This is a genomic window from Amphritea atlantica (genome assembly GCA_024397875.1).
GTDB lineage: Bacteria > Pseudomonadota > Gammaproteobacteria > Pseudomonadales > Balneatricaceae > Amphritea > Amphritea atlantica_B.
Genome location: CP073344.1, coordinates 2847205 through 2904875, shown reverse-complemented (window position 1 = coordinate 2904875; position 57671 = coordinate 2847205). Strand labels below are relative to the sequence as shown.

Sequence of the window (57671 nt, the reverse complement as noted above, 5' to 3'; positions counted from 1 at the left end):
CCTCTCAATGATATTAACGATCCTGAAGGTGAGATTGCGCTGTGTACTCTGTCCGCCTTTAACCTGGGGGCTCTGGAGAATCTGGATGAGCTGGAGAACCTGTCAGATCTGATCGTGCGGGCACTGGATAGTCTGCTGGATTATCAGGATTACCCGATTGAAGCGGCCCGTACCGCGTCCATGAACCGCCGTACACTGGGTGTTGGCGTCACCAACTTTGCCTACTATCTGGCGAAAAACGGCGTCCGTTATTCTGACGGTTCCGCTAATGGTCTGGTACACAAAACCTTTGAAGCGATTCAGTACTACCTGCTTAAAGCATCCAATCAGCTGGCGAAAGAGCAGGGTCCCTGTAAGTTGTTCAAGGAGACCAATTACGCCAAAGGGATTTTGCCAACCGATACCTACAAGCGTGAAGTGGATGAGTTCTGTGATGAGCCTCTGCACTATTTCTGGGAAACACTGCGTGAGGACATCCGCGAATTTGGCCTGCGAAACAGCACCCTGACAGCGCTGATGCCTTGCGAAACCTCATCTCAGATTACTAACTCGACTAACGGTATTGAGCCTCCGCGGGGTTATGTCAGCGTTAAGGCGAGTAAAGATGGTGTCATGAAACAGGTGGTACCGGAATACGCTGAGCTGAAAGATGATTACGAGCTGCTGTGGCAGATTCCAACCAATGAGGGCTATCTCCAGCTGGTGGGTATTATGCAGAAGTTTGTCGATCAGTCTATTTCGGCCAATACTAATTATGATCCCTCTAAGTTCCCGGGTGATAAGGTGCCGATGAAGCAGCTCCTGAAGGACCTGTTGACCGCTTACAAGTATGGCGTAAAAACCCTCTACTACCATAACACCCGTGATGGTGCGACCGACCAGCATGAAGATATGAGTGGTTGCGAGAGCGGTGCCTGCAAGCTCTGATCGTTTACAGCGCAGACTGTGTAATGGATTTCAGGCCGGTGGCACGCAGCCGCCGGCAATCAGTTTTGACCTCCCTGCAATCAGGGTAAGAGTATTGATGCAACATGCTATATTCAACGTTTGATCCGACTTTTAATGATGCTACCAAAGAGCCGATGTTTTTCGGTCACAGCGTCAACGTAGCCCGTTACGACAAGCAGAAATACCCGATTCTTGAGAAGCTGATTGAAAAGCAGCTGTCATTTTTCTGGCGCCCGGAAGAGGTTGATCTGTCAACCGACCGTAAAGACTTTATGGCGATGCCGGAACATGAAAAGCACATCTTCCTCAGCAATCTGAAGTATCAGACGCTGCTGGATTCGGTGCAGGGGCGTTCTCCTAATATCGCGTTTCTGCCAATAGTCTCTCTGCCAGAGCTGGAAACCTGGCTGGAAACCTGGTCTTTCAGTGAGACGATTCATAGCCGTTCCTACACCCATATTATCCGTAATATCCTGACTGAACCGTCAGAGGTGTTTGACACGATCGTCACCAACGAAGAGATCGTTAAGCGGGCCCGCAGTGTCACCCGGCTTTATGATGAACTGATCGAGTTAACAAATATCTATATGATTCAGGGGCCGGGTGTCCACACGATTGACGGCGAAACATACGATGTCAGTATGCATAACCTGAAGACTAAGCTCTATCTGACGCTGGTATCGGTTAATGTACTGGAAGCGATCCGTTTCTATGTGAGTTTTGCCTGTTCATTTGCATTTGCTGAACGTGCAATCATGGAGGGCAACGCCAAAATTATTAAGCTGATCGCCCGGGATGAGGCGCTGCACCTCACTGGTACTCAGTTTATGCTCAACATGCTGGCTTCCGGTGCGGACGATCCTGAGTTCAAGCAGATTGCAAAGGAGTGTGAACCTCAGGTTTATGAGATTTTCCGCGAAGCGGCTGAGCAGGAAAAGGAGTGGGCAGGGTATCTGTTTAAGGATGGCTCAATGATCGGTCTTAATGCCCGTATCCTGTCTGATTATGTGGAATATATTACGAATGTGCGGATGAAGGCGTTGAATCTGGAAGAGATTTTCCCGGCGAAACAGAATCCGCTGCCATGGATGAATGCGTGGCTGGTCAGTGACAACGTACAGGTTGCACCACAGGAAGCAGAGATCAGCTCGTATCTGGTAGGAGCAATTGATAATGAAATGGGTGAAGACGACTTCGACGGTTTCGACCTCTAAGGAACGGGTCATGTCAGGTATACCAAGAATTAAGGTCAATAATTTCAGCACCTTCTACTATCAGTATGAGTATTCTTTGCTGGACGCCATGGAGGCACAGGAGATCCCTGCGCCCTATAACTGTCGTGGCGGTTATTGTGGTTGTTGTCGGGTTCGCCTGATTGATGGTGAAGTGGAAGAGGTTCAGGATGCTCTGTATGACACTGTTGGTGATGAGATACTGGCTTGCTGTACAAAGCCGGTATCGCATGTCGAAATAGAGATCCCTGACGAGTGATGCTCTGCCGCACAGCGCCTTAACCTGCCTATCTGCGGCCCGCTTTGCAGCGGCAAGGATAGATGCTCTGGTTAGCACCGGAGCAGAATTTCCAGAAAAGTTCTTCACAGCTTAAAATTGTTTTTCTCCTATGTGGATTGTGCGTTGCACCGGTTTCAATACTAAGCAACTCTTTCACTGTAACTTATTGATAGTAAAAAGAGTTGTTAGGATACGGTGCTTTTATAAACAATTTGCTGCAGCGCCCATGTTATGGCTTTCACAGGCAGTTACTAAAAAGTAATGCACTGAGTTATCCACAGAATTTGTGTATTACACTTGGCGGTATAAACAGCACTCCAATGGGCCACTTTAACGCCCGGTAAACTATCTTCTGAACTCAAAGCCAAACTCAGATAGAATGTGCACTCCTAACGACCAGACCGGTGCCTCAGGCTCAGTATTGATGAATAGAAAGAAGAAGATAAACAGCATCTTGAAAAAGCGTGCTAAGAAGGCAAACGCGAAACTTCATGTATCGGCAAAGCCGCGATATATATCTAAGGATGAGCGTGCCAGAATGGAGCAGCAGGAAGCAGAACAATGACCGGGGGGCAGAAAAACAACCCTTTGCATGGTATTACCCTGCAGCAGATCGTTACTGATCTGGAAGCGGAGTATGGCTGGCAGGAGCTGGGTCGGCGGATCAATATTCGCTGTTTCCAGAGCGACCCCAGTATTAAGTCCAGTCTGAAGTTTTTACGCAAAACGCCCTGGGCAAGGGAGAAGGTCGAGCAGCTCTGGATATTGTTGCAGGAACGTAAAACGGTCTGGAAGACGCCGGAATAAGCGAGGACTGTATTCATTCATAGCCGGTTGATACGCTACAGGTTGTATCCCTCTTATACCTCGTCATTGTGCCCAGCGGGCTCCACCGGGTAGTCCATTTCCAGCCACCCGTTATACCCCCCATCCAGCGCGACTGCGCGATCAAATCCCAGTTCTTTTAGTGTGGCTGCGGCCAGGGTTGATATCTTGCCAAACTGGCAGTAGGTTACGATTCGTTGCGTTGGGTTGGTCAGCTGACTATTAACCTGAAGCTCAAGTTGCCCGCGGGGAATATTGATAGCGCCTGGAATATGTCCCCGACGGAACTGATCCGTTTCTCTCACATCCAGTAGCAGTATCGCCTGCGGCTCCGTCTTCAGTTTGAGTGCTACCTCTCTAAGTGACATAAAGGGAACCTTTTCTGCAGCTTCAGCGAGCAAACTGGCAACGGTTTTACCCCCGCTAAGATTCGTACGCAGCGCTTCGGTCAGATGATCGGGCATATCCAGGTTGAGCGTATTCATCTGCTTAATAAAGGCGCTACGCCCGGTTATCTGAAGCCTGCGGTTATTGAGTAGTTCACTGGCAATCGTGGTATATTTTTTGTCGCTGTAAATGTGGGCCGGATAGACCTGTGTTTCCGGCGGCAGCAATAACAGCTTATTGAACAGGCTGTTATACAGTTTAGCCGGATCTCCCCCTGGCAGATCGCTGCGTCCGGTTCCTCCCAGCAGTAAAGTATCCCCAGTCAGAACCCGGTCAGCAATCAGAATACAGATCGAATCTTCGGTATGTCCCGGTGTATGTATAATTTCTAGCTTAAGCTCGCCGAGGCGTATCATCTCGCCATCATCAACATGAAAAGTAACAAAGGGAGCCGGACTGTTGCGATGCATAATAACCGGCACCTGCAACTGACGTGCGAGTGTCTGGCTGGCGCTGAAGTGATCCGCATGGGTGTGGGTATCCAGCAGATAGTGTAAACGCAGCCCCTCCTTATTGAGCAGGGCCCGGTAATTGTCCTGCATACTCAGTTCAGGATCTATAATGATTGCGCTGCGTTGATGGCTGCATCCGATCAGGTAGGACTGGCAACCCCGTTGTGTTGCGAGCTGATGAAAGATCATGGCCATGGTTTTCTGCCGTTTGGTGTTTATTACCTTGTCACTCAGTATAGCAACAGCCTGAAATGACCCGAGACGTTAGCAGTATTAACAGTCATCTCCGCGAGATTCCTGAGAAACGTTTTCAGCTGTTAGTGTCAGTAAAGTGATACAACGCGATGTGTTAGTAATTACTTTCAATAGAGTGGCTGAAATAAGGCCTTTAATCAGATTGCAATATTTAATTCACAGCAAACAAGAAATATTTAAAGGGCTGATAAGAAATTATATAAAGGTATTTATAAATACCTGTTGAATTACGTAACTTATTGAAATATATAGTTTAAAAAATGTGTGTCGTTTATGTGACCGATTTGTTTCGGGGCCAATAACCACGGGTGTTTTAGCCAACTACCCCAATAATACACACAGTTTTATCCACAGAAAATGTGCACAACTAAGCCGGTTGATAACTGTGTTTCGGTCTGTCAGAAACTGGCTGAATGACGCAGAAAAAAGACAGTTATATGAAAGCAAACCGGTTAGTTTACGGTTGATGACTTTAGTCAATTCCTACACAACTAAAACCTACTACAGTTACTCTGTTGCTGGCGAACCAGGCTTGTTTACGACGGGTGTAGGAGGGGCTATGAAACTAAGCAATGAAGATACAGTGGAAGCTATTCGTTGGATCAATGAGCAGTTTGAGTGCAATGGCTGTTTTCCCGCCTGCTGTACACAAAATGAAAGTACTAACTATGGAAAAATCCTTCAGCATGTGAAGGCCTATAAGGACTGGAGTAAAACACCCTCTACCCAGGATGCTGTCAATCGCTGGATGAGTAGCTGGCTCTGTTCAGATGAGATTGATCAGTTGCGTGGCAGTTGTAAAAGACTGAATTAACCGTTTTCCCGAAGGTCACGGATAAGGCTGATAAATTGTTAGGCTAAATGTGCTTATTCAGCTTTCTCTTTAAATTCACACAGATCTTCTATCAGACAGGAACCACAGCGGGGTTTACGCGCAACACAGGTGTATCGACCGTGGAGAATAAGCCAGTGATGGGCGTCGATAAGAAACTCCTTGGGGACAAAACGCATCAGTTTCTTTTCCACTTCAAGGACATTCTTTCCCGGCGCTATTCTGGTTCGGTTTGATACCCTGAATATGTGTGTATCTACAGCCATGGCTGGTTGACCAAAGGCCGTGTTCAGTACAACGTTAGCAGTCTTTCGACCGACGCCTGGAAGCCCTTCGAGGTCTTCCCGGTTGTCAGGAACGACTGATCCATGCTTATCAATCAGTATCTTACAGGCTTTGATAATGTTTTCTGCTTTAGCGTTATACAGGCCGATGGTCTTTATATACTCCTTTAAACCCTCCACGCCCAGGGCATAGATCGCTTCTGGTGTATTGGCAACCGGAAACAGTTTGCGGGTTGCTTTATTTACGCCGACATCGGTTGCCTGTGCTGACAGTGTCACTGCGACCAGAAGTTCAAACGGATTGCTATATTCCAACTCTGTTACCGGGTTGGGATTGGCTTCCCGCAGGCGGGAGAAAATTTCGTGGCGTTTTGCGGCGTTCATAGGTTCCGGCAGATAGCGTTGTGTTAAGAGAGGTATGTTAACGGGGAGAGGTGTCTGGGGCAACTGCTCCGGGGGACTGTAAACCGTATTATCCCAGTGACCATCACAGCATAACCGGATCTTATAATCGCTGATAGCGCGGTGTTTTTTATAGCAATTAACAGGTAAACAGGGCTATAGTTTAAGCAATGTTACAGTGTTGTTTAACAGCCCGGGGGTATTATAAATGGTTTGCTTAGATGGTTAATGGTTTGCCTTTGCCTGAAGAGAAGAAACTGTTGGTTATCTACAGGGTGGAGTCGGGGTGTCTGGGGCCGGATGGCGCACAGCTTATCGATGCCTTCTGTGGTTTTGCCCAGGAAAAATTTGAATCAGTGGATTCAGATATTATTCGGTGGACTATCGTACCCAGAAACAGTAAAACACTTCCTGAAATAGAATATAATGTCGTAGGCAAGCAGATAAGCCACTTACAAGCTATACGGTACCTGGCGTTTTTTGGTAGAAACCTCGATGGATTTGAGGGGAATCTGAGCGAAAAAATTGCAAGATATATTGAGGCGTTCATGAGTCGGTAATCATTGCGTAACCGTTTAGCCTTTTTATCTTATCTGATACGTTTAGCCGCACGATCAAATGGTATTGGTTAGTCCATGCCTGACACCCTTTTGGAATCACAATGAAAAAGACGTTTAACTTAACGCATCCCAAGCTTACTGTTCCAAGACGAGTAGATGCTATTAAGCACGAGATTAAAAAATATTTAAAACGAGAGCGTAATAAAGCGCTACCTGAGAATGCTGATTTTTGGGACTTTGATTGTCGTTTTGGCGCTGATGAAGCCAGTAGCGAAGCGGTTCATCTCACCGAGATCAATAAAAAGATCTCTGAAGTTGAGTTAAACCAGCAGGAGTCCTTCTATCTGGAAATTCTGGCTAAGCCTGGATACCGCACTAAAAAGCATGATCAGGCTGAATAAACAGGCTAAAGCATTAAAAAAAGCGACCCAGGGTCGCTTTTTTGTTGTGCTGTTGGTGCTATTTTAATAACCGTTGATACTCACGGCTTGAGGGTGCAAAAGGGCCGCCAGAATGAGTTCAGGCGGCAGTGAGGCACTCTTATAAAATGACACATTAGCGCATATCGGGGAAGCCCGATGCTTATTAAGTGCTGCTCTAGTGGCGGTGTTCACCCAGTAAGCCCACAGACTCAGCTTTGTCTCTTTTGGCGGCTTTCTTCTCTTTCTGTGTCATGAGTGGTTTTTTCTTAGACTCTTTCTTACTGTTCTTATCTTTGCTCATTTTAGTGCTCCAGGAAATATTGAATATTTAACAGAACAACCATAACCACCCGATTGTCAGCAGAGAATCTAACAGCAGATTTTGTCTGTAGAGCTGATAATAGGTGCTAATGGCGCTTTGGAACTTAGCCGAGGCTACACAGGAGAGATTAGAAATTAGTGCAGGAAAGACGTTCCATAATAGCACGGGAAGTACTGGGGGAGCTATGCTTCTCTTCAGGAGCCAGAGGGCGCTTGCCACTAGAAAAGAGCGAAGCGCAGTGTCTGGCTGGATCGTTGAGATCTAAGATATATTCCCGGTTACTCTGACACGACGGGATTCGCCGGTCGGCTCAATTGGAGTTGCGGGGGCTTTTCTTCGCTCTTCCAAGCGTTTATCAATAATGTTTTTCAACGCAATCAGCAGGCCCATGCCAACAAATGCGCCTGGCGGCAGGATGGCAAACAGGAAGCCGACATAGTCATCCAGAATAACGAGTTTCCAGCTTTCGGCAGCCGGGCCGAACAGCAGTTGCATATCACTGAACAGGGTTCCCAGACCCAGAATCTCGCGCATGCCTCCGAGTATGATCAGTACCGCGGTGAACCCGAGACCCATCATTGCGCCATCCAGCAGAGATGCGCCTACCGGATTTTTTATCGCGAAGGCATCGGCCCGGCCCATGATGGCGCAGTTGGTTACGATCAGTGGGATAAAGATACCGAGGATGGTATACAGCTCATAGGTGAATGCCTGCATCAACAGTTCTATACAGGTTACAAATGAGGCGATAATCATCACAAATACCGGCAGTCGTACCGACTCAGGAATGAACTTGCGGAACATGGAGATAGTGAGGTTAGAGCCGATCAGCACGATGGTGCTGGCAAGCCCCAGTCCTATTGCATTGACGACGGTGCCGGTGACCGCCAATAGCGGGCAGAGGCCGAGCAGTTGGACCAGCGCAGGGTTGTTGTCCCAGAGACCATCGAGGGTGATTTTGCGGTAATCATTCGCCATCTTATTCAGTTCCAGCCGTTTCAGAGTGTATATCTGACCGGGTTTCAAGCAGTGCAGTTTTATGTTCGCGGAAATAGTGAATTGCCCGGGCGGTTGCGTTAACGACTGCACGGGGGGTTATGGTCGCTCCGGTAAACTGATCGAAACGGCCGCCATCTTTTTTCACCGCCCAGGAAGGGTCATCATCCCCCTCATAGCGCTGGCCGTCAAAGCCGTGCAGCCAGCTGGACTTCTTCAGTTCGACTTTGTCTCCCAGTCCGGGGGTCTCCTTATGGGCCAGAACCCTGACGCCGGCAACCGATTCATCGGCATTGATGCCCACAATCATATTGATATTGCCGGTATAGCCATCGGGAGCCGTCACTGGGATTATCACCGTGACGACCTGACCATCACGGCGGGCGCGGAACACTTCAATGGGCTGAGTGCTGGCCGTCAGTGTCGGTGCATCAATTGCAATGGTATCTTCCAGCAGATTATTATCGATACTCTCTTTAGGAACAATCTCATACAGCGCTTTGGCCCGTGCTTCCCGCTCATTGATATCGATCTGAGCTTTAGTCGACACCTGAGTCAAGGCGATGGCGCCGGATGTGATCACGGCAAAGATACTCAGTCCCAGCGCGCTGTTACGAATGGCTGTCAACATCTCCATTACTTCATACCCCGGTTTGGTTTTGCATGGCCGTAACTGCGGGGTTGAGTGTACTGATCGATGAAGGGTGCACAGAGATTCATCAGCAAGACCGCAAACGCGACCGCATCCGGATAGTTACCCCAGCTGCGGATAACAAAAATCAGCATGCCGATCCCTGCACCAAACCAGAGTTTGCCTTTGTTACTGGTGGCCGACGTGACTGGATCGGTGGCGATAAAGAATGCCCCCAGCATCGTTGCCCCGGCAGTCAGATGGAAAAATGGATCAGGATACTGGTCCGGCATCAGCAGGAAAAACAGGGTGGAGATAACGGCCAGACTGCCCAGCATTGCGACCGGGGTGTGCCAGGTGAATATTTTTTTGTACAGCAGGAATACGCCACCCATAAAATAGGCCGCACTCACCGCATGCCAGGCGCCAATACCGTTGGCCAGCAGCGCATTTTCGACCCACATCTCTTCGGTGGTGAAACCGCCCCGGTGACGCATAACATCCAGCGGTGTTGCCATTGTGTGAGCGTCAATTCCCGCTCCGGCGGTGCCAAAAATCGCCGCCAGCGTGTCACCAAGGGAGAGCACCGACCAGCCCTCTCCGGTCATGACAAAAGGCGCTGCCCAACTGGTCATCTGCACTGGGAACGATACCAGTAGCAGGGCGTAGGCCACCATGGCCGGATTAAACGGGTTGTTGCCCATACCGCCATACAGTTGCTTGGCAATCACGATGGCAACGAGTATACCGATCGTCATTATCCACCAGGGGGCAAACGGTGGCAGTGCCAACCCCAGCAAAACCGCTGTAACCACCGCACTGTAGTCGGACAGATAAAAGCTGACCGGCCGTTTACGCAGCTTAATAATCGTGGCTTCCATGGCCACAGCCAGCAGGGTGCCCCAGAGAACCTGAATCAGGGTACCCCAGCCAAAAAAGAAGGTCATTGCAGCCAGTCCGGGGAGGGTTGCGAGCAGCACCGTTAGCATCACGTTGCCGGTGCTGCCGGCTCGGTGGGCGTGGGGTGATGTGATTCGGATCAGTGCCATTCTGTCTACTCAGTTCTGCCGCCTCATTTAACAGAGGCGGTTTATTAGAGACGCTTTAGTCAAACGCCTGCCTAAAAAGATTAACTATTATTCAGAGAAACGTTCCAGAGTCGAGTTCAGCTTTTCAGCCTCAGTCCGGGCAGCCAGAAGTTCCTCTTCAAGCGTCTGTTTATGATCGTCTTCCGCTTTGCTCAATGCCCGCTCGGCTTTCGTTACCGCAGCTCTTGCCATCGCCGCGTCGATCTTCAGTTGTTTAAGATCAATGCCCTGTTGCGCAGCGGCGGCGGCTTTTTCCGCCTCTGCTGCATTGAATATGGCCTGTGCGGCATCATGACGGGCTTTCAGTTCAGCTATATCGGCTTCCAATACAGGGTTTGTCTCTCCTTCAGGAAGCTCTGCCAGCTGCTTCTCAGCCTTTTTCAGCTTAGTGCGCATAATCGACACCTGCTGCTTCAGCTCTTTGAGGCTGGTTACCGGCTCGGCCTCAGTGATCGTTGCGGGGGTATCCACAGCACTGGTTTTAACCTGTGCCAGCTCATCCTGAAGTGTTGTGAGCTTATCTTTGAGTTTGTCGACGCCTGCGGCCATCTTATCGGCTGCGGGACTGCCGGATTCAACGGCTGCTTTCCAGGCACTCTCTGCTTTATTGACTTTACCCTGCAGTGTGGCAATGTCAGATTCAAGTTCTGAGGTGTCCGCTATTGCAGCCGGGGCTGCTGATGCAGAGGCGCGGATATGGGTCAGTTCATCCTGCAGGGCTTTCAGCTTATCTTTCAGTTTGTCTACGCCTGCGGCCATCTTATCGGCTGCCGGACTGCCGGATTCAACGGCTGCTTTCCAGGCGCTCACTGCTTTATCGACTTTACCCTGCAGTGTGGCAATGTCTGATTCAAGCTCTGAGGTATCCGCTGTTGCAGTCGGGGCTGCTGATGCGGAGTTGCGGATATGGGTCAGCTCATCCTGCAGGGCTTTCAGCTTATCCTTCAGTTTATCGACGCCAGCGGCCATTTTATCGGCTGCCGGGCTGCCGGAGTCAACGGCTGCTTTCCAGGCCTTCTCTGCTTTATCGATTTTGCCCTGCATCGCGGCGATATCCGTTTCCAGTTCTGCCGTATTGACGCTTGCTGTCGCAGCCGGAGCGTTGCCGCTTTCAGCGTCTTTATAAGCTTTTTCGGCGGCCAGGCTTTTTGCCTGCAGTTCGGCTATCTGAGCGTTCAGTGTGTCGATATCGCCGGTGCCACTCTCTTGCGCGATTCTTAGTTGCTTTTCCGCTTTTTTTAGTTTGGTGCGAGCGATCGCTGCGTTATTCTTCAGCTGTTTCAGATCGGTCTCTGGTGCCGCCTGAGTTGGTTTCTGGGGCGGAGTGTTCTGGGCGTCAGTATAGGCCTTTTCCGCCTGGTCTGATTTAAGCTGCAGTTGTTGTAGGGTTGCCTGTAGCGTTTCGATACCCTCCAGGCCTTTCTCCTGAGCGTTGGCCAGCGCCTTTTCCGCTTTTCTGAGTTTGGTACGGGCAATGGCAGCGTTGCTTTTCAGCTGTTTGAGATCAGGACCTGTGGAAGCCGCAGCGCTGGACGCAGTCGGTGTGGAGGCGTTGCTCAGCGCGGCATCTTTTTTCGCGGCCTGGGCTGCGGCGGCTTCGATCGCGCGTTGCTTACGCCGCTCCTCTTTTTCAATCTTTTCCCGCTCCAGGCGTTCTAAACGGGCCTCGAAACGGATCCGTGCATGGTCCGCTTTGCGCTGCTCCTCATCCTCTTTACGGATCTCCGCCTTGGCGAAGCGATAATACTGAACCAGAGGAATATTACTCGGACAGACGTAAGAGCAGGCACCGCATTCGATACAGTCGAACAGGTTGTGATGACGGGCTTTATCAAACTCTTTGCCTTTGGCGAACCAGTAAAGCTGCTGCGGCAGAAGTTCTGCCGGACATACCTGTTCGCACATGCCGCAACGGATACAGGCCTGTGCCGGGGGTTGCGGAGGCATCTCCTCGATGGAGCCTGCGATCAGACAGTTGGTGGTTTTGATCACGGGGATCTGTTCATTGGTGACCGTAATACCCATCATCGGACCGCCGACAACCAGACGATGCATCTGTTCACGTCGGACTTCGGAGTGATCCAGCAGATCAGTAAAGCGGGTGCCGATACGCACTTCATAATTCTGTTTGTGGCCGGCAGCCTGACCGGTAACGGTAACAATTCTCGAGATCAGCGGTTCGCCACGGACGACCGCACGGTAGATCGCCGTCGTGGTACCGATATTCTGACAGACAATCCCGACGTCTGCCGGAATCCTGCCGCTGGGGACTTCGACCCCGGTTAGCAGTTTGATCAGCTGCTTTTCACCACCGGAGGGGTACTTCGTTGGTGTGATGACAATATCCAGATTGAGCGGACTATTATCCAGTGCCGCATGCAGGGCGCGAATCGCCTGAGGTTTGTTATCCTCGATACCCACCATAATATGCAGTGGTTTCAGCAGATGAGCGATGATTTCTATGCCACCCAGAACCTCATCGGCCCGTTCCCGCATCAGCATATCATCTGCGGTGATATAGGGTTCGCACTCGGCAGCGTTGATGATCAGGGTGTTGACGATATGATCATCACCCAGATGCAGTTTCACATCGGTCGGAAAGCCCGCTCCGCCCATGCCGGCGATACCGGACTGACGGATATACTCAATCAGATCCTGTTTGGGCAGTTTGGTATAGTCTTCAATCCCCTGGTGCTCAACCCATTCATCCCGGCCATCTGATTCAATGATCAGGCAACCCGCTTCCATACCGGACATATGCGGTACCGGGTGGGGGGCGATCGCGACAACCGTGCCGGAAATGGATGCATGGATGTTGGCGCTGATCCGGCCAACTGCTTCAGCAACCAGCTGACCCTTCAAAACCCGGTCACCAACGCTGACGACCGGCTCAGCAGGCAGGCCTATATGTTGCTGTAGTGGCAATATTACCCGCGCAGGTACCGGCGCCAGTGAGATTGGCGCCCCAGTGGATTGTTTTTTGTTTTCCGGAGGATGGATACCGCCATGGAAACCATGCACTTTAACGGTGTTTTTCATCTGTCAGCCTCCAGTGCAATACCGGGATGGCGGTCGGTCGCGATCAGTTCGACACCGGATTTAGGCACTGGCCACTGCCAGTTATTAAGTGTGGTTTCGGTGGGCAGCATATCAATACAGTCAACAGGGCAGGGTTCGACACAGAGATCACAGCCGGTACATTCGGAAGCGATTACGGTGTGCATCTGTTTTGCGGCACCGAGAATTGCGTCAACCGGACACGCCTGAATACATTTGGTACAGCCGATACACTCGTCTTCGCGAATGTAAGCTACTTTTTTGACCTGCTCTTCGCCGTGCTCGGCGTCCAGTGGCGTCGCTTCCACATCCAGCAGATCCGCCAGAGCCTCGATAGTGCTCTGGCCTCCGGGAGGACATTTGTTAATCGCCTCATCATTATTGACGATCGCTTCCGCATAGGGGCGACAGCCCGGGTGTCCGCACTGACCGCACTGGGTCTGAGGCAATAAAGAGTCGACCTGGTCAACCAGAGGGTTGCCTTCGACTTTAAAGCGGATTGAGGAATAACCCAGCAGAATACCGAATACCAGGCCCAGTCCTAACAATACCAGCACGGCAATTAATACAGCGCTCACGGTAACTCCTTAAAACTGAACCAGGCCGGTAAAACCGAGGAAGGCGAGTGACATCAGGCCCGCAGTCACCATACCGATTGCGGTTCCCTGGAACGGAGCCGGTACATCAGCGATAGTGATACGTTCCCGCATGGCGGAAAACAGGATCAGCGCCAGCGAAAAACCAACGGCGGCGCCAAACCCATAAGCGATCGACTCGATAAAGCCGTTCATCTTTTTGATATTTAACAGTGCAACACCCAGAACTGCACAGTTGGTGGTGATGAGGGGCAGAAAGATCCCCAGTAACTTGTAGAGCAGGGGGCTGGTTTTACGTACCACCATTTCGGTGAATTGCACGACGACGGCAATAACCAGAATAAATGAGATGGTTTTGAGGTAGGTCAGATCCAGCGGTGCCAGCAGATAGGTGTATACGAGATAACTGCAAATCGATGACAGCGTCAGAACAAAAGTCGTTGCCAGTGACATGCCCATCGCGGTTTCGAGTTTATTGGACACGCCCATAAAGGGGCACAGTCCGAGAAACTGAACCAGTACGAAGTTGTTCACCAGTACAGTGCTGATAATAATTAGCAGATAATCAGTCATAAGATTCGTTACATCATCACCGGTATCGGGGTACCGGAACTGCCTTGAAATTAGAAAGTTCTAAAGTCTACCGATTTTGGAGGCTTTCCGGTATAGCTTTATGCCTGATGTGCCTCAATTTTTCTGCACCTGCGTCATAAAAACCGGATGATCTGCTGACGCTCCTGGCAAGATCTCCCCAAACGACAATCCGGGCCTGAACTGATTCAGACCCGGGTGTTTACTATCTGATCCGCGAGGGTCAGATGGCGCCGTTCTCGCGCAGCAGTTCCAGAATTGCATTGGCCTGTGCGGCGACCGGTTGTGCAGATGCACTCAGGCTCAGATCGCCGGCACCGGCGTCAAGATCCACAACCAGAGTACCCTCAGGCAGGGCAGTACTGGCATCGGTTAATACCAGAAGACCGTTGTCGTTGAACAGGCTGGCTACCAGGCCGGCTTCTGCCGCAACCGCGTTGTTCAGTACAGCAACAGCACGCCCCTGATTGAACAATTGCCGTTCAGTGGTGTACAGCAGTGTGTTGCGCTGCTCCTGCGAGCCACCCTGAATTGCCAGGGTAATCGCTTTCTGACCGAAGCGGCGCTCTCTGTCCTGCTTGCTGATGGCTGCACTGGTGGTAACCAGGTGATCGCTGACCGTGCTGTTCTCACTGTTATCCGCTGCAATCATACCGGCAGCGACCGTGATATTGGTCAGCCGGTCAATGATGATAAATGAGCCGGTCGTGTGGTGAGAGCGGTAATCGTCAGTCACTACAGGGCGCTCAAGGGTGATCTCACAGCGGCCAATCTCATTCAGCTTGAGCGTTGCTGCCGGGTGCTGTTGTTGCGTATTTACATCAACACAGTGACGAATGCTGCTGATGCCGCCAGCGACGGTCTGCGTAGCCATTTTAATATCGTACTGACGGCCGGGCATCAGTTCCTGCTCCGCCATCCATACCACCATGGCATCAAAGCGATTGCTGACCCGGGCGTTATCGCTGCTGTGAACGATCATATCGCCACGGCTGATATCGATCTCATCTTCCAGTGTCAGGGTAACTGCCATCGGTGGGAAGGCTTCCTGCAGCTCTCCTTCAAAAGAGACAATCGATTTCACCCGGCTGCTCTTGCCTGAAGGCAGCACGGTGATGGCATCACCTGGACGTACTACGCCGGACCCCAGGGTGCCGCAATAACCGCGGAAATCCAGGTTGGGGCGGTTAACGTACTGAACCGGAAAGCGCAGCTGATCGAAGTTCTGGTCATTAGCGATCTCGATAGTTTCCAGATACTGCATCAACGGAGCTTCTTTATACCAGGGCATATTTTCGCTCAGATTGACGACGTTATCGCCTTTCAGTGCTGATAATGGTACGAAATGGATATCTTTCAGGTCCAGATCTTTAGCGAATTCGAGATAATCCTGTTTGATCTCTTCATAACGGGCTTCGCTGAAGTCCGCCAGGTCCATCTTATTGATCGCAACGATGGTGTGTTTGATGCCCAGAAGGGAAACAATGAAGCTGTGACGTTTGGTCTGAACCTGTACACCATGACGGGCATCGATCAGGATGATCGCAAGATCACAGGTCGACGCACCAGTAGCCATGTTACGGGTATACTGCTCATGTCCGGGAGTGTCAGCGATGATAAATTTACGCTTATCGGTTGAGAAGTAGCGGTAGGCGACATCGATAGTGATGCCCTGTTCACGCTCTGCCTGCAAGCCATCGACCAGCAATGCCAGATCCAGTTCTTCACCGGCATTACCCACTTTGGCGTTATCTGAGTGCAGTGCAGCAAGCTGATCTTCATAGATCATCTTGGAATCGTGCAGCAGACGACCGATCAGGGTCGATTTACCATCGTCTACGCTGCCGCAAGTAAGAAAGCGCAGTAGTTCTTTGTTTTCATGTTGTGCCAGGTAAGCTTCGATATCGCTGGCGATCAGATCGGACTGATGACTCATGATTGTGTTCCGTATTCTTAAATTCTGTACAGTGCAGTAACTGAAATCTTGGTAAAGGCAGTGTTAGAAGTAACCTTCCATCTTCTTCTGCTCCATGGATCCAGCGCTGTCGTTATCAATGACCCGGCCCTGACGCTCAGATGTTGTGGTTAACAGCATCTCCTGAATAATCTCGGGAAGGGTTTGTGCTGAGGACGCAACGGCACCGGTAAGTGGGTAGCAGCCGAGGGTACGGAAACGCACCATCTTCATCTCAGGGACTTCACCCTCTTCCAGTGGCAGACGGTCATCATCAACCATGATCTCGACGCCATCGCGAACAACAATCGGGCGCTCGGCAGCAAAGTAAAGTGGCACAATCGGGATGCTTTCCAGGTAGATGTACTGCCAGATATCCAGCTCAGTCCAGTTAGACAGCGGGAAAACACGGATGCTTTCACCTTTATCGATTCGGGTATTAAAGGTGTTCCACAGCTCCGGACGCTGATTTTTAGGGTCCCAGCGGTGATTTTTGTCACGGAAGGAGAATACCCGCTCTTTGGCACGGGATTTTTCCTCATCGCGGCGAGCGCCACCAAATGCAGCATCAAATTTATATTTGTTCAGTGCCTGTTTCAGGCCCTGTGTTTTCATGATGTCGGTGTGTTTCTTCGAGCCATGGGTGAAGGGGCTGATGTCCATATCAACGCCTTCCTGATTAACATGTACAATCAGATCCATACCTGCTTCTTCCGCCATTTTGTCACGGAAGCTGATCATCTCTTTGAATTTCCAGGTGGTGTCAACATGCATCAGTGGAAAAGGGGGTTTGCCCGGATAGAAAGCCTTGCGGGCCAGATGCAGCATCACTGCGGAATCTTTACCGACGGAGTAAAGCATGACCGGGTTTTCAAATTCCGATGCAACTTCGCGAATAATGTGAATGCTTTCAGCTTCCAACTGACGCAGGTGGGTCAGTCTGTGTTCCGGCAATTGACTCATATTGATTAACTCTTTCTACATACCTGATAAATGTCATGGCTGCGTACACTGCTGCAGATCCTTTCGGTCCGGTCAGCATAAAACGCACGCTACCTTATTATTGGTGGCCATTATGGCAGATCTTTTTTTAAAATCAAAAAGAATATGTTGGAATTTTTTAATAGCTTTTTGGTATAAGTGGCTCGTGCTTGGCAATATACGGGTTTTTATCCAGAGCGGGGTATTGCTTATATCAAAAAGGAATTAATAAATTTATAATTATTATTTTGCGTTATAAGTGGCGCTGGCTATTATAGCTCATTCTGATTTTGCGGTGGTCCGTCTGAAATACGATGGATAACCTTATTTTAAGGCAGCTGAGAACGTTGATGGAAATAGCATACAGCTTTGCCGGCCTGGTGGTTGGTTTTATTGTCGGTCTGACCGGAATTGGCGGTGGTGCTTTGATGACGCCCATTCTGATTGTTGGTTTTGGCATTCCCCCGGTTACTGCGGTCAGTACCGATCTGCTGTATGCGGCGATCACTAAGTTTGGGGGCAGCATCTCCTATGCCCGGAAAAAACTGGTTGAGTGGCGGGTGGTGTTTTTACTGCTGGGTGGTAGTATCCCCGGTGCATTGATGACACTCAACTATCTCGATGGACTGGGTGGTCTTGAAAAAATAGAACACCTGATGAACATCACGCTGGGTGTATCACTGGTGCTGACCTCTGTGGCGGTATTTTTTCGTGCCTGGATAAGAGCGTCAGTGGTAAAACTGGAAGGTACCGGGTTCGAAAAGCATGGTCGTCGTTATCGCCCCTATGTCACGCTGCTGATGGGCGTCGTTCTGGGGGGGCTGGTCACGCTTTCATCCGTGGGCGCCGGAGCACTGGGCACCGCGTTGCTTATTGTGCTCTACCCGCGGATGAGTATGCAGACGCTGGTTGGAACGGATCTGGTTCATGCTGTGGTGCTGACCGGTATCGCTGGAGCCGGGCACTATAGTATGGGTAATGTTGACCTCTGGTTGCTGCTTTGTCTGGTGATCGGTTCACTACCGGGAGTATTCCTGGGCAGTCATTTTGGCAGCAAATTGTCGCCCAGAGTGATACAGCCGATTATGGGAACACTGCTGCTGGCTATCGGCATGCGCTTTGTGCTCGCAGGCTGAGTGAAGGGTTACCTTCATAACGACTGAATTTTTGAATTTTAATTTTTAAAGGGTGAGGGCCGGTTAGCCGGCGTTAATATACGATGTATCAATATAATGAACAGGATCAGAATCTGATCAATGCGCGGGTTGAGCAATACCGCGATCAGACCCGCCGTTTTCTGGCAGGTGAAATTCCCGATGAGGAGTTCCGTGGCCTGCGTCTGATGAATGGTCTCTACATTCAGCGTCAGGCTCCGATGCTGCGTATTGCCGTGCCGTACGGTCTGATGAACTCTGTTCAGGTTCGTAAGCTGGCCGATATCACCCGTAAATACGATAAAAATTACGCTCACTTTACGACCCGGACCAATGTGCAGCTGAACTGGCCGAAACTGGAAGAGGTGCCTGATATTCTCGCCGAGCTGGCTGAGGTACAGATGCACGCGATTCAGACCAGTGGCAACTGTCTGCGAAATACCACCACGGATCACTTTGCCGGCATTATCCCTGATGAAATTGAAGATCCGCGTCCATGGTGTGAGATTATCCGTCAGTGGACGACGCTGCATCCTGAGTTTGCTTACCTGCCACGCAAATTTAAAATTGCCGTGACCGGTGGTCCGGAAGATCGTGCTGCCTCCAAGGTGCATGATATCGGTCTGCATATGGTGAAAAACGCTGCCGGAGAGATCGGTTTTGAAGTGCTGGTTGGCGGTGGTCTGGGCCGTACACCGGTGATCGGAAAAGTGATCCGTGAGTTCCTGCCGAAACAGGATCTGCTGACCTATCTGGAGGCGATCCTGCGGGTATATAACCTGAATGGCCGTCGTGATAACAAATACAAGGCGCGTATCAAGATACTGGTGAATGCGCTGGGTATTGATGAGTTCAGAAAGCTGGTTGAGGCGGAGTGGGAGATCATTCGCAGCACTGAACTGGCACTGACCGACGACTATGTTGCCAAGATTAAAGGCTACTTCGAGCCGCACCCATACGCAGCTGATGCGGTGGATGGCCTCTCTGTGCTGGAAAACCAGCTGGAAGACAATGCTGATTTCCGTGCCTGGTATGAGCGTAACACCCGGGCACACAAAGTTGCCGGATACCGCGCTGTGGTGATCTCTCTGAAGCCGCACCTGAAACCGCCGGGCGATATTACCGATGTGCAGCTGGATGCGGTTGCCGATCTGGCGGATACCTTCAACTTTGGTGAGATTCGCAGCACCCATGATCAGAATCTGGTGTTCGCTCACGTTGCTGCCGGCGATCTTTACACACTGTGGCAGTCATTGCGCGACCTGAACCTGGCTCGCGCCAATATCGGCACCCTGACCGACATGATTGTCTGCCCGGGATTTGATTTCTGTTCTCTGGCCAATGCGCACACTCTGGGGGTGGCTGAGCAGATTAACGAGAAGTTTGATGATCTTGACTATCTCTACGATATTGGTGATATCAAACTGAATATGTCTGGCTGTATTAATGCCTGCGCCCATCACCATGTCGCCCACATCGGTATCCTGGGGGTTGATAAAGGGGGCGAAGATTTCTACCAGATTACACTGGGCGGTTCATCCCGTGAAGATGCCACTCTGGGGAAAATTATTGGTAAATCGGTAGCACAGGCAGAAGTTGCCGATACGATTGAGAAGATCCTGCAGGTTTACGTTGAAAACCGCTTTGAAGATGAACGTTTTATCGAGACCGTACGCCGTATCGGCCTTGTTCCGTTTAAGGAGAGAGTTTATGCCACTGTTAATTAATCACGCTGTAGCTGAAGACAGTTGGTTGCTGGTTGATGTAGACAATTTCAGCACACACCTTAATGAAGATATTGTCGTGCCTTACGAGCTGTTTTCTGAACATACCGATGCTCTGCTCAACGCCGGGGGTAAGCTGGGTGTGCGTATTAACGGTGATCAGGACCTGAATCTGCTGCTACAAAATATTGATAAGCTGTCGCTGATTGCTATTGAGTTTCCGGCATTTACCGATGGTCGTGGTTTTAGTTTTGCCCGCATCCTGCGCCGTTCCGGTTTTACCGGACAGATTCGTGCTGAAGGCGACGTCACCCGTGATCGTCTGGAATATATGGAGCGTTGTGGTTTTGATGCTTTTGCGATTCCTGCTGACCGCTACAGCGATGATATTGTCACCGCTTTTGGTGAAGTGCCGGTTCGCTACCAGGGCAGCGCTGATGATGAACGACCTATTTTCCGCCAGTAACTGATCGGGGCCAAAGTGATGAGCGAACAAATAACCGCTGAACTAGAAGCGAAGATTGCCAATACCGTCTCTGTATTGAAGCAGGCTGCTGCAGAGTACGCAGAGGGTCGGGTTGTATTTGCTAACAGCCTGGGGGCTGAAGATGTGGTGATTACTGATCTGATCAGCAAGCATACACCACAGATCGGTATGTTTGTGCTTGATACCGGTCGCCTGCCAGAAGAAACGCTGAAGCTGCTGGCTGATGTTCAGGCGCTGTACCGCAATCTGACGGTTGCGGTTTACTATCCGGATGCCTCAGATGTAGAGCAGTATGTCCGTGATCACGGCGTTAATGCCTTCTATGAGAGTCAGGAGATGCGCAAGGGATGCTGTTTTGTCCGCAAGATAAAACCCCTGAAGCGTGCCCTTGCTGACCGGGATGCCTGGATTACCGGCCTGCGCCGTGAGCAATCTGTGACCCGTGACGAGATCGGCTTCAAAGAGTTTGATGAAGGGAATGGCATCGACAAGTTTAATCCCCTGGCGGACTGGACTGAAAAAGAGGTGTGGGCTTATATCCGCGCCAACAACGTCCCCTACAACGAACTGCATGATAAACATTATCCCAGCATCGGTTGTGCACCCTGCACCCGTGCCGTTGCTGTGGGTGAAGATGTCCGAGCTGGACGCTGGTGGTGGGAGAATCCGGAAACCCGGGAATGTGGCTTACACCCTGGAACGCCGACGGCTGAGCAGGAGGAAGCAAAGCCTGTTAATGTGATGGATTTTCTGCCGAAGTAAATTTGTCACTGACCATTCTAAAAAGCCCGCTCCCCGCGGGCTCTTTTCTGCTATCTTTTGATACAGTAAACTTAAATTCAGGTGTATTAAACACCTGTTTTTTCATATGCTTATCTGCTTCTCACTTTCTGAGGATACCGCTTTGGATTATCTGCCGTTATTTTTTAAGCTCAATGAGCGGACTGCGTTGTTGGTGGGTGGTGGACAGGTTGCCCTGCGAAAAGCAACCCTGCTAACCCGAGCGGGCGCGCGGGTTATTGTTGTCGCTCACCGGGTCGAGCCGGAACTGGTTGAACTGATCGAACAGCATAACGGTCAGGTTATCATTGGCGAATACCATTGTGGCCTTCTGAGCGAGGCTTATCTGGTTATCGCTGCGACTGATGATGATCAGCTCAATGAAAGAGTCCATTTTGATGCGGTTGAACGGCATATCCCCGTTAATGTTGTCGATAACCAGCCCCTCTGTACGTTTATATTCCCCGCGATTGTTGATCGCTCGCCAATTGTCATTGGTATTTCCTCGGGTGGTGAGTCACCGGTACTGGCCCGTCTGCTCAGAGCGAAACTTGAAACCTGGATTCCGCAGGGTTACAGCCGTCTGGGCAGGCTTGTCGGACAGTTTCGTCAGCAGGTGAAAGCGACTTTCAGCAGTGTTGAGCGACGCAGGATTTTCTGGGAAAAAATACTCCAGGGACAGGTGGCCGAAAAGGTTTTTGCCGGGCGGGACAAAGAGGCGCGTGCATTATTAGAGTCTGCGCTGGAGCAGGCGGATCCCGATCATCAGGTGGGTGAAGTGTATCTGGTTGGCGGGGGACCCGGGGATCCGGAACTGCTGACGTTCAAAGCGCTCAGGCTGATGCAGCAGGCCGATGTGATCCTTTATGATCAGTTGGTATCGCCCGAGATTGTTGATCTTTGCCGCCGTGATGCGGATCGCATCTTCGTTGGCAAGCGCCGTGATAATCATGCCGTTCCGCAGGAGGGTATCAACGAGTTGTTGGTAAAACATGCTCTGCAGGGGCGCAGGGTGTTACGGCTTAAGGGGGGGGATCCGTTTATCTTTGGTCGGGGTGGAGAGGAGCTGGAAACCCTGAAAAAGCATAATATCCCATTTCAGGTGGTTCCCGGTATCACCGCTGCCAGTGCCTGTTCAACCTATGCCGGTATTCCTCTGACCCACCGTGATTATGCTCAGTCGGTCAAACTGGTGACCGGGCAGTTGAAAAACCGCAGCTCGGATCTCAATTTCGATGAACTGGTTCATCCGAATCAAACCATCGTTTTTTATATGGGGTTGCATACATTGAACTCTCTGTGTGAACAACTCATCGCTCACGGCAAGCCTGCCAATACTCCGGCAGCGATTGTCTCAAACGGCACCCGGGCTGATCAGCAGGTGTTGACGGGCACATTGAGCAGCTTGCCTGACCTTCAGAGTCAGGCCCGGCTTCCGGCGCCTGCGCTGATTATTGTTGGCGAAGTGGTGCAGCTGCACGAAAATCTTGCCTGGTTTGGTGAAGAGGTGCTGCATAATCACGGTTTGATTCTGCCTGATGCCCATTAGGGTCGGTCTTCGGGCTGTAATGAGCAAATTGTTCAGATCAGGCATATTAAATATGCCGAAACGGCCGATTACAGGTCTGTAAATATAATAACTAATGCTATGAGTCATCTGGTGGGCACGAGTAGCAGAGCCCACTATTGGCCGGTAGTAAGGTGGTGACAGTGGCTGAGCATCGTAAACGGGTATTTACGCTCGATTTTGTAAAAGACAGAATTGATAATCTGCCTCTGATGCCCTCTGTTGTTGAGCAGTTGCATCAGCTTAGCCATGATGCGGTCGATTTTTATGCGAAGGTTGCAGAGCTAGCCGAGCAGGATCCTCCGCTGGCCGCAAAAATTCTCTCTGCTGCGCACACTGTGCCCTGCGGTCCTTTGAAACCTGTCTATAACATTGAGAAAGCGCTCGAACGGATAGGCGTTTTCAACACCCTGGATCTGATGCAGGAGCTGGGCTCGGTTAGCGTTTTTACACCGACGCTGGCGGGCCATAAAATTGGCTGGCGGCATTCGCTCGAGGTCGCCCTGTTTAGTCGTTTTCTGGCGGAGAATACTGAGGGTTTCAATGTTAGCAGTGATCTGGCTTACATGTCAGGATTACTGCATGATATTGGTCGTTTTGTGCTGTTGCAGATCTCAGTTAAAGCTGTCGATGTCGTGGATTCCAAAGGCTGGAACTCTCCTGAAGAACTGTCCGATATAGAGCAGCAAATGTATGGCTTTACCCATGCCGAAGTAGGCTACCTGGCGGCGCAGCACTGGAATCTGCCCCGGACCATGACCTCTATGTTACGTTTCCACCATGACTACGATTTGTGGAGCTATGATTCAGTCTCAGTGCCCTTCAAGCAGCTGCTGACGATTGTTCAGTTTGCCGATTTCCTCAGTGTTCTGTTGATCAAAAACCCTGAGTGGCCAGCCTGGTCCTCGATACAACTTAAGGGCGCTATCAGTGAATACTGTATCCATGAAAGCTGGCCAGCAATCGATTTTCCTGTTGAGAAGCTGGTGGCGCGGCTCCCTGCCTTATCAGAACAGTGTCTGCGGGTGTTGATTAAAGCAGGCACTGCCTGAACGCTGTTAAGTTAATACTGTTTTAAGAAATATTCCTATATCTGGTCATCCCATATTGGTCTAATCTGATTGATATTTAATCTGTTGTAGCGCACCTGGTTAATAGCGGGTAGGGGTTAAAGGGTAGTACTGATATATCGAAGTATCGTATTTTTCAGTGGCGCTTAACGTTCTTTTGATGGCAGTGGGGGAGTGTCATGAGTACTGTTAGCGAGCCGGATAAAAGAGTTTTAGAGCTTGAATTTGTTAAAGATCGGGTTGACCACCTGCCTGTAATGCCCTCTGTTATAGCGCAGTTAAAGCAGCTGAGTCACGATTCTGTTGATTTCTATGCCAAGGTTGCCGTTTTGGCACAACACTACCCTCCCTTAGCTGCCAGAATATTGAATTACGCTCATTCTTCACCTGCCCCCCTCAAACCCACTTATAGCTGTGAACACGCGCTGGAGCGCATTGGTATCTTCAAAACACTGGAACTGATGAAAGCACTTGAGGAGATTCAATTCGTAGAGCCTGCCAGACAAGGTGTTGAGGTCTGTTGGCGTCACTCTGTGGAAACGGCCCGTATTTGTCAGCTTTTGGCTGAGCATACGCCGGGTTTCGGGGTAAATTCAGACCTTGCCTATATCTGTGGGCTATTACATGATATTGGCAGACTTGTGTTGTTACAGATCCCGGTTCAGGATGTCGAGGTGCTAGAAGCTACGGGTTGGGACTCACCAGAAGAACTGAATGATCTGGAGGAGCAGGTGTTTGGGTTTAACCATGCCGATGTTGGTTATCTTGCCGCCCGGCAATGGAATCTGCCACACGATGTAACGCAAATATTGCGTTATCATCATGACTATAATTTCTGGCAGAACGAACGGCTTTCTTTGTATTTTCGAAAACTGCTGATACTTGTTCAGTTTGCAGATGCCCTGAGTATACTGGTTATTAAAAATCCTGAATGGCCTGCCTGGTCAGAGGTGCTACTTAAAGGCAGTATCTCAGAGTGTTGTATTCAGAAAAGCTGGCCTGACATCGCGTTTCCTATTGAACTGTTGACGAAGGAGTTACCCAGGATAGTAGATCTGAGCGAAAAAGTGACGGATGCCCAGGCACTCTACTCAGGTTAAAACAGCACTAAGCCCAGATAGACAATATTCAGTGCTGCCAGTATCAGCAGGGTATAGATCGTCATCTGCATACCCAGAACCCGCTTCTTAAGCAGCTGTTGCAGAATCCCCCGGGCATGGATAATCCGGCCTGTCAGCATTACCACGCCGAGAAGATTAATCAGAATCGGGTTGCCACCGTTATATTCCAGCAGGAACAGCAGTATCAGAAAAATTGGCAGATACTCTGTGGCATTACTATGGGCCGAACGGGCGATCTGAAGAGCTTCTATTCCACCGTCGGCATAGGCAATCTGATATTTTCGACGGGTGTTGATCACCTGCAGTGCCAGCCAGCAGATGAGCAGCGCTGAGAGTGCGGCATAGAGTGCAGTAAACATGAAATTTCCCTTTACACTGGTTTAGTCAAACTTACCTTTACGGTATCGATTCAACGCTTTATTTATTTCTTTGATCCGGGATGCATTGCAGAAGTCAGGGACCTTGCGGCTTTGGATGCTATGGAATCCGATGCCATTCAGTTCGTGAGTGACCGGTTTCTCTCCGAAGCGCTGCATCAGCTGCTGGATCAGCCCTCGTTTGTTATATCTGACATTGCAGGTGGTTGCCGCACCGAGGCGGGACCAGACTGTTTGTAGCTGTTCATCGTAGCCCAGAGCATCGCGGCCGCTGAAACCATTCTGATAGTGATAAAGGTATACCGCGGGATCTATATTCCACTGAGTCATTCCACCAGAGCCGCTATATTCAGTTTCAACGGATTTGACTGAATCGCTACACCCCACCAGGAGTATGATGGCCGATAGAAAGGTAAATGCGATGATGCGACGGGTCATAGACTGTCCGGAATCCAGCTGCACTGTGTGCGTTATATTCACTTTGAGACAGTGTATCGGCCACGCAACGGAAGGAAAAGAACTTCTTCGTGTATGCGTTCTGGTCGTCTGGGCGTGAGCAGTCCATCTCTGTTGTGTCAGTCATTACAGGATATGCCGGGGATGGGGGAGTTGTCGAATCTCACTTAGCTTGAAATAGAAAAGCCTCAAAATATCGGTTATTTCGCTCTTTGTGAGAACGATGGGGAGGATCTAAATCTCATTCAGCGTGAAATATATGGCAAGAATTCTTATATAGGATGAAATGACCACGAAGGGCAACTTTCGACACAAAGCGGGCATCCCACCTGACATACCTTTCAAACTAAACCTGAAACCTTCTTCTCCATTTTTCACAACGCTGTTCGTCACGCTCTTCATATTGTTGGATAGCTGAAGTCAGATCCAGAGAGAAGCTTTTCTCATCATCAGTGCCCAAAGCGGTTAATAGCATTGTGTACCATGCGGTTATTCCTCCTGGAGGTGGTGATTCAAAGCGAGGGAATACCGGGTCTCCTGCTCGATTAGTCAACCAGTCGTTCGCAAGTGAAGGGTTCAAAATCATTGCTCGTGCAATACCAACTATATCAACGTCACCACTAGCCAGTGCATCAAGCGCATCCGAACGTTTCTTAAATCCGCCTGTAGCAACCAGGGGTACACTGGTAACCAGCTGAGCTTTCTGGCAAAAATCAACAAAATACGGGCCTTCTGATGAGCTATCAGAACTGGATGCTGCACCAGGAAAATAGGTACCTCCACTAAATTCTATTAAATCAATTGATGTTTTATCCAGGATTTGAAGGGCTTCTAATGCGTCTTCCTGGGTTAAGCCACCTTCCAGTTGATCTGAAGAGTTAATCTTAATTCCAATGGGGAATGATGGACCTACAGCATCTCGGACTTTGTTAATTACCTCAACAACGATACGACACCTGGCCTCAATGGAGCCGCCATACTGATCACGCCGTCGATTAAATAATGGAGATAAAAACTGGCTCAGTAAGAAACCATGACCAGCATGAATCTGAACACCAGTAAACCCGACCTCTTTAGCCAACTCTGCAGATTTTATATAGAAATCAGGTAGTTTTTTAATTTCAGATATAGTCATTCCTGCGCATTGCAGGCCTCTAATATTTAGAGCAGAGGGGCCTTTAGGGTGGCTGATTAGGGAGTACGACAGTGCACCTCCATGGCCAACCTGAGGCCAAATGTGAGCTTTTTCTATCGAGGCTCTTCTTGCCAGAGAGGATAGTTTCATCAGATCTGAGTGATTATCCAGAACCAGATTGCCTGGCTTTTCAGGAAAACGCGGATCACCCTGAACTTCACCTATAATTGATAATGCTGCTCCACCTTCAGCCCATCTTTCATAAAGACGTATCTGTGCCTCTGTTGGGTTGCCTTCTCCATCAGCAAGGGAGTCGGACATGGCTGATTTTATGATTCTGTTTTTTAGAATCGCTCCACAAGGTAGTTCCAGAGGGTGACTCAGATGCAGGTTGTTGTTCTCTTGTCGGATCATAGAGTCTTCTCCAATGCAAAAGCCAAGCGCTTTCGAGTTGATGTTCTAGTTAGTAACAAACGGTTTGCAGACATTATTCTCAATATTTTATAAACTAAAAACAGGCTATTATTACAAACACTCTTAAATATATTTTAATAATGAATACATCAGATCTGAGCTTATTCATTCGGATTGCCGAAACTGGCAGCATTACCGAGTCAGCCAAACAGATTGGCATAACTACAGCAGCTGCAAGCTCAGCGCTAAAGCGGTTGGAGAAGCGGCTTGATATACAGCTCTTTATAAGAACCACCAGGCAGTTGAGGATTACTACGCAAGGAGAAAAGTTTCTTTATCATTGCCGCAGGGCATTGGAGTCTTTAGAGCAGGGTCAAGTTTCCGCACATGAAACTAAGGACAATGTTACTGGAGAGCTGAGGTTTTCAGCGCCATCAGACTTGGGTCGTAACCTTTTATTTCACTGGGTGAATGAGATGATGGATATTTATCCATCTCTATCCATTGATCTGAATGTTAGTGATTCCCTCTCCAACTTCTTTCTAGACCAGGTTGATGTTGCCCTGAGATACGGAAAGCCCGAAGACTCCTCTATGGTGGCTTTCCATATAGCAACGATAAAAAGAATCACCTGTGCCGCTCCTTCCTATATAGAAAATAATGGTACACCCTCTCATCCAGGCGAATTAAGTAAGCATAACTGCCTGCTATACAGACTGGATGGACGTCTGTTTCATTACTGGGAGTATCAAAAGGAATCAGAAAATGTCAGGGTAAAAGTCAGGAGTAATCGGGTAAGTAATGACACAGATATAGTCAGGCGGTGGGCAGTAGAAGGAAAAGGGATCGCATACAGGTCTTTACTAGATATCTCTTCAGATCTTGATAAAGGACGATTAGTGCAACTTTTCGATGATTTTAAATCACCACCAGTTGAGCTTTATTTACTATGCCCTAATAGAAAACAAGTTACTCCTGGGGTTATTGCATTTAGAGAAATGCTAAGAGAAAAATGCTCACAGATTCTTGAGGTTTGAAAGTCCCAGACATGTCCGCTTTTGGCTGTGGGTTCAATGAGTCAACGCAACACGCTATCTTTATTTCAAAGATGGAGTACTGCAAATGAGAACGGACAAACGGCCTGAGTCGGATAAAGTGCTGGGTGGCCCCGATAAGCTTTATGTTACCTGTTTTGAGTATTACTTATGCTTTTTGAGCAGGGCGATGCTTTTGTTGTCACAGCGCTTTATTTATATTGAGCTTTGATTTGTCAGACGTTTTGATAGCCTTTATCTGGATAAGGAAACGCTATGCCCAGTTGCATTATCAATGGCCAGGAGATGCATTATCTCGATCAGGGGGAGGGGGCTCCTCTCCTTCTGGGGCATGGTTTTCTCTGGGATAGTCGTGTCTGGAGACCTCAGCTGCAGTTCTTGTCAGAGCATTTTCGCTGTATAGTGCCGGATCTCTGGTCTCATGGACAGTCACAGACCGTCAGTGAAGGCGACCTCAGTATTGAGCGCCTTGCTGAAGATCACCATCAGTTGATGCAGCACCTTAATATCGATCGGTATAGCATAGTGGGAATGTCTACAGGCGGTCTCTGGGGAGCATTGTTGGCAATGAAGTACCCGGACGAGGTTGCCAGCCTGACACTGATCTCATGTAGTCTGGACAATGAAACCGCTTCAACAAGGGCAGAGTATCTGCAATTGATTAATGCGGTTGAATCGCAAGCGGAACTCATTCCCGAACAGCTCGATGGTCTGGTGCAGATCAATTTTAGTGCGCAGGCTCAGGCGCTCTATCCTGCATTGATGGAAACCTTTCGCTTTGATCTGATGTTTCTCACGCCTGAGCAGATGAGTGGTTTAGCCAGTATGGGCAGGGTTTTGTTTCAGCGTCAGTCGCTGCTGGATGAGGTCGCCTCAGTTCGCTGTCCGGCTTTGATCATTGCCGGTGAAGAGGATGCCGCCTATTCACTGACACAGACCCAGGCGATGCATGATCAGATGCCGGGAAGTCAGTTAACGGTGTTTGAAAATGCCGGTCACATGCTGACTCTGGAACAACCCGATCAGGTTAATGCGATACTGGTAGATTTTCTGGCGTCAATTGACGGGGTTAACCTGGATATGAGCAAGCTGGTTTTTAGCTGATGTCATCCCTGTCTTCCTGCTGGTATGTATACATCCTGCGCTGCGCTGACGGCACACTCTATACCGGCGTGACAACCGACACCGAACGACGGACTAATGAACATAACCAGAGTAATCGGCTGGGTGCAAAATACACCCGGGTGCGGCGTCCCGTCAGCCTGGTATATCGGGAATCCTGTGACAGTCGTTCAGACGCATGCAAACGGGAAGCACAGATCAAAGCGCTCCCCCGTGCTGCTAAACTAAAGTTGTTTCAGTCTGCTTGCGGGCAGTAATGGTAGGCATAACTTAAGGTTCACGTTGCTCCGGTTTACTTAGCGGATCACCAGATACAGCGATAAATTATCTCTGATTATTTTCAGCAGTACTGAGGAGCGGTCTTTACTCAGCGCATGTCGCAGGGTGTCAACATCATGAACGGTAACCCGGTTAGCGCTGACGATAATATCGTCCGGACGGATACCGTTATACGCTGCACGGGAGTTAGGTTTTAACCCCGTGACCACCACGCCGCCTTGCGGGTTGTTTTCGAATTGCGCACCTTCCAGTAGTGGGTGAAGACTTTTACCGCTGTAGGAGATATCTTCTCTGGCAGCCACCCTGACACCGATCTCCAGTGTTTTATTATGGCGCAGGATGCCCATCCTGAGCATATCATCGATCGCTGTCATCGATATCAGGCTGCGAAAGTGGGCAGCTGATACTGTTTTCACGCCATTGATCTGAGTAATGATATCGCCAGGTTCAATGCCCGCTGCAGCGGCCGGAGAGCGCTCATCTACCTGAGTAATTAATACCCCCCGTTGTCCATTTCTCAGATCGAACGCTTCCGATAATGCCGGGGTAATGTCCTGCACCGCGATGCCAATATCCCCCCGTTTTACCTCACCATAGGCCAGCAACTGATGCATGCTGGCGTTCACCATGTTGGCCGGAATGGCGAAGCCTATTCCTACATTACCCCCGGCAGGGGCGATGATAGCGGTGTTGATACCCACCAGTTCCCCCCTGAGGTTGACCAACGCCCCGCCAGAGTTGCCCGGATTGATCGATGCATCGGTCTGGATAAAGTTTTCATATCCCTCTATGCCCAGACCGCTGCGGCCGAGTGCACTGACTATGCCGGTAGTGACGGTCTGTCCGAGTCCAAAGGGGTTGCCTATGGCAACAACGAAGTCGCCAACTCTGAGTCTGGATGAGTCAGCAACTTTTATTTCAGATAAACCATCTGCCCTGATTTTCAGTGTTGCGATGTCCAGCTCCGGATCGGAGCCAACAATCTCTGCGGCAAAGCTGCGGCCATCAATCAGGCTCACCTGAACCTCATCAGAGCCTTTGATAACATGATAATTTGTCACAACGATGCCATCGGCTGCATTGAGTATGACCCCGGAGCCGGCACTCTGCTGTTTTCTTTCCGGTTGTTGATACTGCTGAAACTGCTCATCGGGGATGTTAAAAAAACGGCGGAAAAAAGGGTCATTCAGAAGCGGGTTATAACGGTTTATCTTGGTGGAATAGGTGGCAATATTCACCACAGCCGGGTTAATTTTTTCCAGCATCGGAGCAAGGGATGGCAATGGTCCCTCATCAGGCACTGTCACCGGAAGATTGGCGGATGTGGTCTGACTCAGCATCAGGCAACTGAGTAAAAGCATTATTGGTGTTAAACGGTTTAGCATAGTCAATTTCCGTTGGGCTTGTTCGGGCCCGGCTCAGCGCCCCCTGAGGGGGAGCTGAGGTTATATTAACGGTTAATGCGCCTGATCCATTGCCTCGGGTTGATGATTCAGCGCTTTCTGCTCTGCGTCGGCATCTGTAATGGGGATCTCTTTGGGCTTCATCGCCTCAGGTATCTCCTTAACCAGCGAGATTTTCAGCAGACCGTTCCTCATTTCGGCACCACTGACCTCAATATGCTCGGCAAGGTCAAATTTACGCTCGAAATTGCGCAGCGCTATCCCCTGATAAAGATATTTGCGCTTGTCCTCATCCGGCTTCGAGCCCCGGACGATCAGCACATCCCGCTCGACTGAGATATCAATATCTGATTTTTCAAAGCCAGCTACTGCCAGCAGAATGATGTATCTGTTTTCGTCCAGCGCTTCGATATTATAGGGTGGATAGCCGGAACGCACTGAGCTGCTGCTCAGGGTACTATCCAGAAGTGAGGCCAGCCGGTCGAAGCCAATGCTGTTGCGATAGAGTGGTGTCAGGTCAATTGTGTTCATAAGATATCCTCCGGTAGAAGCGATATAAAATAAATCAATATAGGCTCCGGACGGTCCTCCGCTAGAAGCAACCTCCGGCAATTTTAAAAATTGGGATAGCAAGGCGAGTTTTCAAGTCTGTTTTTTCATGATAGCAGGTGAAAAGCAGTTGCTTGCTTTTCGCACTGCTCCGGCACCGGTATAATGTGCGGATTAAATACTCTCTGCGCTTAGGATTCCTGCTCTATGACAACCCTGACCATCCGTACTCCTGATGACTGGCACCTGCACTTTCGTGACGGCGATATGCTCTCGGAAACTGTTCCGGCCACAGCCCGCTGTTTTCAACGGGCTATTGTGATGCCAAATCTGGTACCGCCGGTGGTTAATGCAGCCATGGCGTTGGCCTATAAATCACGGATTCTGGATGCGCGTCCGGCCGGCTCATCCTTTGAACCGCTGATGACTCTGTTTCTGACGAATGCGACCAGTGGACAGGATATTATCGATGCGAAAGCGGCGGGCGTGGTTGCGGCAAAACTTTATCCTGCGGGCGCGACCACTAATTCGGCAGCCGCTGTGACTGATCTGGAAGCGATCTATCCGCTGTTTGAAGTGATGGCAGAACAGGGCATGCTGCTGCTGGTTCATGGTGAAGTCACCGATCATCACGTTGATATATTCGATCGGGAAAAAGAGTTTATCGATCAGAAGATGAGCAAAATTGTCGAGCGCTTCCCGCAGCTGAAAATCGTATTCGAGCATATTACGACCGCCGATGCGGCGCATTTTGTCCAGGATGCGTCTGATAATGTGGCTGCGACCATCACACCGCAGCATCTGCTGTTAAACCGTAATGACCTGCTGGTGGGCGGCGTACGGCCACATAATTTTTGTCTGCCGGTACTGAAGCGAAATACCCATCAGGCTGTTTTACGTCAGATGGTTCAATCCGGTTCGCGCAAATTTTTCCTGGGTACAGACTCGGCGCCTCACGCCAAAGAAGCGAAAGAGAACGCCTGTGGCTGTGCTGGCTGTTACAGTGCCTGGAGCGCTATTGAGCTCTATGCACATGTATTTGAGGAACTGGGTGCGCTGGATAAACTGGAAGGTTTTGCCAGCCATTACGGCGCTGATTTTTATGGCCTGCCGCGCAATGAGGGCACCATTACGCTGGTGCGTGAAGAGTGGACGCTGCCTGAAGAGATTACGTTGCCCGATGGTCGTCCGATTGTGCCGTTTTTTGCCGGACACAACGTTAGTTGGAAATTGCAGGGATAAGCGGATTAAGCCTGGAATTATCCGGGCTTTTTTATATCGCTCAGTCAGTGTTTAATGGGTCTTATGAAACGAAAAATATTGATCATCTATGCGGGCGGCACCATCGGGATGCAGGCTTCAGCAAATGGCTATGTTCCGGTTTCCGGCTTTGAGCAGCGGGTGCGGGAGCAGCTGAATGGTAATACCGGTCAGTTGCCGGAATTTGATGTGCTTGAGCTCGGGCAGTTGATTGACAGTGCCAATCTGCAGCCGCATCACTGGACGGAGCTGGCCGGGATCATTCAGCAACACTGGCCGTTGTACGATGGTTTCATTGTGTTACATGGCACTGACACCATGGCCTATACCGCCTCGATGCTCTCCTTTATCTTTCAGGGGATGGATAAACCGGTGATTGTCACCGGTTCGCAGATTCCTTTATCAGAGCTGCGTAATGACGCGAAGGATAACCTGCTGACATCCCTGATGTTTGCTGGTGGTTACGATATTCCGGAAGTATGTATCTGCTTTAATGGTCGTCTGCTGCGGGGTAATCGTAGCCGTAAAGTTAACACGACCGGCTTAGCTGCTTTTGATTCGCCCAACGCAGGCTGGCTGGGGCAGGCGGGTATCAATATTGAACTGTATAGCGGACACCTGCTGCAAGCAGGCCAGGCAGATTTCACTGTGCCAGCCTTTAACCCTGAAGCGGTGGCTGTATTACCTGTCTACCCTGGAATATCGGCCCGTATCGCTGCTGAAATCTTAAACCACAAGGATCTTAAAGGGGTTATCCTGCATACCTACGGTGCGGGTAATCCGCCAGATGCCAACCGTGCACTGATGGCGGAACTGGAAGACGCTGTGAAACGGGGTGTGCTTATTGTCAATGTCACACAGTGTCAGCAAGGCCCGGTCATCCAGGGCGCTTATGCGACCGGGGCAACACTCAACCGGATCGGCGTGATACCGGGCAATGATCTGACGCTGGAAGCTGCGTTTACCAAACTGCACTATCTGATAGCGACGCAAACAGTGCAGAGGGTCAGAGAGATGATGGGCCGCAACCTGTGTGGAGAGATGACGGATTAAAGCCTGTCTCAGGTTGGATAAGCTGAGAAATTCGTGCTCCAGGATGCGCTGCGTCCGCACGGGTGTGGACTACTTTTCATTGAGCTTATTGTCAGCGCTGTTTTCAAGATAGTAATCACCCTTACCGCTGTTTTTGACGCGATACATCGCTTTATCGGCAACTTTTATCAGTTGTTCGAGGTTACTGCCGTGATCAGGAAAGAGGGCGATACCGATACTGGCACTGACCTCCACCTGAACGTTAGGGCCAGCAGGGTCTTTAACGGTGATTCTGTCTTCCAGCTGATGAATGATCTTTTCAGATACCGTTGTTACACTGTTTTCATTATGGATATCATCCACCAGGATAATAAATTCATCCCCGCCGATACGGGCGACCTGATCTGCCTCGCGTAATATGCCGGATAAACGCTGGGCGATTTCCAGCAATACCTGGTCGCCCACATCGTGACCCCATGTGTCATTGATGGCTTTAAAGCCATCGAGATCGATAAACATCACCGCCAGCTGTTGCCGGCAGCGTTCCGCCTTGGCCAGATAGTTGGGGGCATGCTGCAATAAAAAATTTAGCGAGGGGAGGCCTGTGACCGCATCATAGTGGGCCATTTTACGCAGTTCTTCCTGCGAATTCCGGGCCTCATCCAGTGCGTCATACAGCTGCGTTACATCGTATTCTGTCATCAGGATCAGGAAATCACCACTCAGCGGGTGGCGGGTGATGCGAATATCGAGTGTATGCTGTCGTAAGCCTTCGCTGGTGCGCATCATGTGGGTCCAGCGGCCACCTTTATCCCTGATCGCTTGTTGCAGGCGGGAGTGTCCCTCTTCCGGGTCGGCGAAGCGGGCACTGAAGGCTGACTGGTCATCCGGCAGTTGTTGTGGATAAATATGCTTGTAGGCTTCGGTTGCCGCGGGGTTTTCGACTACCACCTCACCGTCGAAGGTAAAACTGGTTACCAAAACAGTGGTATAACGCATCGCTTCAACAAGCAGCAGGTTTTCCGGTGTTTCGCCCAGATTCACCTCCTCGTTGATATAGGCGATGAGCGCCCGGTGGCGCTCAGGCCCGACCAGTACCGCGCGATGTCGCATATAGAGCGTTTTGGGTTTGCCGTCGGGGTAAGTGGTCCAGGGGTCAATGGTCAGGCCGTTTTTGGCCGCCAGCTCAAAGGTCTGAGCTGTCCGGTCCCGGGCACCCTGGGTATCACCGGAGAGATCCTTGTTGATCAGCTCATCCAGATGACTGAGGCCCCAGAATTCCAGTGCGGGCTGGTTTCCCCACCACCATCCATGCTTATCCAGATCGAAGATCCAGACCGCATCCGGAATTAGTTCGTACAGCGCCAGTTCCTCATGGGTTTTTATATGGATAAGGTGTTCGTATTCGGCGTTCATCAATGTTTTTATCGGCCTCTTGGGTACGGTTCCAAACGTGTTGATAACAACACGGATGAATCATTTTCGCTGTAAAGCAGTGCTTTGCAATACATTATGGCACTTTCAACTGTTTTCGCATTTCAGCAGCATCAATTTTGATAGCCGAAAGAGCTCTTTTATGACCGTTCCAGGTCCGAGAAAGATTGAATCAGAGGTGACGAACCGATTTCGTCAGGGGTGTAAAATCGAGTACACTAGCTGCAATTTTATGAGTGGATATTGATTCATGCGAGCACCTATTCCTTCAGCCATTCTCTCATCAGCGCTAATCGATGCCGGCCGCTGGATCGATGCCCAGGGCTGGTGTCCGGCAACCGGCGGAAACTTTTCTGCACGACTGTCTGATGCTCACGCACTGGTAACCGCTTCGGGTCGCCATAAGGGGCAGTTAACAGATGATGACCTGCTAACGGTTGATCTGGAAGGTAACCCGGTTGAAAGCCGGCTCAGACCCTCTGCGGAAACACTGCTGCATACCCGGTTGTATCAACTTGAATCCGGAGTTGGTGCGGTACTGCATACCCACTCGGTAGCCTCGACCGTGTTGTCCCGGCTGGAGCCGGGTGACTGGCTGACAATCAGCGGTTATGAAATGCAGAAGTCTCTGAACGGTAATACCAGTCATGAGCCTGACATTCGCCTGGCAGTCTTTGAAAACACTCAGGATATGCAGGCACTGGCTGAACAGTTGGCTTCACGCTGGCAGCAAATGCCCCTGAACTGGGGCTTTCTGGTTCGCGGCCATGGCCTGTATGCCTGGGGGCGCGATGTGAATGAGGCCCGACGTCATCTGGAGGGGCTGGAGTTTCTGTTTACCTGTGAGCTGGAGATGCGCCGTTTGGGCGTTAAATAAGCGTGTATGAAGAGTGACCCATGACGATTAAAGCGATTCTGACCGATATTGAAGGCACCACTACGGATATTAATTTTGTGCATAAGGTGCTGTTTCCTTATGCCTATGATCATCTGCCCGGTTATTTACGCAGCCACTCGGAAGATGAAGTGGTGCTGTCTGTGCTGGAGGATGCCCGGACTGAGCTGGGCCAGCCGGATGCAGATCTGGAAACGCTGATTGCGGCATTTCTCGGCTGGATTGAGCAGGATAAGAAAGTGACAGCCCTGAAGAGTCTGCAGGGGCTGATCTGGGTTGCCGGTTATGAACAGCAGGATTTTACCGGTCATCTGTATCGCGATGCTTATGAGTATCTGCAAAAGTGGCAGCAGCAGGGGCTGGATCTGTATGTGTTTTCATCGGGATCGGTAAAGGCGCAGAAACTGTTATTTGGCTACAGTGATTTTGGTGATCTGACGCCACTTTTCAGCGGCTATTATGATACCCATATCGGCCATAAACGGGAGGCAAGCGCTTACCGGAATATCGCAGCGGATATCGGCCTGCCGGTGGCTGAGATCTTGTTTCTTTCGGACATCTCTGAGGAGCTGGATGCGGCACGCGAAGCGGGCATGGCGACGGTATTACTGGCCCGTGAGCAGCGCCCTTCGGAGTGTTCGCATCCGGTGGTACAGAATTTTCAGCAGATCAGGCTGACAGAGCGTATTTAACAGAGGACAGAGCAGTGAGTGAATTAACAATATATCCTGAAGACAACGTCCAGCCGGTTTTCTCAAGCAGAGACAGCGCTGAAATCAGCGCCCAGCTGGCCGCGATTGGTGTTCAGTTTGAGCGCTGGTCGGCAACGCAGACCATTGATGCCAATAGCAGTGCTGAAGAGATTCTGACGGCTTATGCGGCCGAAATTCAGCGTCTGAAGGATGAGCAGGGTTATATTACGGTTGATACGATCAGTCTGGCCAGCGACAATCCGGCTAAGGATGAGCTGCGCCAGAAATTTCTCAGCGAGCATACCCACAGTGAAGATGAAGTGCGTTTCTTTGTCCGTGGTGAGGGGATGTTCTACCTGCATGTCGCCGATAAAGTTTATCAGGTACATTGCTGCAAAGATGATCTTATCTCTGTGCCAGCCAACACCACTCACTGGTTTGATATGGGGCCGGAACCTGACTTTACCGCAATCCGTTTGTTTAATAATCCGGAAGGCTGGGTCGCCAGCTATACCGGCAGCCCGATTGCGGAGCAGTTTCCTAAGTTTGAGGGGTGAGCCTTAGTCATCTACCTCGTACAGAAGCCCCTTCCCGGGGCTAAGCTGCAGATATCAGTAATCATATTCAGAGATTCTTTAACACCCCGGCGGCTATCTGTTCCGGGGTGTAAACGCCGGTATCCAGAATCCAGCCACTGACCAGTTCTGCAGGGGTGACATCAAATGCCGGGTTATAGACCGGGGTATTATCCGGTGCCCAGTTAATCTCACCAAAGCTGCCACTCACCCCCTGAACCTCAGCCGGGCTGCGCTGCTCTATCGGTATCGCTTTACCATCAGGGCATTCAGGGTCAACCGTGGTGTATGGAGCAACCACATAGAAAGGTACGTTGTGATGATGGGCGATCACTGCCAGTGAGTAGGTGCCCACTTTATTGGCGAAATCGCCGTTTGCGGCGATTCGGTCAGAACCGACCAGCACCACATCGACTTTGCCCTGAGCCATCAGAGTGGCAGCCATGTTATCGCAGATCAGCGTGTGTGGAATATTCAGGCGCGCCATTTCCCAGGCTGTCAGGCGGCCCCCCTGAAGCAGTGGGCGGGTTTCATCCACCCAGACATGCAGTTGTTTACCCTGTTGTTTGACAGCGCCGATAACCCCGATAGCGGTACCGGCGCCAGCTGTTGCCAGACTGCCGGTGTTGCAATGGGTCAGAATGTTTGCGCCATCTGTGATCAGTTCAGCACCGAATGCCGCCATGCGCTTACACAGCTCCACATCCTCTTCAAACAGTTGCTCGGCACAGCGGCTGAGTGCCAGCGGGCCTACGCTCTCCAGAGTCGCCAGCATACGATCGATGCAGTTCATCAGGTTTACCGCAGTGGGACGCGCTGCCCGCAACCGCTCAGCCTGAGTACGCAATTCATCCGCCGTCAGACCCTGTTCCGCCAGATGCGCCAGCAGCAGGCTGGCACCAATGCCGATCAGAGGAGCGCCGCGAATCTGTAGCTTTTTAATCATGGCAATCATCGCATCGCTGCTGTCGCAGGGCAGCCACTGCTCCTGGTGAGGCAACTGATGCTGGTCCAGCACGTAAAGAGCCCCTTGTTGATACTTAATACTGGTCGCGAACAGGTCTTTCATGGAGGCTCCATCAGGAAGGTTTTCAGGTCGCCTAAGTTATCAGGAACTACCCGGCCAGAAAAGGGGTAGGCAGAGCGGGACTGATTTGCCACAATGCAGTAAAACCTGTCAGAAAAAATGGACACGCTGCAGTGCTCTTTTTGATGGCACTCTTTACTCCTTTGGGAACAGACAATAACAATGAGCTTTAGAAAATTTTCCTCGGATGCTGATGTCATCGCATTTGCCCGTCAGCACAGCGATCTGTTTACTGCCGATGAGGCTTTGAAAGTAGAGGAGATCGGTGATGGCAATATTAACTTTGTGTACCGGGTTAGCGGTGCCTCGGCCAGTCTGATTATCAAGCAGGCACTGCCTTATGTGCGGATTATTGGTGAGGGCTGGCCGCTGTCTCAGGACCGGGTGCGGATCGAGGCTGAGGCGCTGCAACTGGAGGCGAAATACTGTCCTGATCTGGTTCCCCGTGTGTATAGCTATGATGCTGAACAGTGCGCCATTGTGATGGAAGATATCGGTGCATTCGCTAATCTGCGGGTTGTAATGGTACAGCGTCAGAAGTTGCCGTTACTGGCTGAGCATCTGGGCCGGTTTCTTGCGGATACCCTGTTTTATACGTCGGATCTTTATCTCGATACGTATGAGAAGAAGTCCCTGGTTAAGGGGTTTATCAATCCGGATCTGTGTAAAATTTCCGAAGAGCTGTTTTTCTGGGATCCCTATTGTGATCATGAGCGCAACAGCATCAATGAGCTTATCCGTGCCGATGCGGAACAGCTGTGGCAGGATACCGCGTTAAAACTGGAAGTGGCGCGTCTTAAGGCGAAGTTCCTCAACCAGGCTGAGGCGCTGTTGCACGGTGATCTTCATTCCGGATCCGTTTTTGCCAATGAAAGCGGCACTAAAATTATCGATCCGGAGTTCGCCTATGTGGGTCCGGCAGGCTTCGATATCGGCTCGATTATCGGTAATTATCTGTTGAATGTTGCCGGACAGGCGAATCAGGCGGGTGATCATGCTGAGCGTAGCGATTATCAGCAGTGGTTGCTTGCGGGAATTTGTACCCTCTGGAATACCTTTGAACAGGGTTTCCGGCAGCATATGCAGACGGAAACCCGTGATCCAAGTCTGCAGCTGGAAGAATATGCAGACTGGTATCTGTGTGAGTTGCTGCAAGACAGCCTGGGGTATGCCGGCACTGAGATTATCCGCCGTACCATTGGTCTGGCCCATGTTATGGATCTGGAATCGATTGAGGATGCTGAGCGTCGGGCGGACTCTGAAAGGCTGGCTCTGAAACTGGGGCAGGTATTGATTAAACATCGTGCCACTATTAATAGCATCGATCAGGTCATCGATATGTTACGGCAACAGTTACACTGTCGTTGAGCGTTTGCCCGTTATACTAAAAGCAAAAGCCTGTTCTGACGCTCAGACAGGCTTTTATGCTTTAAACAGTGACCACATCAGGGCAGGTAGATCAGCGGCGTCATGGTACTCCAGAGAAACACGGTTGCCGAGCGGAGTGCAACCAGTATCACCACGCCAACCGTGAGAATGGAAATACAGAACAGAAATCCTCTTTCTTCAGGTATCTTCATGATGATCGGCACACCGGTAAACAAAAGGTATGTACTGTAGATCAGTGCCACCATTCCGATGGCGACACAGAACCACAGCATCGGATATAAACCGGCAAACCCTGAAAGTAACAGGGGCGTGGCGGTATACAGGGTCAGATTCATACAGCGCTCCAGCGATGCATGTCCGCCATAGGTTTTTTCCATCCAGTGAATGCTGAATCCCATAGTGCCCAGTGCGAAACAGATAGCCAGATAGAACGCTATGGATGAGTTAAGGGCGCTGATTACACTCAGCTTTACGGCATCGCCGCCAGGCGTAAGGCTCCAGCCAACCTGAGTCGTCCCGATAAACAGTGACACCGGGGGAATCAGCGCCAGCACGGCCAGAAGAAACAGCACCTCGGTGGTGCCTTTCAGTTTTTCATCCCGAAGGTGCTGCATTGCCAGGCCGGGGTGATAGAAAATTTCAGACATCGACTTTATCGTCATGATAATCACCTGCTCAGGTTGATGGTACTTGAGAGCTGTTACGCATACCCATTAAGGGTAGATCAATATATCGACAATCTGTACTGCTCTGTCCTACTAAAACTGTATCTGGTTAATCGCTTACAGCCTTATATGCTCAATAAACACAAAGGGAGATAGCGCATGAAAACGATTGGCTTGTTAGGCGGGATGAGCTGGGAATCAACTATCAGTTATTACCAGGCAATTAATACAGGTATCAAAGATCAGCTGGGTGGGCTGCACTCCGCTAAAATTGCTCTGTTCAGTGTCGACTTTGCGGAGATTGAAGCACTGCAGAGTCAGGGGGACTGGCAGCAGGCCGGCGCTATTCTCGCTCAAGCTGCACAGGCTGTGGAAGCGGCGGGGGCCGGTTTTTTTCTTATCGGTACCAATACGATGCATAAGGTTGCGGAGCAGATTGAAGCGGCGGTATCGATTCCGCTACTGCATATCGCGGATGCGACTGCAGAACAACTGAAGATCGATAGCATCGAAACCGTCGGCTTGCTGGGGACACGCTTTACCATGGAGCAGGATTTCTATAAGGGGCGCCTGAAGGATCATCATGGTATTCAGGTGATGGTGCCGGATGGAAGTGCTCAGAGTGTTGTACATCGTATTATTTATGACGAACTCTGTCAGGGGATCATCAGTGACAACTCCAGAGAGCAGTATCTGCAGATTATTGATGAGCTGTCAGCCCAGGGGGCTGAGGCGGTGATTCTGGGATGCACTGAGATCGCTTTGCTGGTGAGTCAGTCGGATACTTCAGTGCCTTTGTATGATACGACCTCAATCCATGCGGCGGCAGCAGTAAAAACAGCACTGAGCTGATCTGTTGTATGGCATAACGGGGGAAACTCAGTTCCTCTCCGGAGCCACCAAATGACAGTGTTGGCGCATCAGTTCGGTGATCTCATTATTGAGATGTTCATATGATGTCTGCCCGTTCACTGACTGACTATCGATGGTTACCGTGCAGTTTCTGCCACTTTCCTTGGCTGCGTACATGGCGATATCTGCGCGTTTGACAGAGCCTTTGATATCGCAGTGACGACACAGCTGAGTGACACCGAAAGAGGCTGTTACACCGAGGCGGTTGCCATGATGGCTGAGCGGGGATTCCGCTAGTTTTGTACGGATGCGGTCGACGACAGAGCCTGCCTGCTGTAATTGCATATCCGGGAAGATAAACAGAAACTCTTCACCGCCATAACGTGAAACGGTGTCGTGGCGTCGAATGGCATCGTTAAATATTTTTGCCGTGTGACTCAGGAGCAGGTCGCCTACGTCATGCCCCCAGAGATCATTCACCTCTTTAAAGTGATCGATATCGGCCATGGCAATACAGCAGTGGTAATCATCGGCCCGTTGCATCCGGCTGAATTCATTGGCCAGCACCGAGTCTACGGAACGACGGTTCATCAGTCGTGTCGTCGGATCAAACTGCTGTTTATTGAATACCGAAAATTCAAACAGCATCATCACCATATCGAAGAACTCTTTCTGCTGCCGCATAAAGCGTTCAAAATCATCAATATTGATTTCACGATGCTGGTTCAGCTGATTGATAACGGTACGGGCGGAGTCATGCAACTGCTTGTGATACTGCTCTATTTTCAGAAAAGAGCCCTGTTGAAACAGCTCATCCGCTAAGATTTTCGTCAGCCAGCGGCCAAAGCAACAGTGGAGATGGGCATCCACGGCAATAAACTGGCTTTCTACTATTGGCTGCCGGGTAACCAGTGCCGTGGTGATCGTTTGCATCCAGTAGCGATGCGCTTCCAGCGACTGTTTGATATCGGTCGCCAGCTGTTCGAAATCATCATGGTGTAAGCTTTCAAGTTGATTTTCGATCACGTATTCAGCCTCTGATCCGCTCGTTTCGTATGCTGTTGCCCAATACTAAAGGAGCCTGACCATCTGCGCGGTTCACCCGCTCAAAGACTAATGCAATGCCAGCTGTTCAGGCATAAGCTGTTGCAGCACCTGACGCTGATAATGCCTGGCAGAACTACTGATTTTTCCGCTTTTTCCCGTGGTAAGCCAGCGTTTAATTCGCCCGGCATCGCCAACGGGGGTGCGTTTTCCGTATGAATTCAGCATCACCATCACTGTTTCCCGGCCATCAATGCGGGTCATCATTACCAGACAGCGACCGGCTTCATTCAGATAGCCGGTTTTTGTTAACCCGATCTGCCAGCTTTTCCGGTGGACCAGTACATTGGTATTGCCGTAACGAAGTGTATAGCGTGGACTGCCAAAGCGGGCAGTGTAGCTTCTGGTTTTACTGTATTCGGATATCTTCGGATAGGTGGCGGCGGCACGTACCATAATGGCAAGATCGGCGGCGGTTGATACATTCGCTTCTGAAAGTCCGGTCGCATCGACAAAGTGGGTATCAGTCATGCCCAGCTGTCGGGCTTTTCGATTCATCGCTTTAACGAACGCTTTGACCCCGCCGGGGTAGGTGTGTGCCAATGCTGAGGCAGCCATATTTGCAGAGGACATCAGGGCGATGCGGATAACATCTTTACGGGGAAGTTCAGAGCCGATCCGGATACGGGTATAGTAATTATGATTGGCGCGTTTCTGGGCCTCAGTGAAGCGTATCTTTTCAGACAAGGGCAGCCCCGCATCCAGAGTCACCATAGCGGTCATCAACTTGGTTATTGATGCGATCGGCATAACCATATCGGCATATTTTGTATACAGTGGGGCACCGGTCTTGCTATCGACAACCGCGGCACTGACTGAAGCCAGTTCGATCTTGCTCTGATCCAGGCTGAGTAGTCGTTTAGTGGCAGTGGTGATGGCTGCGCTTTGAGTATGTGTCTTATCTGACTGAGCTGCAGCAGGCAGGGATAAAAATATCAGACTGACCGACAGACATAAGAGGGAGTCAAGGATCCTCCTGCACTGACCTGTTCTGTTGGCTATTCCAATATATTGGACTGATGATCTCTTTGCTGTAGTTTTCTTCAAAACAGGTCCGTATTCTATTATTGTATTTTTATTATTGTATTTTTATTGTTGTACTTCTTGTTAATGTACTTATGGTCGTCATGGCACTGTGTCTGGCTTTAAATCCCTGTCAGCAGAACTCTTTAGCTACGCTAATTTATCATAATCGGCCGTTTTAATCGTTTGTTGAGCTGCTCATTTTATGTTTTTATGGCAGGCTTTTATATTTTCATGACTGACATCAACCGCCCTGGGCTGTTTGGATAACGAATCCCGCCATAGAGCGACGCGTCAAAATCAAGTTCCAATTCCCCAAATTGGCTGTTTCAAAATCTGAATGGAAACCGTGAAGCACTATGGAGCAGATAATTACACTGATACTCGATTCGGGCCGAACGGCTGTGGATATGGTGTTGTATGTATTGCTGCCAGTGATGGTGGTGATGCTGGCTCTGATGAAACTGTTGGAGAGTAAGGGAGTTCTGGGCTGGATCTCAAACAGACTGTCACCCCTGGTTAAACTGTTCGGGGTACCGGGGGTTGGCATCTTTGCGATGCTGCAGATTCTGTTTGTCAGTTTTAACGCGCCGGTTGCCACTCTGGCGATTATGGATCGTGATGGCACTGCCCGGCGGGCAATCGCAGCAACCCTGGCGGTGGTGCTGACGATGTCGCAAGCGAATGTTGTTTTTCCTATGGCGGTGGTCGGGCTGGATGTGCCGGTTATTATGATCACCTCGCTGGTTGGAGGCCTTATTGCGGCGGCAGCAACCTACTATCTGTTTGCCCGCGACCCGGCTCTGGATGATGATTACAGCCATGTTGAACATCTGGCTCCCGAGCTGCATGAACAGAAAAACGTGATTCAGATTCTGTCAGATGGTGGCCAGGAGGGGGTGAAAATTGTCATCGCCTCAATACCATTGCTGATTCTGGCTCTCTGCTTTGTTAATGTGCTGAAAGTGACCGGCTCGATGGAGCTACTTACCACTCTGCTTGCCCCGGTACTGGCACTGGTGGACCTGCCTGAATCGACTGTCTTGCCGATAGTGACAAAGTTTATTGCCGGTGGTACGGCTATGATGGGGGTAACCATTGACCTGATTAATCAGGGGGTGATGACGGCGACCGACCTGAACAGAATTGCGGGTTTTATAATCCACCCGTTTGATGTGGCCGGGGTCGCGATTCTGATGGCTGCGGGTAAGCGGGTTTCATCCATTGCGCGGGCCGCAGTGTTTGGTGCTATCGTCGGGATTCTGGTGCGAGGCGTACTGCATCTGCTGATATTCTGATCAGGGGGCGGGTTCAGCTTGACCCTTAGCCAGAGCAGACTTAGAGTTGGTCTATATAGCTGTATTTTACGGCGCGCTTGTAAAGGAACATCACATTCATGCAATACCCACCGACCAAACTACCAAAAGTTGGTACGACTATTTTTACTGAGATGTCGCAGCTTGCAGCAAAGCATGGGGCTATTAATTTGTCTCAGGGCTTTCCCGATTTTGACGGTCCGCTGGCGTTGCTGGACAGAGTAACCTACTACCTGGAAAACGGCTTCAATCAGTATGCCCCTATGGCGGGTGTGCCAGCGCTGCGCAATGCGATCGCACTCAAAGTGGAAAAGCTCTATGGCTGTACCGTTAACCCGGAAACCGAGGTGACGGTTACATCCGGCGCCACTGAGGCTTTGTTTGCTGCAATTGGTGCTGTGGTCTGTCCTGGGGATGAGGTGATCGTCTTTGATCCGGCGTATGACTGTTACGAACCGGCCATTGAGCTGAACGGTGGGCGGGCAGTGCATCTGGCTCTGCAGGCCCCTGGTTTTACAATTGACTGGCCACAGGTTAAGGCGGCCATCAACTCCAGAACCCGCATGATTATTCTGAACAGCCCCCATAACCCAACCGGTTCTGTATTGTCATCAGCGGACCTTGATCAGTTGGAGGCGCTGGTGAAAGACAGCGGAGTTCTGCTGCTCAGCGATGAGGTTTACGAACATATCTGCTTCAATGGTCCGCACCAGAGCCTGTTGCGCAGACCAGCGCTGGCTGAACGGGCGTTCGTTGTATCATCCTTCGGTAAAACCTATCACACCACCGGCTGGAAGGTTGGCTACTGTATCGCCCCGGCGCCACTCATGACTGAATTCCGTAAACTGCATCAGTATCTGACATTTTGTACGGTCCATCCGATTCAGCTGGCACTGGCCGATTTTATTAATGATTTTCCCGAGCATTATCTGGAGCTGCCGGATTTCTACCAGCAGAAGCGGGACCTGTTCTGTCAGCTGATGCAGCCCGGCAGGTTTCGTTTTACTCCGGCAGATGGTACCTATTTTCAGTTGATGGACTACTCCGAGATTCAGCCGGATATGGATGACCTGACCTTTGCCCGATGGCTCACCACGGAGATTGGTGTGGCCGCGATTCCGATCTCTGTTTTTTACCAGTCACCGCCGGAACAACGGTTGGTGCGTTTCTGTTTTGCTAAAGGTGATGACACCCTGAGGGAGGCGGCTGAGAAACTATGCAAGATCTGACCATAACCCTGATTCAGCCAGATATGCAGTGGCAGAATCCGGCTGAAAACCGTGCGATGTACGAACAGCTGATGGATCAGCATGCTGCCGATACGGATCTGGTGTTGTTGCCGGAGATGTTTTCCACCGGTTTTACCATGGATAGCCGGACTGCTGCTGAACCGATGGGGGGCGAGACCTGTCAGTGGCTTCAGCAGCAGGCATTACAGCGCAACATTGCCATTGCCGGCAGTCTCGCCATCGAGGCGGGTAATGGTTATGTGAACCGAATGATTTTTACCTTTCCGGATGGCTCGCAGAGTCTCTATGACAAGCGTCACCTGTTCCGCATGGCCGGTGAACATGAACGTTATCAGCCCGGAGAAAAACGGGTGATCGTTGATTATAAAGGCTGGAAAATCCTGCTACAGGTCTGCTATGACCTGCGTTTTCCGGTGTTCTCGCGTAACTGCAATGATTATGACCTTGCGCTTTATGTGGCAAACTGGCCATCACCTCGCCGACAGCCCTGGCGTAAGCTGCTGCAGGCCCGTGCGATAGAAAACCTCTGTTATGTCGCCGGGGTGAATAGAGTGGGAACCGATGCCAATGGCCATGAATACAGCGGCGATAGCATGCTGGTGGATTTTAAGGGCGATCTGCTGATTGATCATGCCCCCGGAATGCCTTTCTGTGAAAGCTTCAGGCTGTCTGCCGCAGAGTTGGACGAGTTTAAACAGAAGTTTCCTGCCTGGATGGATGCTGATAGCTTTACCATTCAGGATTAAGACCCGTTACGGTAAGCAGCCAGGATGGGCTGTTTTACCTGATTCAGTTATACAAAAGCCTGAGACAGCGTGTTGTGAACCGCTGATAAATTCCAGACATTGTTGTGTTTCTGCGAACCGCAAATCACGCCGTCGTGTATTACAGAGTGCCTGAAAACAGCCCTGCACCTGCCGGCAAATATTTTGATTAAGGAAATTACGCTTGTACGACCAGAAGGATAAGGTTATCCCGTTTGCCGAGTTTGTTGCCCTGATTGCGATGATGATTTCACTGGCCGCGCTGTCGATCGATGCGATGTTGCCGGCACTGGGGATTATTGGCAGTGAACTGAATGTAGTCGATCCGAATGATAACCAGTTGGTTATTGTCACATTTTTTGTCGGGATGGCTGTCGGACAATTTCTCTACGGACCATTATCGGACTCATTTGGCCGCAAGTCTGTCATTCTGCTTGGATTATTCATCTTTGCCGCCGGTACTCTGCTATCGGTGATGGCTGATACCTATCAGCAGATGTTGTGGGGACGGGTGCTGCAGGGCTTCGGCCTGGCGGGTCCGCGGGTGGTATCCGTGGCGCTGGTGCGGGACCTTTACTCAGGACGTGCAATGGCGCGGGTGATGTCGTTCGTGATGACCGTGTTTATTCTGGTACCGATGATGGCGCCGGCACTGGGGCAACTGGTGTTGAATTACTCTGGCTGGCGAATGATATTTATGGGCTTGTTGTTCGTCGGGATCCTGCTGAGTATCTGGTTGATTATACGATTACCGGAAACCCTGACGGATGCGAATCGTCGATCGTTTGCCCCAGACGTGTTATGGCTGGGTTTTAAAGAGGTTGTGTGCAATAGGATCGCGATGGGATTTACCCTGGTCACGGGGTTGGTGTTTGGGGCTTTTCTCGGTTACCTGAACCTGTCACAACCGGTACTTCAGGAGCAATATACACTGGGAGCTCAGTTCCCGCTGTATTTTGGTTGCCTGGCTGGCGCTATCGGTCTGGCTTCACTGACGAATGCCCGTCTGGTGGGACGCTATGGTATGTGGCGGCTGATTATTATCTCACTGATCAGTATTGTCCTGGTGACACTGATTTACTCACCACTGGTGCTGGCGTACGCGGGACACCCGCCGCTGTTGTCACTGGTGACCTATCTTTTTCTGGTGTTTTTTGCTGTGGGATTGCTGTTTGGTAACCTGAACTCGATGGCGATGGAGCCGCTGGGGCATCTGGCGGGAATTGGCGCGGGGCTGGTCAGTGCTTTGTCGACGCTGTTGAGTATTGTTTTCAGCCTGATGATCGGTCAGCTCTACAATCAGACTATCTACCCGTTAGTGGGCGGTTTTCTGGTGTTGATGAGTATTGCGTTACTGATCTGCTACTGCTTACATCGCTATGCTGGCGTGGGTCACTAGGGCTTTATATCAGAGCGTCCGTTGTCGATGCGCTGTAACGATTGCAATAGGAGTATTCGGGTAAAAACTGAAGTTTGTTGTTTCGGGGTTGTTTCAACTTACTGGAAGGCAGTGGGATGACCTGAATGATAAATAGATCAGAACCTGTATTCAGTTAAAGCCCGTCAGTTTGACGGGCTTTTTCGTTTCTGCAACAGGTGAACTTATAGAACCCGGGAGATCAGCTGCCCTGTTTTTGGCAGCGCAGAGGGCCGAATCCGGAGCGCGATGGTTGAACTATACTTGTTATATTCATAACGGCCTGTCAGGCCGGGAGGTATGAAAATGAGACGTTTAACTTTTCTGATGCCGGATCTGGCTCATGCTGAACGTGTGGTGGAGGAGTTACGGCAACTGGGTATCGCCGAGGACGTGATGCACCTTATCGCCGAGGACCATGCATTATTGCAGAAAGCTCATCTGCATGAAGCAACCGAGATGGAAACTTCAGAGGTGGAGAATGACTTCAACTGGGGCATAGTTGCCGGTGGGGTACTGGGGCTGGTAGCCGGTATGGTTGCCTACGGCTCGAAGATTTCCAGCTTTGAGTTTGGCACTATGTCCCTGTTAGTCATCACAATTATCTGCGCTTTTTGGGGTGGCGTGATTGGTAAAGCAATTGGCGAGAGCACACCAAACTCTCATCTTGAAAAATACCGGCATGCCATCGAAGCGGGACAGATTCTGATGATAGTTGATGTGGCTGTCGGGTTGCTGCCAGAGGTGCATAAGCGGGTGAGGACTCACTGCCCTAAAGCACTGATCGAGAGCAGCCATGTTTTTCACGATCATCCGCTTGCGGCGTAAAGGATTTCATCAACAGGCGCTATGGATAGACCCGTTTGCATGGGCGGATGAGAAAACACGGGGCGGGTGACGCAGGCACGTGGTCATTCAAAATCAGATATAGGCTAAGGCCTGATTACTGTGTAATGCCATATAAGTCTTCAGACTGAAGAGGGTAATAAGCAGGATCAGGCTGCTGCCTTTTCAGGGCTGCAGTGGGCTTTGTGTCTTATTTTATAGTCTTTTCTTAAATAGCCAGCAGGTGTTATTGAGGATAATAATCCTATATAATTTCTGCACTTAAAATTGTTAATAAAGCAAATAATTTCATGGCTAATCAAAATTCATCGGAAGATATCGATTACGGGATTCTGGATACGCTTGTTGGGTATAAACTCAGAAGGGCTCAGGTAAACCTGTTTAACCATTTTTCCGAGCACTGCTCCAGGTTTGGGATTACCCCGGGATTGTTTGGTGTGTTATCGATCGTTGAGCGTAATCCGGGTTTAACTCAGACTGCCATCGCGAATGCACTGGGGAATGACCGTTCAGCAATGGTAAGTGTTGTTGATCGCCTTGAAGCTATGAACGTTGTTGAACGAAAACCCTCGACATCGGATCGACGCTCACACGCGCTGTTTTTGACTAAGCACGGTGAGGCTTTTTATGCCGAGTTGGTTGAAGAGGTGCTCAAGCATGAAGCAAACTTCACTAGTTTGCTCAACGAGGGGGAGAAGGCGTTAATTATCGATATACTTGATCGATTTGCCGCTCATGCCCCGTCTAAAGCCTGATAACACTGCAGCTATTTTTTTCTAAAGAGAGCGTCTTAAAAAGCCCTGATGAAATTTTGCTATCAGGGCTTTTTATCCAGGAATTCAATAAATCCTTTCAATAAGAGTCAGTGTGGTGTCTCAGGTTACAGTCCGAGTAACTTAACGGCATTTTCCTTGAGAATCTTGGGTTTTACTTCATCCTTAATGCCGATCGTATCGAAGTCTTTCAGCCAGCGGTCCGGCGTGATAACCGGCCAGTCTGAACCAAACAGCATCTTATCTTTGAGGATGGAGTTTGCGTATTGAATCAGAATCTTTGGAAAATACTTGGGTGACCAGCCTGACATATCGATATACACATTCGGTTTATGGGTGGCAACGGAAAGTGCTTCTTCCTGCCACGGAAACGATGGGTGTGCCATCACAATGGGCATATCCGGGAAATCAGCTGCCACATCATCGAGGTACATAGGGTTGGAGTATTTTAGTCGCATATTCATGCCGCCCCGGGTGCCTGCACCAACGCCGGTCTGCCCCGTGTGGAACAGAGCGATAGCCCCCTCTTCGGCGATCGCTTCATAGAGCACATAAGCTGACCGGTCGTTAGGGTAAAAGCCCTGCATCGTAGGATGAAACTTGAAGCCGCGCACACCAAAATCGCGTACCAGACGACGGGCTTCCCGGGCACCTAAGCGTCCCTTGGCCGGATCAATCGAGGCAAAAGGGATGATAATATCGCTGTTGTCAGCGGCCAGCTGTGCCACCTCTTCATTAGCATAGCGGCGAAACCCTGTTTCGCGTTCCGCATCCACAGGAAACAGTACACAGGCAATTTTTCGGTCTCGGTAGTAGGCTGCCGTTTCCTCTATTGTCGGTAACATATTGTGGCCGGCAGGGTTCTTAAAATATTTGGCAAAGTCCTGCTGAAATTCATAATAACCATCATCCCGCGCACAGGTACAAGGCTCTTCAGCATGTGTGTGGAAATCAATTGCGATGATCTCATCGATATTCATAGTGTCACCCTGTCTCTTTTAAAATGGTTACCAGATGCATTGAGTGCAGTTGATAGAGTCTGACTGCACCTGGTTGTGTATCTTTCGTCCGCTCAACTTAGCAGGTGTACCAGAGCCAGAGTTATTGGCGGGAACAGAACCAGCAGAATAACCCGGGAAAAGTCGGACAAAATGAATGGTACAACGCCTCTGAAACTCTCTTTAAGCGAGAGTGACTTATCAAAGGAGTTGATGATAAATACGTTCATACCCACCGGTGGCGTGATCAGTCCCACTTCGACAACTACCAGAGCAAGAATTCCAAACCAGATGCCAGTATCTTCAACAGACATACCGAAGTCCATAGCAACAATAATTGGGAAGTAGATCGGGATGGTCAGCAGAATCATCGCCAGGCTGTCCATAAAGCAACCGAGTATAAAGTAGCTTAGCAGCATCAGGGCCAGAATCAGAAAAGGCGACATCTCGGCCTCTAACAGCAGTTCTGCGCCTAAGTTTGGCAGATTGGTCAGTGCGATAAATACACTGAAAAGATCGGCACCCAGAATGATCATGAAGATCATGGCGCTGGAGACCGCTGTTCTGATGATACTGTCTTTAAACTGCCCGAAGGTTAATTTGCCGTGGGTCAGTGCCAGTATTCCGGTGAGAATGACACCGACCGCTGCCGCTTCAGTTGGGGTAAAGAAACCGAGATAGATACCGCCCAGTACGATCAGAAAGATCAGGGTGATATGCCAGACATCCCGGGTGGATCTGAACTTTTGTCTCCAGGTGGTTTGCTCACCCTTGGGGCCGGATTTAGGAAAGATCCGTACATAGATCGCAATGGCCAGGATATAACCGCCAGCCGCGAGGATTCCGGGGACAAAAGCAGCGATAAACATCTTGGATATATTTTGCTCGGTCAGTACGGCAAAGATGATCAACACCATGGAGGGGGGAATCAGGATACCCAGTGTGCCGCCCGCAGCAAGACAGCCGGCAGCCAGTCCCCCCGCATAGTTATTTTTCTTCATCTCCGGCAGGGCAACCTGACCCATAGTGGAGGCTGTTGCCAGGGATGATCCGCAGATCGCGCCAAATGCTGCGCAACCGGATACCGCGGCCATAGCCAGCCCGCCTTTAAACTGACCGACCCAGGTGTTACAGGTGCGGAACAGTTCGGTGGTTATGCCTGCCCGGGTCGCCAGCTCACCCATCAGTAGAAAGAGAGGCACGACTGACAGATCATAAGTGGAAAACTTCGAGTAGGGTACTGTACTCAGATAGTTAAGCGTGGTGGGAAAACCCGCCAGAAGGGTGTAACCCAGAGCGCCGCAGCCCAGCATAGCAATTGCAATCGGTATTCTGATAGACATCAGAACCAGCAGCAGCGCCAGCATAGAAAGGGCCAGTTCGATATTGCTCATGATCTTAGGTACTCCCTGAAGCCCAGTAGGGTATCAATGAAACAGCAGAGGGTGAGAAGTGCCAGACAAAAAACGGCAGGTATATAGGCGACCCATACCTGGAGCTCAAGAATCATTGATTGCTCCATATACTCATGATAATCCAGTCCCCCAAGATACATCTGCCAGGTTAGCGTCGCAGCAATAATAGTGAAAATCAGATTACCCATAGAGTCGAGAAAATAGATCTTTCGCTTGGCCAGATTAATGGTAAAGAAATCGACAATCACATGCCCTTTTTTAATCTGACACTCTGTGAGAAACAGGAAGATAGAAATAGCCAGCCCCATCTCTACCAGTTCATAATCACCCTCAACGGTGATGCCAAACAGGCTTCTTCCGATAATACTGACGACGGTCATCAGGGCGAGAAGAATCATAATGAAACCTCCCATCAGCGCCAGCTGACGGGAGATAAACTCGATTCCTCTCTTAGTCTGAGTAAGAAGAGTATACATAGCGGGGCCTTTTACTTGTTGGCCGTTTGATACTTGGCGATAAGCGCGTTGGCTTCGTCCAGCAGTTTCTGTGAATCATAGCCGTCAGCTTTCATATCTTTCAGCCAGTCTTCAGTGACAAAGGATAGTTTGGATTTCCAGATATCCACTTCAGATGCCGGCAGTTGATAGATCTCGTTACCCTGCTCAACGGCCGCCTGTCGGCCAACCGCCTCATACTCATCGAACAGCGCGCCGATATGACCGGCCAGTTCAATACCTGAGTTATTATCGATTACCTGTTTAAGGTCTGCAGGCAGCGAATCGTAGGCTTTTTTATTCATACTGAAGATGAATGTATTGGCGTAGAGACCTGGCACTTCAGTGTGGTGTTTTACAAGCTGATGGATCTTCAGTGGCTTAACCACTTCATAGGGCAGTACCGCTACGTCCAGTACACCTTTTGATAGCGCGCTGGGCATCTGGGGTACCGGCATAAAGACCGGATTAGAGCCCAGTTTTGCAAACGCATCAGCCATGGTCTTATTCGGCGCCCGAAGCTTCATTCCCTCCATATCTGCAGCGTTGTGAATTGCTTTATCCCGGGAGTGCAACGAACCCGGTGCATGGACGTGCATTGCCAGCAGATGAACATCCTTCAACTCGTCAGTCATTTCTGTTTCAGCAAATGCCTGCATCGCCATACTCATCGGCTTGGCATCGGTGGCAATGAAGGGCAGTTCAAAGACGGTTGATTTTGGAAAACGACCCGGAGTGTAGCCGGTAACAGTCCAGGAGATATCGACGATCCCTTTGCGCACCTGATCGAAGAGTGCCGGAGGCTTACCGCCCAGTTGCATCGCCGGATACAGATCAATTTTGATTCGACCATTTGATTCAGCCATCACCTTGTCAGCCCAGGGCTGGAGGAACTTAGAGTGCGCCATGGAAGGGGGCGGCAGGAAATGGTGCAGCTTGAAGGTATATTCAGCTTCGGCAGAGATAGCACTACCTGAGCCAAGTATCAGCGCACATGCGGCGAATGATTGCTTGAGGATGGATTTAATGCCCATTTTCAGATCCTTTAGATTCTTTATTGTTTTAGGATGCCAGAGTACTGGTATTTGTATTTATACATAAACTGTTTAGTTTCGCAACAATTGTTTGTATAAGATAATTGCCTCGCATATAGGAATTTGCGGAAGACTTGGGGGGCATGATTAAAAAGCTAATAATTTGCAGATAATATTGTTGATTAATACAACAATATTTCGTATAAACATAGATGTCGTTTTTAGAGCTGGGAATAAAACCGGCAGTTATCGCTTTGTGCAACAGAGGTGTCGAATGGCCGAGTACCGTTATATTCAATTTTCTGTAGAAGCCGACATTGGTCATCTGCAACTCAACCGTCCTGAAAAAAAGAATGCGATCAATGATGCGCTGCTCCTTGAGATAGAGGATGTGTTTATCAATATGCCTGAGGAAGTCTCGGTGGTGCTCTTTTCCGGTAATGGTCCGGAATTTTGTTCCGGGCTTGATCTGTCCGAACATGTTGCCCGTGATCCTTACGGCGTGGTGCAGCATTCGCGGATGTGGCACCGGGTGTTTGGCCGTATTGCTAATTCTTCCATTCCTGTTGTGGCGGCATTGCATGGTGCGGTGATTGGTGGTGGTCTGGAGCTTGCCTCCAGTGCTCATGTGCGGGTCGCCGATGAAACGACTTACTTCCGTCTGCCAGAAGGGCGTCACGGTATTTTTGTCGGTGGTGGTGCTTCCGTGCGGGTCGGCAGGATTCTGGGCGCAAGCCGGATGATGGATATGATGCTGACAGGTCGCACCTATAATGCGGTTGATGGTGAGCGACTGGGTCTGGCCCACTACTGTGTTGAAAAGGGCACTGCCTTGGAAAAAGCCACTGAGCTGGCGAAGTCCGTTGCGCAGAATTCAAGACTGTCGAACTTTGCCATGGTCTCTGGTTTGTCCCGTATCGAGAGTATGTCGATGGATGACGGCTTGTTTACTGAGTCGCTGCTGGCGGGGATGACTCAGACCAGCCCTGAAGTACAGGAGCGTATTGGCCAGTTCCTCAACAGGAAAAAGAAGTAAGCGGATTATTGGCCGACTCAAAGCAAGGTGCACTTATCGCTTTGATGCAATAAAACCGGACGTTTTAACAAGAACATAATCAGTCGTTGCTGAATAAAAGAATAATTGAGGACGCTCAGATGGATATCAATCAAAAGGTCTTTATCGTTACCGGTGCCAGTTCGGGTCTTGGCGAAGCGGTAGCTCGCCGTCTGGCTGATCAGGGTGCATCGGTTGTACTGGCGGATATTAATGAGGAACGGGGTTCTGCGGTGGCTGCATCCCTTGCCGAAAAAGCGGTTTTCTGTACAACCGATATCACCGATGAGCAATCAGCACAGCACTGTATTGATACTGCCGTCAGTCATTTTGGCAAGCTCGACGGTCTGGTTAACTGTGCCGGAATTCCCGGAGCTGAGCGGGTGCTGGGGCGAAATGGCGTTCACCGTCTGGAAACATTCAGCCGGGCGCTGCAGGTAAACCTGCTGGGCACCTTTAATATGATCCGCCTGGCGGCGAGTGTGATGAGTGAGCAGGAACCGCAATCAACCGGTGAGCGTGGGGTAATTATTAATACCGCTTCGGTTGCTGCATTTGATGGTCAGATAGGGCAGGCAGCCTATGCTGCGTCAAAAGGCGGAATGTGTGCCATGACTCTGCCGTTGGCGCGTGAGCTGGCGCATTTTGGTATTCGTGTGATGACGATCGCTCCGGGCATTTTCAAAACACCGATGATGGATGTTCTGCCGGAAGAGGTTCAGGCTTCTCTGGGTGCAGCGGTGCCCTTTCCACCCCGTCTGGGCGAGCCGTCAGAGTATGCCCAGCTGGTGCAGCAGATCATTGAGAATTGTATGCTCAATGGCGAAGTGATCCGGCTGGATGGTGCTATCCGGATGGCTGCGAAGTAGGTAACGACCATGGCTGATTATTCCGCACCTCTGAAAGATATGAACTTCTTGTTAAACCATGTGGCAGACAGTCGCGGGTTTGATCAGATTGAGCATTTTGCAGATTACGATCCCGCACTGCTATCGGCGGTTCTCGAGGAAGCCTCAAAGTTTGCCGGGCAGGTGCTCTCGCCCCTGAATCAATCCGGCGATATTGAGGGATGCCACTTTAATGACGGAGTGGTTACGACGCCGGAAGGCTGGATCGATGCCTACCGGCAGTTCTGTGACAATGGCTGGCTGGGGCTGGCACTGCCGGAAGCGTATGGAGGACAGTCTCTGCCGCGTTTTATCGCCGCAGCAGTACATGAGATGTGGTTGAGCGCTAACCTGAGTTTTGTCATGTTTCAGGCGCTGACTCAGGGCGCAGCGGAGATTCTGCTGACTGCCAGAGATGAGCGTCTGCAGCAGCGCTATCTTGAAAAACTGGTCACCGGTGAGTGGGCGACCTGTATGTCGCTGACAGAACCGGGAGCCGGCTCTGATCTGGGTAACACCCGCACCCGTGCGATACCTCAGGAGGATGGTACCTACCTGATCAGCGGTCAGAAGATCTACATCACCTACGGTGAACATGACCTGGCTGAGAATATTGTCCATCTGGTACTGGCTAAAACGCCGGACTCTCCACCGGGAGCGAAGGGTGTCTCGCTGTTCATCGTACCGAAATATAAAGTGGATGAATCCGGCCAGTGCGGCGCACTGAACGATGTACGTTGTGTATCGATCGAACATAAAACCGGCTTGCATGGCAGTCCCACCTGCAACATCAGTTACGGTGATGACGGAGGCGCCATCGGAGAGCTGGTTGGCGAGGAGAACCGTGGCCTCGAGTATATGTTCATTCTGATGAACGAAGCCCGTCTGAGTACCGGACAGCAGGGGGTGGCTATCGGTGAAATGGGCTATCAGCGTGCCCTCGAATATAGCCTGGAGCGAACTCAGGGGCGAGATGCGCTGACCGGAGAAACGAATGTCCTGATTGCGCGTCACCCGGATGTAAAGCGTATGCTGATGGGGCTGCGGGCGCAGACTACCGCATTGCGGGCATTGAGTTATCAGATCGCGTCTCGCCTGGATCTGGCGGAGCTGGCGTCTGAAGATCGTGCAGCACATCTGCGTTTTGTTGCACTGATGACGCCGGTTTTCAAAGCCTTCTCAACTGAGAGTGGCAACCTGATGGCCGGTACGACGATCCAGATATTTGGCGGGATGGGGTTTGTGGAAGAGACCGGTGTCGCGCAGTTGATGCGGGATATACGGGTAACCACTATCTATGAAGGGACCACCGGGATTCAGGCAAATGACCTGGTGTTTCGTAAAATTCAGGGCGATCAGGGTGAAGCACTGAAAGAGCTGGTGGTCGAGATCGAAGCCGATTTTGCCAAATACATAGCGCTGGATATTGCCGGCGGTGAAAAAGAGATGCTGGCACAGATGCTCGGTGTGTTGAGTGAGTGTGCCGATTACATTCTGCAGCAGGGCAAAGCGGGGCGGGAATCTCTGCTGTGCGGTGCGGTGAATTTCCTTGAACTGATGGGGGTCG

Annotated in this window: 58 protein-coding genes (2 of these 58 only partly in view); 34 read left to right on the top strand and 24 right to left on the bottom strand. The window is 50.4% G+C overall.

From position 1 onward, the window contains the following. The 5 genes from nrdA to KDX31_13345 all read left to right on the top strand — a co-directional run. Positions 1–927, top strand: partial view of a ribonucleoside-diphosphate reductase subunit alpha gene (gene nrdA, locus KDX31_13365; protein UTW02342.1) — the 3' portion only. The gene continues 1338 nt to the left of window position 1, outside the view; 927 of the gene's 2265 nt are visible here — the last part of the coding sequence; its start codon lies off the left edge, out of view; the stop codon is at positions 925–927. A gap of 104 nt (positions 928–1031) precedes the next feature. Continuing rightward, positions 1032–2162, top strand: coding sequence for a ribonucleotide-diphosphate reductase subunit beta (nrdB, locus tag KDX31_13360; GenBank protein UTW02341.1), 1131 nt, complete (start codon positions 1032–1034; stop codon positions 2160–2162). Positions 2163–2172: 10 nt separating this feature from the next. Further along, positions 2173–2439, top strand: a complete 267-nt coding sequence (locus tag KDX31_13355) for a 2Fe-2S iron-sulfur cluster binding domain-containing protein (GenBank protein UTW02340.1) — start codon at positions 2173–2175, stop codon at positions 2437–2439. A 445-nt stretch (positions 2440–2884) separates the two neighbouring features. Further along, positions 2885–3025 carry a DUF2986 domain-containing protein gene (locus KDX31_13350; GenBank protein UTW02339.1) on the top strand — a complete coding sequence of 47 codons (141 nt, stop codon included), beginning with the start codon at positions 2885–2887 and terminating at the stop codon, positions 3023–3025. Further along, on the top strand, positions 3022–3267 hold the full coding sequence (locus KDX31_13345) for a DUF2132 domain-containing protein (GenBank protein UTW02338.1): 246 nt from the start codon (positions 3022–3024) through the stop codon (positions 3265–3267). Before KDX31_13350 ends, KDX31_13345 begins: the two co-directional genes overlap by 4 nt. Before the next feature lie 53 nt (positions 3268–3320). Here KDX31_13345 and KDX31_13340 read toward each other — a convergent pair whose 3' ends face one another. Then, positions 3321–4373 (bottom strand): MBL fold metallo-hydrolase, encoded by a 1053-nt coding sequence (locus tag KDX31_13340; protein UTW02337.1) that lies wholly within the window; start codon positions 4371–4373, stop codon positions 3321–3323. 625 nt (positions 4374–4998) lie between these two features. Between KDX31_13340 and KDX31_13335 the strand changes: the two genes are divergently transcribed. Continuing rightward, entirely contained in the window at positions 4999–5253 is a 255-nt protein-coding gene (locus KDX31_13335) for a hypothetical protein (GenBank protein ID UTW02336.1), read from the top strand. 53 nt (positions 5254–5306) lie between these two features. On the opposite strand, the gene nth is transcribed toward KDX31_13335, so the two are convergent. Beyond that, a complete protein-coding gene (nth, locus tag KDX31_13330; GenBank protein ID UTW02335.1) occupies positions 5307–5939 on the bottom strand; it encodes an endonuclease III in 633 nt (210 codons plus the stop codon). Between the two features lie 239 nt (positions 5940–6178). Between nth and KDX31_13325 the strand changes: the two genes are divergently transcribed. Both KDX31_13325 and KDX31_13320 read left to right on the top strand, forming a co-directional pair. After that, complete coding sequence (locus tag KDX31_13325; protein ID UTW02334.1) at positions 6179–6517, top strand: hypothetical protein; 339 nt, start codon at positions 6179–6181, stop codon at positions 6515–6517. A gap of 101 nt (positions 6518–6618) precedes the next feature. Then, positions 6619–6918, top strand: coding sequence for a hypothetical protein (locus tag KDX31_13320; GenBank protein ID UTW02333.1), 300 nt, complete (start codon positions 6619–6621; stop codon positions 6916–6918). 604 nt (positions 6919–7522) lie between these two features. Here KDX31_13320 and KDX31_13315 read toward each other — a convergent pair. The 8 genes from KDX31_13315 to cysD form a co-directional block, all read right to left on the bottom strand. Beyond that, positions 7523–8239 (bottom strand): electron transport complex subunit E, encoded by a 717-nt coding sequence (locus KDX31_13315; GenBank protein ID UTW02332.1) that lies wholly within the window; start codon positions 8237–8239, stop codon positions 7523–7525. Between the two features lies 1 nt (position 8240). Beyond that, positions 8241–8894: an electron transport complex subunit RsxG gene (gene rsxG / locus KDX31_13310; protein UTW02331.1), complete on the bottom strand. Its 654-nt coding sequence runs from the start codon at positions 8892–8894 to the stop codon at positions 8241–8243. Further along, the gene (rsxD, locus tag KDX31_13305) at positions 8894–9937 is read right to left on the bottom strand and encodes an electron transport complex subunit RsxD (GenBank protein UTW02330.1); all 1044 of its coding nucleotides are present in this window, start codon (positions 9935–9937) and stop codon (positions 8894–8896) included. Before rsxD ends, rsxG begins: the two co-directional genes overlap by 1 nt. Before the next feature lie 87 nt (positions 9938–10024). Then, entirely contained in the window at positions 10025–13015 is a 2991-nt protein-coding gene (rsxC, locus tag KDX31_13300; GenBank protein UTW02329.1) for an electron transport complex subunit RsxC, read from the bottom strand. Next, positions 13012–13611, bottom strand: coding sequence for an electron transport complex subunit RsxB (gene rsxB / locus KDX31_13295; GenBank protein UTW02328.1), 600 nt, complete (start codon positions 13609–13611; stop codon positions 13012–13014). Before rsxB ends, rsxC begins: the two co-directional genes overlap by 4 nt. 9 nt (positions 13612–13620) lie before the next feature. Next, positions 13621–14202, bottom strand: coding sequence for an electron transport complex subunit RsxA (rsxA, locus tag KDX31_13290; protein ID UTW02327.1), 582 nt, complete (start codon positions 14200–14202; stop codon positions 13621–13623). Positions 14203–14443: 241 nt separating this feature from the next. Further along, positions 14444–16156, bottom strand: coding sequence for a sulfate adenylyltransferase subunit CysN (gene cysN, locus KDX31_13285; protein ID UTW02326.1), 1713 nt, complete (start codon positions 16154–16156; stop codon positions 14444–14446). Positions 16157–16219: 63 nt separating this feature from the next. Further along, positions 16220–17128: a sulfate adenylyltransferase subunit CysD gene (gene cysD / locus KDX31_13280; protein UTW05394.1), complete on the bottom strand. Its 909-nt coding sequence runs from the start codon at positions 17126–17128 to the stop codon at positions 16220–16222. A 377-nt stretch (positions 17129–17505) separates the two neighbouring features. Between cysD and KDX31_13275 the strand changes: the two genes are divergently transcribed. From KDX31_13275 to KDX31_13245, 7 genes are all read left to right on the top strand, one after another. Beyond that, positions 17506–18291 carry a sulfite exporter TauE/SafE family protein gene (locus tag KDX31_13275; GenBank protein ID UTW02325.1) on the top strand — a complete coding sequence of 262 codons (786 nt, stop codon included), beginning with the start codon at positions 17506–17508 and terminating at the stop codon, positions 18289–18291. 83 nt (positions 18292–18374) lie between these two features. Then, positions 18375–20036 (top strand): nitrite/sulfite reductase, encoded by a 1662-nt coding sequence (locus tag KDX31_13270; GenBank protein ID UTW02324.1) that lies wholly within the window; start codon positions 18375–18377, stop codon positions 20034–20036. Next, positions 20020–20499, top strand: a complete 480-nt coding sequence (locus KDX31_13265; protein UTW02323.1) for a DUF934 domain-containing protein — start codon at positions 20020–20022, stop codon at positions 20497–20499. Before KDX31_13270 ends, KDX31_13265 begins: the two co-directional genes overlap by 17 nt. A gap of 18 nt (positions 20500–20517) precedes the next feature. Continuing rightward, complete coding sequence (locus KDX31_13260) at positions 20518–21282, top strand: phosphoadenylyl-sulfate reductase (GenBank protein ID UTW02322.1); 765 nt, start codon at positions 20518–20520, stop codon at positions 21280–21282. Between the two features lie 142 nt (positions 21283–21424). Next, complete coding sequence (gene cobA, locus KDX31_13255; GenBank protein UTW02321.1) at positions 21425–22849, top strand: uroporphyrinogen-III C-methyltransferase; 1425 nt, start codon at positions 21425–21427, stop codon at positions 22847–22849. Positions 22850–23010: 161 nt separating this feature from the next. Then, positions 23011–23919 (top strand): HDOD domain-containing protein, encoded by a 909-nt coding sequence (locus KDX31_13250; GenBank protein ID UTW02320.1) that lies wholly within the window; start codon positions 23011–23013, stop codon positions 23917–23919. A 197-nt stretch (positions 23920–24116) separates the two neighbouring features. After that, a complete protein-coding gene (locus KDX31_13245; protein UTW02319.1) occupies positions 24117–25037 on the top strand; it encodes an HDOD domain-containing protein in 921 nt (306 codons plus the stop codon). Here KDX31_13245 and KDX31_13240 read toward each other — a convergent pair. The 3 genes from KDX31_13240 to KDX31_13230 all read right to left on the bottom strand — a co-directional run bounded on the left by KDX31_13240 (position 25034) and on the right by KDX31_13230 (position 27440). Further along, entirely contained in the window at positions 25034–25417 is a 384-nt protein-coding gene (locus KDX31_13240; GenBank protein UTW02318.1) for an MAPEG family protein, read from the bottom strand. The two genes, KDX31_13245 and KDX31_13240, sit on opposite strands and share 4 nt — an antisense overlap. Before the next feature lie 21 nt (positions 25418–25438). Continuing rightward, a complete protein-coding gene (locus KDX31_13235; GenBank protein ID UTW02317.1) occupies positions 25439–25873 on the bottom strand; it encodes a hypothetical protein in 435 nt (144 codons plus the stop codon). Positions 25874–26237: 364 nt separating this feature from the next. Then, the gene (locus KDX31_13230) at positions 26238–27440 is read right to left on the bottom strand and encodes an NADH:flavin oxidoreductase/NADH oxidase family protein (protein ID UTW02316.1); all 1203 of its coding nucleotides are present in this window, start codon (positions 27438–27440) and stop codon (positions 26238–26240) included. A gap of 140 nt (positions 27441–27580) precedes the next feature. On the opposite strand from KDX31_13230, the gene KDX31_13225 reads away from it, so the two are divergent. The 3 genes from KDX31_13225 to KDX31_13215 all read left to right on the top strand — a co-directional run bounded on the left by KDX31_13225 (position 27581) and on the right by KDX31_13215 (position 29874). Further along, positions 27581–28477: a LysR family transcriptional regulator gene (locus KDX31_13225; protein UTW02315.1), complete on the top strand. Its 897-nt coding sequence runs from the start codon at positions 27581–27583 to the stop codon at positions 28475–28477. Positions 28478–28750: 273 nt separating this feature from the next. Beyond that, a complete protein-coding gene (locus KDX31_13220; protein UTW02314.1) occupies positions 28751–29599 on the top strand; it encodes an alpha/beta hydrolase in 849 nt (282 codons plus the stop codon). Next, on the top strand, positions 29599–29874 hold the full coding sequence (locus KDX31_13215; GenBank protein ID UTW02313.1) for a GIY-YIG nuclease family protein: 276 nt from the start codon (positions 29599–29601) through the stop codon (positions 29872–29874). Before KDX31_13220 ends, KDX31_13215 begins: the two co-directional genes overlap by 1 nt. A 39-nt stretch (positions 29875–29913) precedes the next feature. Here the strand turns inward: KDX31_13215 and KDX31_13210 are convergent, their stop codons facing one another. Both KDX31_13210 and KDX31_13205 read right to left on the bottom strand, forming a co-directional pair. Further along, positions 29914–31257: a Do family serine endopeptidase gene (locus KDX31_13210; GenBank protein ID UTW05393.1), complete on the bottom strand. Its 1344-nt coding sequence runs from the start codon at positions 31255–31257 to the stop codon at positions 29914–29916. A 96-nt stretch (positions 31258–31353) separates the two neighbouring features. Beyond that, the gene (locus tag KDX31_13205) at positions 31354–31830 is read right to left on the bottom strand and encodes an Hsp20 family protein (protein UTW02312.1); all 477 of its coding nucleotides are present in this window, start codon (positions 31828–31830) and stop codon (positions 31354–31356) included. A 225-nt stretch (positions 31831–32055) separates the two neighbouring features. Between KDX31_13205 and pyrC the strand changes: the two genes are divergently transcribed. Both pyrC and ansA read left to right on the top strand, forming a co-directional pair. After that, positions 32056–33090 (top strand): dihydroorotase, encoded by a 1035-nt coding sequence (pyrC, locus tag KDX31_13200; protein UTW02311.1) that lies wholly within the window; start codon positions 32056–32058, stop codon positions 33088–33090. A 63-nt stretch (positions 33091–33153) separates the two neighbouring features. Then, on the top strand, positions 33154–34161 hold the full coding sequence (gene ansA / locus KDX31_13195; protein UTW02310.1) for an asparaginase: 1008 nt from the start codon (positions 33154–33156) through the stop codon (positions 34159–34161). A gap of 69 nt (positions 34162–34230) precedes the next feature. On the opposite strand, the gene KDX31_13190 is transcribed toward ansA, so the two are convergent. Then, positions 34231–35556, bottom strand: a complete 1326-nt coding sequence (locus KDX31_13190) for a sensor domain-containing diguanylate cyclase (GenBank protein UTW02309.1) — start codon at positions 35554–35556, stop codon at positions 34231–34233. A 268-nt stretch (positions 35557–35824) separates the two neighbouring features. Here KDX31_13190 and KDX31_13185 point away from each other — a divergent pair, with 268 nt between their 5' ends. From KDX31_13185 to KDX31_13175, 3 genes are read left to right on the top strand one after another with little or no spacing between them, the layout of a single operon-like run. Continuing rightward, positions 35825–36451 (top strand): methylthioribulose 1-phosphate dehydratase, encoded by a 627-nt coding sequence (locus tag KDX31_13185; GenBank protein UTW02308.1) that lies wholly within the window; start codon positions 35825–35827, stop codon positions 36449–36451. A 20-nt stretch (positions 36452–36471) separates the two neighbouring features. Beyond that, complete coding sequence (mtnC, locus tag KDX31_13180; protein ID UTW02307.1) at positions 36472–37161, top strand: acireductone synthase; 690 nt, start codon at positions 36472–36474, stop codon at positions 37159–37161. A gap of 14 nt (positions 37162–37175) precedes the next feature. Then, positions 37176–37718, top strand: coding sequence for a cupin (locus tag KDX31_13175; GenBank protein ID UTW02306.1), 543 nt, complete (start codon positions 37176–37178; stop codon positions 37716–37718). 67 nt (positions 37719–37785) lie between these two features. Here KDX31_13175 and mtnA read toward each other — a convergent pair whose 3' ends face one another. Continuing rightward, positions 37786–38805: an S-methyl-5-thioribose-1-phosphate isomerase gene (gene mtnA, locus KDX31_13170; protein UTW02305.1), complete on the bottom strand. Its 1020-nt coding sequence runs from the start codon at positions 38803–38805 to the stop codon at positions 37786–37788. Between the two features lie 180 nt (positions 38806–38985). On the opposite strand from mtnA, the gene mtnK reads away from it, so the two are divergent. Continuing rightward, positions 38986–40191, top strand: coding sequence for an S-methyl-5-thioribose kinase (gene mtnK, locus KDX31_13165; protein ID UTW02304.1), 1206 nt, complete (start codon positions 38986–38988; stop codon positions 40189–40191). A gap of 77 nt (positions 40192–40268) precedes the next feature. Here the strand turns inward: mtnK and KDX31_13160 are convergent, their stop codons facing one another. Beyond that, positions 40269–40874 carry a YIP1 family protein gene (locus KDX31_13160; protein ID UTW02303.1) on the bottom strand — a complete coding sequence of 202 codons (606 nt, stop codon included), beginning with the start codon at positions 40872–40874 and terminating at the stop codon, positions 40269–40271. 162 nt (positions 40875–41036) lie between these two features. Between KDX31_13160 and KDX31_13155 the strand changes: the two genes are divergently transcribed. Beyond that, positions 41037–41729, top strand: coding sequence for an aspartate/glutamate racemase family protein (locus tag KDX31_13155; protein ID UTW02302.1), 693 nt, complete (start codon positions 41037–41039; stop codon positions 41727–41729). 27 nt (positions 41730–41756) lie between these two features. On the opposite strand, the gene KDX31_13150 is transcribed toward KDX31_13155, so the two are convergent. Continuing rightward, positions 41757–42755 (bottom strand): diguanylate cyclase, encoded by a 999-nt coding sequence (locus tag KDX31_13150; GenBank protein ID UTW02301.1) that lies wholly within the window; start codon positions 42753–42755, stop codon positions 41757–41759. A gap of 87 nt (positions 42756–42842) precedes the next feature. Then, entirely contained in the window at positions 42843–43805 is a 963-nt protein-coding gene (gene pbpG, locus KDX31_13145) for a D-alanyl-D-alanine endopeptidase (protein UTW05392.1), read from the bottom strand. A 410-nt stretch (positions 43806–44215) separates the two neighbouring features. Here pbpG and KDX31_13140 point away from each other — a divergent pair, with 410 nt between their 5' ends. The 6 genes from KDX31_13140 (at position 44216) to KDX31_13115 (ending at position 50204) form a co-directional block, all read left to right on the top strand. Continuing rightward, a complete protein-coding gene (locus tag KDX31_13140) occupies positions 44216–45154 on the top strand; it encodes a nucleoside recognition family protein (protein UTW02300.1) in 939 nt (312 codons plus the stop codon). A 98-nt stretch (positions 45155–45252) separates the two neighbouring features. Then, positions 45253–46401, top strand: a complete 1149-nt coding sequence (locus KDX31_13135) for a pyridoxal phosphate-dependent aminotransferase (protein UTW02299.1) — start codon at positions 45253–45255, stop codon at positions 46399–46401. Then, the gene (locus KDX31_13130; protein ID UTW02298.1) at positions 46389–47168 is read left to right on the top strand and encodes an amidohydrolase; all 780 of its coding nucleotides are present in this window, start codon (positions 46389–46391) and stop codon (positions 47166–47168) included. The genes KDX31_13135 and KDX31_13130 overlap by 13 nt, the downstream gene beginning before the upstream one ends. A 202-nt stretch (positions 47169–47370) precedes the next feature. Then, a complete protein-coding gene (locus tag KDX31_13125; protein UTW02297.1) occupies positions 47371–48585 on the top strand; it encodes a multidrug effflux MFS transporter in 1215 nt (404 codons plus the stop codon). Positions 48586–48909: 324 nt separating this feature from the next. Then, positions 48910–49431 (top strand): hypothetical protein, encoded by a 522-nt coding sequence (locus tag KDX31_13120; protein UTW02296.1) that lies wholly within the window; start codon positions 48910–48912, stop codon positions 49429–49431. A 308-nt stretch (positions 49432–49739) separates the two neighbouring features. Beyond that, a complete protein-coding gene (locus KDX31_13115) occupies positions 49740–50204 on the top strand; it encodes a MarR family transcriptional regulator (protein ID UTW02295.1) in 465 nt (154 codons plus the stop codon). 125 nt (positions 50205–50329) lie between these two features. Here KDX31_13115 and KDX31_13110 read toward each other — a convergent pair whose 3' ends face one another. The 4 genes from KDX31_13110 to KDX31_13095 form a co-directional block, all read right to left on the bottom strand. Continuing rightward, positions 50330–51202, bottom strand: a complete 873-nt coding sequence (locus KDX31_13110) for an amidohydrolase (GenBank protein ID UTW02294.1) — start codon at positions 51200–51202, stop codon at positions 50330–50332. A gap of 92 nt (positions 51203–51294) precedes the next feature. Continuing rightward, positions 51295–52614, bottom strand: a complete 1320-nt coding sequence (locus KDX31_13105; protein UTW02293.1) for a TRAP transporter large permease — start codon at positions 52612–52614, stop codon at positions 51295–51297. Continuing rightward, positions 52611–53111: a TRAP transporter small permease gene (locus tag KDX31_13100; GenBank protein UTW02292.1), complete on the bottom strand. Its 501-nt coding sequence runs from the start codon at positions 53109–53111 to the stop codon at positions 52611–52613. The genes KDX31_13105 and KDX31_13100 overlap by 4 nt, the downstream gene beginning before the upstream one ends. Positions 53112–53122: 11 nt before the next feature. After that, complete coding sequence (locus KDX31_13095; GenBank protein ID UTW02291.1) at positions 53123–54163, bottom strand: TRAP transporter substrate-binding protein; 1041 nt, start codon at positions 54161–54163, stop codon at positions 53123–53125. Between the two features lie 274 nt (positions 54164–54437). Between KDX31_13095 and KDX31_13090 the strand changes: the two genes are divergently transcribed. From KDX31_13090 to KDX31_13080, 3 genes are all read left to right on the top strand, one after another. Then, positions 54438–55199: a crotonase/enoyl-CoA hydratase family protein gene (locus KDX31_13090; protein UTW02290.1), complete on the top strand. Its 762-nt coding sequence runs from the start codon at positions 54438–54440 to the stop codon at positions 55197–55199. A gap of 119 nt (positions 55200–55318) precedes the next feature. Then, the gene (locus KDX31_13085; GenBank protein ID UTW02289.1) at positions 55319–56086 is read left to right on the top strand and encodes a 3-hydroxyacyl-CoA dehydrogenase; all 768 of its coding nucleotides are present in this window, start codon (positions 55319–55321) and stop codon (positions 56084–56086) included. A gap of 9 nt (positions 56087–56095) precedes the next feature. Next, positions 56096–57671: the 5' portion of an acyl-CoA dehydrogenase gene (locus tag KDX31_13080; protein UTW02288.1), read on the top strand. It continues 200 nt past the right edge of the window; 1576 of the gene's 1776 nt are visible here — the first part of the coding sequence; its start codon is at positions 56096–56098; its stop codon lies off the right edge, out of view.

Coding starts and splice junctions, on each gene's coding strand:
- KDX31_13315 (UTW02332.1), bottom strand. CDS start 8,239: ATGGCGAATGATTACCGCAAAATCACCCTCGATGGTCTCTGGGACAAC.
- KDX31_13085 (UTW02289.1), top strand. CDS start 55,319: ATGGATATCAATCAAAAGGTCTTTATCGTTACCGGTGCCAGTTCGGGT.
- KDX31_13130 (UTW02298.1), top strand. CDS start 46,389: ATGCAAGATCTGACCATAACCCTGATTCAGCCAGATATGCAGTGGCAG.
- KDX31_13260 (UTW02322.1), top strand. CDS start 20,518: ATGAGCGAACAAATAACCGCTGAACTAGAAGCGAAGATTGCCAATACC.
- mtnA (UTW02305.1), bottom strand. CDS start 38,805: ATGAAAGACCTGTTCGCGACCAGTATTAAGTATCAACAAGGGGCTCTT.
- pyrC (UTW02311.1), top strand. CDS start 32,056: ATGACAACCCTGACCATCCGTACTCCTGATGACTGGCACCTGCACTTT.
- KDX31_13155 (UTW02302.1), top strand. CDS start 41,037: ATGAAAACGATTGGCTTGTTAGGCGGGATGAGCTGGGAATCAACTATC.
- KDX31_13135 (UTW02299.1), top strand. CDS start 45,253: ATGCAATACCCACCGACCAAACTACCAAAAGTTGGTACGACTATTTTT.
- KDX31_13240 (UTW02318.1), bottom strand. CDS start 25,417: ATGTTTACTGCACTCTATGCCGCACTCTCAGCGCTGCTCATCTGCTGG.
- KDX31_13350 (UTW02339.1), top strand. CDS start 2,885: ATGAATAGAAAGAAGAAGATAAACAGCATCTTGAAAAAGCGTGCTAAG.
- KDX31_13140 (UTW02300.1), top strand. CDS start 44,216: ATGGAGCAGATAATTACACTGATACTCGATTCGGGCCGAACGGCTGTG.
- KDX31_13275 (UTW02325.1), top strand. CDS start 17,506: ATGGAAATAGCATACAGCTTTGCCGGCCTGGTGGTTGGTTTTATTGTC.
- KDX31_13105 (UTW02293.1), bottom strand. CDS start 52,614: ATGAGCAATATCGAACTGGCCCTTTCTATGCTGGCGCTGCTGCTGGTT.
- nth (UTW02335.1), bottom strand. CDS start 5,939: ATGAACGCCGCAAAACGCCACGAAATTTTCTCCCGCCTGCGGGAAGCC.
- KDX31_13225 (UTW02315.1), top strand. CDS start 27,581: ATGAATACATCAGATCTGAGCTTATTCATTCGGATTGCCGAAACTGGC.
- KDX31_13100 (UTW02292.1), bottom strand. CDS start 53,111: ATGTATACTCTTCTTACTCAGACTAAGAGAGGAATCGAGTTTATCTCC.
- KDX31_13160 (UTW02303.1), bottom strand. CDS start 40,874: ATGACGATAAAGTCGATGTCTGAAATTTTCTATCACCCCGGCCTGGCA.
- KDX31_13185 (UTW02308.1), top strand. CDS start 35,825: ATGCGAGCACCTATTCCTTCAGCCATTCTCTCATCAGCGCTAATCGAT.
- KDX31_13110 (UTW02294.1), bottom strand. CDS start 51,202: ATGAATATCGATGAGATCATCGCAATTGATTTCCACACACATGCTGAA.
- rsxC (UTW02329.1), bottom strand. CDS start 13,015: ATGAAAAACACCGTTAAAGTGCATGGTTTCCATGGCGGTATCCATCCT.
- rsxA (UTW02327.1), bottom strand. CDS start 14,202: ATGACTGATTATCTGCTAATTATTATCAGCACTGTACTGGTGAACAAC.
- KDX31_13095 (UTW02291.1), bottom strand. CDS start 54,163: ATGGGCATTAAATCCATCCTCAAGCAATCATTCGCCGCATGTGCGCTG.
- KDX31_13230 (UTW02316.1), bottom strand. CDS start 27,440: ATGATCCGACAAGAGAACAACAACCTGCATCTGAGTCACCCTCTGGAA.
- rsxD (UTW02330.1), bottom strand. CDS start 9,937: ATGGCACTGATCCGAATCACATCACCCCACGCCCACCGAGCCGGCAGC.
- KDX31_13190 (UTW02309.1), bottom strand. CDS start 35,556: ATGAACGCCGAATACGAACACCTTATCCATATAAAAACCCATGAGGAA.
- KDX31_13090 (UTW02290.1), top strand. CDS start 54,438: ATGGCCGAGTACCGTTATATTCAATTTTCTGTAGAAGCCGACATTGGT.
- rsxG (UTW02331.1), bottom strand. CDS start 8,894: ATGGAGATGTTGACAGCCATTCGTAACAGCGCGCTGGGACTGAGTATC.
- mtnK (UTW02304.1), top strand. CDS start 38,986: ATGAGCTTTAGAAAATTTTCCTCGGATGCTGATGTCATCGCATTTGCC.
- KDX31_13325 (UTW02334.1), top strand. CDS start 6,179: ATGGTTAATGGTTTGCCTTTGCCTGAAGAGAAGAAACTGTTGGTTATC.
- KDX31_13215 (UTW02313.1), top strand. CDS start 29,599: ATGTCATCCCTGTCTTCCTGCTGGTATGTATACATCCTGCGCTGCGCT.
- cysN (UTW02326.1), bottom strand. CDS start 16,156: ATGAGTCATCAGTCCGATCTGATCGCCAGCGATATCGAAGCTTACCTG.
- KDX31_13335 (UTW02336.1), top strand. CDS start 4,999: ATGAAACTAAGCAATGAAGATACAGTGGAAGCTATTCGTTGGATCAAT.
- KDX31_13245 (UTW02319.1), top strand. CDS start 24,117: ATGAGTACTGTTAGCGAGCCGGATAAAAGAGTTTTAGAGCTTGAATTT.
- KDX31_13205 (UTW02312.1), bottom strand. CDS start 31,830: ATGAACACAATTGACCTGACACCACTCTATCGCAACAGCATTGGCTTC.
- KDX31_13345 (UTW02338.1), top strand. CDS start 3,022: ATGACCGGGGGGCAGAAAAACAACCCTTTGCATGGTATTACCCTGCAG.
- KDX31_13120 (UTW02296.1), top strand. CDS start 48,910: ATGAGACGTTTAACTTTTCTGATGCCGGATCTGGCTCATGCTGAACGT.
- KDX31_13220 (UTW02314.1), top strand. CDS start 28,751: ATGCCCAGTTGCATTATCAATGGCCAGGAGATGCATTATCTCGATCAG.
- mtnC (UTW02307.1), top strand. CDS start 36,472: ATGACGATTAAAGCGATTCTGACCGATATTGAAGGCACCACTACGGAT.
- KDX31_13355 (UTW02340.1), top strand. CDS start 2,173: ATGTCAGGTATACCAAGAATTAAGGTCAATAATTTCAGCACCTTCTAC.
- ansA (UTW02310.1), top strand. CDS start 33,154: ATGAAACGAAAAATATTGATCATCTATGCGGGCGGCACCATCGGGATG.
- KDX31_13320 (UTW02333.1), top strand. CDS start 6,619: ATGAAAAAGACGTTTAACTTAACGCATCCCAAGCTTACTGTTCCAAGA.
- KDX31_13270 (UTW02324.1), top strand. CDS start 18,375: ATGTATCAATATAATGAACAGGATCAGAATCTGATCAATGCGCGGGTT.
- KDX31_13210 (UTW05393.1), bottom strand. CDS start 31,257: ATGCTTTTACTCAGTTGCCTGATGCTGAGTCAGACCACATCCGCCAAT.
- nrdB (UTW02341.1), top strand. CDS start 1,032: ATGCTATATTCAACGTTTGATCCGACTTTTAATGATGCTACCAAAGAG.
- KDX31_13340 (UTW02337.1), bottom strand. CDS start 4,373: ATGATCTTTCATCAGCTCGCAACACAACGGGGTTGCCAGTCCTACCTG.
- KDX31_13265 (UTW02323.1), top strand. CDS start 20,020: ATGCCACTGTTAATTAATCACGCTGTAGCTGAAGACAGTTGGTTGCTG.
- KDX31_13115 (UTW02295.1), top strand. CDS start 49,740: ATGGCTAATCAAAATTCATCGGAAGATATCGATTACGGGATTCTGGAT.
- KDX31_13235 (UTW02317.1), bottom strand. CDS start 25,873: ATGACCCGTCGCATCATCGCATTTACCTTTCTATCGGCCATCATACTC.